This window comes from Devosia sp., from assembly GCF_017744655.1.
Lineage (GTDB): Bacteria > Pseudomonadota > Alphaproteobacteria > Rhizobiales > Devosiaceae > Devosia.
Genome location: NZ_JAGIAW010000010.1, coordinates 1 through 56,815 on the forward strand (window position 1 = coordinate 1; position 56,815 = coordinate 56,815).

The following is a 56,815-nucleotide window of genomic DNA, read 5'->3' on the forward strand; positions in this document are numbered from 1 at the left end:
AGTGGAAACGCGGGCATAGCCATAAATCATGCCATCGCTCTGCAACGGACTTGTGCAACGCGCAAGCCATTGATTTCCTGCACGCGGCAAGCCGTTGCAAAAGTTGTAACTTTCGCAACAATGGAACCGGCATGTGCCTATTGCTAAGTGTGCAAACCCACTGCTGAAGAGTTCGAGCGCCGGTTATCGACCACGCGGCCCGCACTTTCTTTGATAGGACTAAGATCGACCGAGCCATCCTCCAAATCGATGGCCAGCACGTACAAACGCAAATCTGGTTGCATCCGAAAAGGTTTGCCGAACGCTGGAATGCCAGGTGTACGAGGATATATTAGAAACAGGTCGCCGGTGCCGCCGAGATAAGTCTGCCCGTAGGCGTTGAGTTGATAGAAATCAGACTGGCTCAAGCCGTAATGCTCTTTTTCCACCCCATGCAGGATCTTCCACTTAGCGTCCAGTATCCAGGCTTCTTCGTCTCGGGTGACGAGCAAGTCCGGTCGCAAATCGAACCACTGGGCCGACCCAAAGTGGCAGAGCTTGTGCCTTCGTGGCTGGCGATGCACTTGAAAGGCGGCGGGGAGTGCTTTCTGCACTGCGCGAACTACAAAACCCTCGAATAACTTCTCCATTGGGAACAGCATGGACTGGGCCAGGTTCGGACCCGAAACCGCGAATGGTGTCCTGCCGGTCAAAATGAGCGAGCACATTTCGCGGAGTGGCTCGTAGTGCGCCATAAGCCGATCAGACCGCCAATTCCGGAGATCCGATGTAAAGTCTCGGCTTTCGGGAATGTCGCCGAGTAAGTTGAGTAGTTCGGCAGCAGTCTGCCATGTGCTTGCTACCGCTGTTTGGCGCGAGATCATTCTTACCGCACTTTTAATAGCGCGGTTCTCGGGTCGATCAAATGAGTAAATATCGTGCTCTACGTGGAAGTGAGTAGCATCTGCAGGCCCTGCTCGCATTTGTCTTGCTATATGCAAGCGGCCACGCAAGCTCCGCTCCTTAGTCTCCGTCAGCAGATAGTCGCGTCTAAAGCCTCTGGAGAGCAACACAAGGGCTTCACGGAGAAAGGTCTCAGCCATCCATTCAGTGAAAGGCCGATTGAGCACCTTCAGATTGGCTGCTTCGGCAACGCGGGGCGATATGCCAAGCGATTGCGCAATCATGCGGAACAGGAGTTGACGCGAACCATGCACGCTATCGAGGTCATGGGTGTGCTTTGGGAGAACCTCGATCTCGTTGCCGCTCGGCAGTCTCAAGACACCGACATAGTTCTGGACCGTAAGCGTGCCGCGTCCAGTAACATTGATGAACGACGCGTTCTCAGCTGAGCGGCGACTACTGTCAGCAAGCCACGCAAAGTCGGCGTCGGAAATAGTGGCTCGATCTATGCTGAATGAGCCATCCTGAGTGGTTAGAACCGCGAATTCCCGTACTGAAATCACCGTCAAGGGAGAAGCATGCCTTCATAAGTAGCCGCTCGGTTCAGGGCGTCCCAATTGACCGTCCAACTAGGGCGGTCGGGGATCTCCACGTCTGTGCCAAACAGTAAATTTATATTGCGGTCTTTCTCCAACAAAACACGGTTCTCGACTGGCTTGTAGCCGTCGTTGAGAACGAGTGCGATCCTCTTCCAATCATCGAAGAAGTATTCTTGCAGCAAAGGTATGATGCGGGTCTGAAATACTGCGGCTAATGCAGACAACGTTGGTGAGCTGTCGAGGTGGGTAAAATAGGCGTGCCCAAGCCGGTGTTCACGATCAAGAAGGACCTCGATCCTTGCATTGAGAGCAGTAAGAAGCTGTCCAATGTTAACTCCTTCGATCTCGATCTCAGCTAACACTCCGGGATCTGGCTCCATCTCTTCGAAAACGAAGCGACGTCTTAAGGCTAGATCCAACGCTGACAACGACCGGTCAGCTGTGTTCATGGTTCCGATAATATGCAGCGACTTGGGAAGGCCGAACTGCTCCTTGGAATAAGGAAGGGTGACCGAAAGCGCTTCGTCGTTCCCGAGACGCTTGTCAGGTTCAATCAAGGTAATCAGCTCGCCGAATATCTTTGAGATATTACCGCGATTGATCTCATCGATTATTAGTACCTTCTTCAATCCTGCGCTCTGATTGGAGTCGGCAGCGGTGATCATGAAGCTGATGATTTCAGGTATTACATTTTTGTAGCCATTGACTATGTATTTCTCTAGTCGACTATCTTCCAGCCTCTCAAACCAGGTGCCTTCCCGGAGGTCATTGATTGAGATCGTCCCGCTGCGAACGTGTTCGGTCAGTTCGTGGAGCATGTCCCACGCCAGAGGCAAGCTCGCTCTATTTGGTTTCTGCAACCAAAGGATTTCCGTGGTCGACCGGAGCACGCGATACTCACGGGAGAACGTTTGGCCGACGCGTATGGATGTAGATGGTCGAGCCATCCGTTTGAGGACTCCGTCTTCGACAAAATACGAGAGTTGCCCATCCTTATCGGTGCTTGCTCTTATGCCTTCGACAAAATCCTCGTAGCTCATACTTTGATGAAATGTAACGAGCGCAATTTGCCCCACCTCTACGAGTTTTATGAAGTGCTCATGAAGTAGAGAGCGGTCGCTTTGGTTTTCTGCATAGAACGCCGGGTCAACAATGGCTAAAGCCTTGTCGATTGTCCGGAAGGTTTTTCCTGTACCGGGTGGGCCGAAGAGTATCTGGTTGAGCGGGGGTGATGCGCCTGCAGCGACCTGTGCTGGCGCAGCATTGGTTTCGGGCGCCGCTACACCATCCTGATTCCATCGAACTGAGATTGGGCCTTCATAAAAATCGATAGATTCACCCGCGTCAGCCTCAAGCCTCTCACGGATCCTAACGAGCGCTTCGTCTTGTGCTCGCTTGTCCATTGCGTTGATATCACTGCGGGAGGTGTTCCCAAGACGCTGCAGTATAGCATGCACAGCGCTTGTGGTTGCTATCCGTTCAAACGTATCTGGGAAGACGAGGTGTGGTAGTATGAGCTTTAGCTGTCTTCTGCCCTGGTCCGGTGTGCTGTCCACAAAGTCGTTGAACGCCCATGGATCGTGCAGCAAACTCGTTCTCTCATGCGGAGACAGCTGCTTAACTCGCGCGGCAAAATTGACCAGGAACCGGATTTCTCGCCAACGGTGATTGAGTATTCCTGGGCCGCCCGAGCCTAGTCCGCCGAGCGTATCATCGGACAAAAGCGGAGTCGCAGGATCCAATGTGGCCCCAGACCAAGACCATACTGGCAGCACAAGCCTGCGCTTTGCTTCCGGGCCAAAGTTACTAGGAAAAAGGCAGTAGACCCAGAGCAACTCCGCCATAAGGCGCTTGGCTCCAGAAGATGAGTTTGCAAGCTGGGTCTTGAGCTTCTCAAGGAAATGCCCTTCACCTTCGTCGGGCTGCAAAACGAAATGCGTTACTAACTCTTGAGTATGAGCGTAGGTCCAAATCTCCCCCGTAGAGAAGGCAGAGCCATCTTCAAGAAGGCACTTGTTTTTCCAAAATTCGGCAGCGTGAAACACTTGATTGGAAGAGGGGTGGTGGGGGTTGTATCGTGACATTGGCGCTCCGCACTTTACACAAGCGTCGCCAATCGTCTGGATGGTGTCAAACAATAAGGTGGCCGCGCCTGGCGTGGCATTGGTGTGCAGCCTTCGTCGTGCAGACAGTCACAACGTGCTAAGAATTCTCGCCGACTTTTGCGTCAGCATTCGCTCGAACTGGCGTTGGTAAGCACTCGAGCTCGTCGCCTGAGAACCTGATGAAATGCGGAATGAACCGCCTTCCATGATGTTGACATGACCCCGCTTGAAAATCGATGACCACGGAGCGGCGTAAGCGCCACGGATCGCAAGCGCTGCATCTTGCCTGACCAGAAGCGCGCATTTAGTTTCCTGGCGGAGTGCTGACAGAGATACAAATGCCAAATTCTAGCGATCGCGACTATCGGGTGGTATTTGCGGCCCAACCTATCAGCGCCCTGGAGCCGGGATCTATTCTGATCTGCCCGTCGCAAGACAAGTGGAACGACTTCGGTTTTCGCATCCGGGTAGATATTTTCATAAACCCGTTAGATAACGATCGAACTGGTGAGCAGATAGTGGTCCCAGGTTTGTTGGGCTTCATTGCTCCAGATGTTCGCCATCCAGACACTCGCTTGCTTGATGACGCGCTCCGAAATGTCGACGAGCAATTTCTGGAACCGGCCAAGTTGCCGGAATTCTTCACTATGCTCCCCGAGATGTCAGGCTACAGGAGATTGGTAGAAGGCCTGGGACCAAAGGATGCTCAAAAGGCACTTCAAGCAATACACGACATGGTTGTGGCTGAGGTTGTTACGAAAGGACGCACTTGGCTCCGACGAGCAAAGATTTCAGATGTGTTTCAGATCGGCTTCTTGCGATCCACTGAGGCCTACTTCACCTGGAAGAACGCAAGCACAATTTTAGAGGGCGTACAGTTCGAGGAGTTGGGGCGCATCTCCGAAGGCTTGGTGGTCAACTTTCATCTCGCTGGTCGGCCAAACGAGCACGAGCTAGCTTTCAAGTTTGCTCAACATGAGACCATCTTACCTAAGCGTTTTGCTGTGGTGATTGGGCCAAATGGAGTTGGTAAAAGCCAGACTTTGTCACGCATCGCTGAGGCTGCGCAGCGGGGCACAAACGACCTTAGAGATCTTGCTGGCCAGCGACCAACATTCAATCGTCTGTTGGCTTTCGCACCTACGGCCTCTGCATCAGTTTTTCCACCTCGTCGCCGTGGGTCTAGGGTTTGGTACCGCAAGTTTGTACTCACCGGGCGTGATGGTCAGCGCAACCATCAAGCGACGTCAGACCTGATAGTCCAGCTCGCACGGGCAGGGGAACGAATAAAGGATAATTCTCGCTTCCGCCTTTTTCTGAACGCGCTGTCTAAGATCGAGCGCTTCGAAGAACTGAGGCTTCCTGGCCGAGAAAAATACTCTCAGGGAGTTTCGATAGCGGACCTGCGCGCCCGGCCTGAGCAGGAGCTTCTTGGTCACATGGCAGCAGTCGACCCTGACGGGGAGCCAACCCGGTTTATCGATGGGAGAAGCTACAGGTTGTCGAGCGGGGAGCAATCGTTTGTACGGTTTGCTGCGCTCACCAGCCTTCACATAGAGAACGGGACCTTGCTCCTGTTCGACGAGCCTGAGACCCATTTACACCCTTCATTAATCAGCCAGTTTGTGGCTGTCCTTGATAGTTTGCTTGCAGAAACCGGTTCTGTGGCAATAATCGCAACCCACTCCGTGTATTTCGTGCGCGAAGCTTTCGAAGACCAGGTTAGAGTATTGCGATCAAGCTCAGATAGATCGATCATCATTGACACGCCTACCCTCAAAACGTTTGGCGCTGATGTCGGCGCTATTTCTTACTTCGTTTTCGGTGAGGACCAGCCATCTCTGCTAGGGAATGATGTAGAGCAACGCATTGCGCAGTCCTCCAACACATGGGACGAGGTATTCGCTCGGTACAAAGATGAACTGTCATTGGAGTTGTTGGGCGAAATTCGAGCAGTTATGTCTCGCCGTGCCGGAGGCGGTAAGTGAATAGGCTACCAATCCCGGATTTCTTCGATGACCATGTTGCGTTGCATGCGTTATCCCAAAACACGCGCGTAGGCAGCTATCCCCATCTACAACCATACGTCGACGCTATGAGAGGCGGCTATCTGCAGTATATTGCTGCAGCTGGCAATGCTTCTATGGTGCATGCTGTTCCCATCCCGGACGAAATCGGAAAGTACCTACTGGGGCATTATAATTCGCCAAACACTGACCTTCTCCATATTAAGGAACTACGTTCCCGGAGCGAGGTTAACACTTGCCCGATGTGCGGCTCTCTTCATAGTGGCACCCTCGACCACCTGCTTCCTAAAACAGATTATCCTGAGTTTGCGGTTTTCGGGATGAACCTGGTGCCCGCTTGCAAATGCAACGGTTTGCGTAGCACCCATCTCATCGGGGCACACGACGGAGAGCGTATCCTACATCCTTATTTCGACAATGTCCTCGGAGAGCGACTTTTAGCAGCTCGGTTCACAGAACTTGGTCCGATACCAGTAGCCTCTTTGCGCGTGCTATTGCCGCCTGACGATGAGAGTTTTCCAGCAGTGAAGTTTCACATGGATAACGTGGTGAGCAAAACAGGCGTTCTTCAGTTTGTGATGAGGACCTGGGCGAAACTGATCCGGCGCCCCGGACAACTGAGCACCGAACTTGCGCAGAATCCGTCTTCAAAAGGCGAGCTGCGGATGACCCTGGAGAAAGAGTTGTTTCGCCTGGATGAATTTCACGAGAGTAGGAACAATTGGTTGTCGATCTTTGTCTGTGGACTGTTAGACGAAGACGTCCTGGAATGGCTCTATGCTCAGTTTTCGCGGCCGGGCAGATTTAGGGATGACCCGCTTTTGACCGTATGACGAACGAAGACGTGTCACGTTATGGAGCGGCACCTACCGCACTAATCTGGACCTTACGAGGGTACGCGAGGTCCATTTCCCGCACTGGCGAAAACCCTAGCGTTTCTACTAGTGTCGGTCGATACCTGACAGAATAGTCCAAAGACCCAACTGAGCGTCACATGGCAAATGACTACTTCCGTATCCTGAGCCTTGATGGCGGGGGAGCCAAAGGCTTTTACACGCTTGGGGTGCTGCACGAGATAGAACGCATGGTCGGCGGTCCGCTCTGTGATCGCTTCGACCTGATCTTTGGCACGTCTACGGGCTCGATCATCGGTTCGCTTCTGGCGCTAGGAAAGAGCGTGGACGAGGTTCACGCGCTTTACGATGAGCATGTAGTGAAGATCATGTCGAAGACCTGGCCATGGGAGAAGTCGGCGGCTCTGAAGGATTTGGCCGATGCGGTGTTCCAAGGCGTCGGCTTCGATGCGCTTAAGACCAACATCGGGATCGTGACGACAAAGTGGGTGATGGAACGTCCGATGATCTTCAAGAGCGACATTGCTCAAGCGCATGGACGGACTGGATCGTTCGAACCTGGCTTCGGTGTTTCGATCGGGGATGCTGTGCAAGCCTCATGCTCCGCTTACCCCTTCTTTGCCCGCAAGACGATTACCACGGGCTCTGGTGACACGGTGGACCTGATCGATGGTGGCTACTGCGCCAACAATCCTACTCTGTATGCGATCGCAGATGCCACCAATGGCCTGAAAATAGCTCCTGAGCGGCTTCGCGTGGTCAGTGTAGGTGTTGGAGAGTATCCGGCCATCAAGAAGCCCCTGGACGCATTCTGGTGGGCTTCGAAACTGCCAAGTGTGAAGCTCCTGCAAAAGACGATGGAGATCAATACGCAGTCGATGGATCAGCTGCGGACCATCCTCTTCGGTCACATCGCGACCGTACGGATCAGCGAAGGATTCACCCAGCCTGAAATGGCTACAGACATCTTCGAACACGATCGAACAAAGCTCAACATCATCCGGCAGCGGGGAAGAGCTTCCTTCGCAAAGCACGAAGGCGTGCTCCGGGAATATCTGTCGTAGGGGGCACGGATGGCGATACCAGAAGAACAGCTGGAAGTTTGGTCTAAGCAAGGATCGATCTCTGGATCGCGAGACACCTACGCTGCCATCAAGGGAGCGCTTGAGGACGCGAACGCACCATACAGTGGACACGGTTTCTCGACCTTCCTTCAGGGTTCCTACGGGAACGACACTAACGTCTGGTCTGAAAGCGACGTGGACGTTGTCATGCGCCTAGATGATGCGTTTCAGTACGACGTGGACCGCCTCACGGACGATTCCCGCGCGCGCTTCGACAGAGCGTACGCTGGTGTCCCTTACGGATATGCCGAGTTCAAGGTCGAAGTGGCTTCGTGGATGCGGGCGAAATACGGCAACACGGTGCACGTGGGGACCAAGGCCATACGGGTCGATGGCAACGGAAACCGTCGGGACGCCGACGTGCTCCCCTGCATGCGCTTCCGTCGCTATCACCGGTTCAATGCGATGTACGATGAGAGCTACGTCGAAGGCATCTGCTTTTACCGCAATGATGGGCTCCGCATTGAGAACTACCCCAAGCAGCATGCAGACAACTGCACCACAAAACATCAGGGCACCAATGGGTGGTTCAAGCCGATGGCGCGGGTCATCAAGAACATGCGCAACCGCATGGTCAGCGGTGGTCTGATCCGCGACGGGCTGGCGCCGTCCTACTACATCGAAGGCTTGCTCTATAACCTCCCAAGCCCGCTCTTCGACCACTCATTTGAACGTACGTTTCTGCAGTTCTGGAACTGGACCTCGCGCGCTGACAAGACGAACTTCGTCACGGCCAATGAGCAATTCTATCTGCTCCGAAACGGCTTCCCGACTTCTTGGGAGCCGGCGGATTGCGAGGATTTCCTCACTGCTCTAGCGCGCTTCTGGGATGACTGGTGAGACAGTGATCTCGATCCTCGGGCGCTATTTGTCGTAGCGCTTCAGCACTCTGGCAGCCGCGATCTGACTGTCAGACGCGCATCCTGCATGCTGAATCGGGGTGCAAATGCCAGAAGCATCCTTGCACAAAGATTACCGCTCGACGTGAAAGGAAGAGGAGATCGGGCTTCGCGCACAGGAACCTCATGATTTGTCGCGGTCTGCTAGAAAACACGATGTTGCCACTGGCCCGCGCTCGCGACCAAAGCCTTCAAACGGCCGAAGCATCAGCGATTGCGGGCGTCTCGGCGATTTCGGCAACCTAATAAAACATACATTCTATGACGTTTGCGTCCCGCGCGGCTCCCGTCTGGCTTGTCGCCGCGTGATGCACCGTGCCAGTGTTTGTTCGACTATTCTCAGTATGATTTGCCATGAACCCCACAGAGATTGCCGACGCACTCGAAGCGATTGCGAAACAGCCGTTTGATCCTGCCGAGTTCGGCTTTGCATTTGCACACGCGACCGATAGTGCCAAGGCAACCGTCGCCAAGTTGCGGGGCGCGACCAACAAATCCGATTTGCCGGGCGGCGTATTGCTCAGCAAGCGCTTTCACTACGCCCCTGCGGCGCGAGGGGCGGTTGAGGAAACGCTTGCTTCACTGCGCGCGAGCAAGAAGACGGCCAGCGGCAAACCAGCAATCCTAATTGCCACTGATGGCGATACGGTTTCAGCCGAGCATCCGAAGTCGGGCGACACCCTGCACTGCGCATTTGCCGAGCTTGGGAGGCACTTTTCTTTCCTGCTGCCGGCGGCGGGAAAGGATCGCTATCAGGCGGCGGAAGAAAACCCGGTCGATGTCACCGCTGCTGGTAAACTGGCAAAGCTCTATGACGCGCTGATGCGCGGAAACCCGGACTGGTCCACTCCAGCGCGCCGCCACGACATGAACCTGTTCATGACGCGGATGATCTTTTGCCTGTTCTCCGAGGATGTTGGTATTTTTGCCGAGAGCCAGTTCTCCCGCGCCGTGTTTTCCTACAGCGGCAACAAGGGTGAACATGCGCGGGAAACCATTGTGCAGGCGTTCACCGCCATGAACCTGCCAAAGGAGCAGCGGGCGGGCCTGCCGGAATGGGCGAGACAATTCGAATATGTCAATGGCGGCCTCTTTGCTGATGGCATTGATGCGCCAAATTTTGATCCGCTGGCGTTCCGCTATCTGCGCGATGCCTGCGATTTGAACTGGAAGCTGATCAATCCTGATATTTTCGGCTCGATGATCCAATCCATCGCCGATCCGGGCGCGCGATCCGAACTCGGTATGCATTATACGTCGGTGCCTAATATCATGAAGGTATTGGGACCGCTGTTCCTCGACGATCTGGATACGGCGATAGAAAAGGCGTGGGACAAACCAACAGCCCTGAGGGCGCAGTTATCGCGACTGGCAAGAATAAGGGTTTTCGATCCCGCCTGCGGTTCGGGCAATTTCCTCGTCGTCGCCTATCGGGAATTGCGTGACCGGGAAATCCGCCTTCTGAAGCGGCTGGCCGATCTTGAGGCCAATCCGCTGATGCAGATGTTTTCGTCGGTGGCGCTGGGCAATTTTCACGGAATAGAAATCACCGATTTTGCCGCCGAGACGGCCAAGCTGGCCTTGTTCATTGCCGATTATCAGGCCAATACTCGGTTCGCGGACGTGTTCGGCCAGATGCCGCCGATGCTGCCCCTGCGCGATGGTGGGCACATAATCACCGACAATGCACTTCGGGTTGATTGGGATACGGTGTGTCCTCCGCCGGCGGAAAATGAAGAAGTTTATATCGCGGGGAACCCCCCGTTTCTCGGTGCCACCTACCAAACCAAGAAGCAAAAGGACGATATGGCGCACGTATTCGGCGCCCATGTTAAAAGTTTCGCCGCCTTCGATTATGTGGCCGCTTGGTTTTTTAAGGCGTCTCAATACATCCGTGGACGGCGGGCCAGAGTGGCTCTGGTGTCTACAAATTCTATTTGTCAGGGGTATTCCGTGCCTGCCCTTTGGCCCCACATATTGCGCGATGACCTGGAAATAGACTTTGCGCATCGTGAGTTCAGGTGGAGCAATAACGCCTCTGCCAATGCCGCGGTAGTTTGTTCAATTGTAGGAGTGCGTAACAAGTCAGATGGTCTTAAACGGTTGTATGACCGGGACCTCGAAAGTCGAGTGCAGAATATCAATGCCTACTTGGTAAGTGGTCACGACATATTTGTGGAGCCAGTGAGGCGAGGTTTATTTGACCTTCCATTCATGGACTACGGCAATAAGCCAGCAGATGGAGGTCACTTAATCCTCACTCAGGGTGAGCACGACGATTTGGTTTCCAACTATCCTGCTAGCGCCGATTTCATGAAGCGCTACATGGGCGCGCAAGAAGTCACGAAAGGCCTAGTCCGATACTGTATTTGGGTTCCGCGTGGTGAAGCGCACGTGGCGGGGCAGATACCAGGGCTAGCCAAGCGCTTTGAACAAGTCCGACAATTTCGGTTGGCGAGCACTAAAGAGCCTACTCGGCGGATGGCGGATCACCCATATGAATTTGATCAAATCAGAATTGAACCTGAACACGATCTAATCTTGGTGCCGATACATTCCAGCGAGCGCCGTGAAGTTCTGCCTTGCGAAAGGGCGCCAAAACTTACAGTGCCGTCAAATGCAAACAATGCCATTATTAATGGCGGAGATTGGTGTATCTCTGTTATTTGCTCGCGCTTGCACTTGGTTTGGATCGCTTCTGTTTGTGGAAAAATCAAGAGCGATTTCCGATACTCCAACACGCTAGGCTGGAACACCTTTCCTGTGCCAAAATTCACTGCAGATCAGCTCGACCAGCTTTCGGCCTCCGCGCGGCGCATTCTAAAAACGCGCTATCAGCACTATCCTAAGACCATCGCTGATCTCTACGAGCCCGACAAAATGCCGGACGATTTGCGGGCGGTGCATCAGGAAAACGACGACTTGCTGGAAACCATGTATATCGGCCGCCCCTTCCGCAACGACACTGAACGGCTTGAACGCCTGTTCAAACTCTACGCGGCCAAAGTGGCGCCGAAGAGGAACAAATAATGGTCGAAATGCTCAATGTCGCCTACGGCCAATCCGGCATTTCCAAAGCGACGAACGCATTGGGGCAACGCCCGATGCAGGCCCGCGCCTATGCTGCGCGCGGCGCCCAGTTCCTGCTACTCAAGGCTCCGCCCGCTGCTGGGAAAAGTCGTGCGTTGATGTTCATCGCGCTCGACAAGATGAACCATCAGGGACTGGCCAAAACTATTGTCTGCGTGCCAGAAACTTCTATTGGCGGCTCGTTTCGCTCTACTGATCTGAAAAGCCACGGCTTTGAGGCCGACTGGCAGGTCGAGGACAAATGGAACCTGTGCCTGTCAGGAACGGAAGAGGGGTCCACTGCGCAAAAAGTGAAAGCCTTTGCCGAGTTTCTGGCATCGGATGCGCGTGTGCTTGTGTGCACCCATGCCACTTTCCGCTTTGGCTTTGATGCGGTCGAAAAGGAGAAGGGCATTGAAGCGTTCGATGACGTATTCCTCGCTATCGACGAGTTTCACCACGTCTCTGCCGACGACCACAATCGGCTGGGCGACATCCTTCGCCGCATCGTTGGGCGCGAAAAAACGCATTTGATGGCCATGACCGGCTCATACTTTCGGGGCGATGCGGTGCCGGTGCTGCGCCCGGAAGATGAGGATCGGTTCACCACCGTCACCTATTCCTATTACGAGCAGCTTGACGGCTATGAATACCTCAAGGCTCTGGGCATCAACTACAGCTTCTACAAGGGCAAATACATCAACGGCTTGCCCGATGTGCTGGATGACCAGCTCAAAACGATCATCCACATTCCCCATCGCGGCTCAGCGGAAGCCTACGACGACAAGAACAACGAGGTCGGCAGGATTATCGACCTGATCGGCAAACATGTCGGCGTTGAAGCCGCAACGGGTTTCGATCTGATCGAAACGCCCGATGGGCGGGTGCTAAAGATCGCCGATCTCGTCAATGATGCGCCGGGGCGTGAGGTGGTGAAGGCCGCATTGTCGCGAGAAGCCAAGGGCATTGACGGCAGGCGAGACGATGTGGCGGACAGGGCCAAGGTCGACATCATCATCGCCCTGGGCATGGCTAAGGAAGGTTTTGATTGGGTTTGGTGCGAACACGCCCTCACCATCGGCTATCGCGCCTCGTTAACCGAAATCGTGCAAATCATCGGACGTGCTACCCGTGATGCGCCGGGCAAGACGCGGGCTTTGTTCACCAATCTGGTTGCCGAGCCGGGGGTTGAAACCGGCGTCGTGACCGATGCGGTCAATGACATGCTCAAGGCGATTTCGGGCTCGTTGCTGATGGAGCAGGTGCTGGCGCCCAACTTCAAATTTTACCGGCGCGAAGATGGCGACATCCGCGAGCCGATCAGCGTTGATGGCCAAGGTCAGGTGACGATCGGCATCAAGGGGCTGATGGAGCCGCCAACTCATCGTTCCCGCGAGATTTGCGAACAAGATATGCACGATCTTGTTGCCAGCGCCTGTCAGGCGATGGATGCCCGCGTGCTCTCGCCGGAAACAGCGCCGGAAGTGGCAACGCAGCTGATCCTGACCGACATCATCGAGAAACGCTACGAGAACCTGACCGACGATGAGACTGAAGCCATAAGGCAGGATCTTGCCGCGCGCATGAATATTCTCACGCTGGCGCGGCGTGAAGCCGAGAATGGAATAGCGGAACCTAACGCCGAGTTCGATCCGAGCCAGCCGAAAGCAGGGGATGATGAACCCGAGAGTGCGCCGAACACATTGCTCACCATGGTGCGCAAGTTCATCAATGTGCGCGATCTCGATATTGATCTTATCGACAGTGTGAACGCGTTCCGCGAACGGTTTGAGGTCGCCTCCAAGTCGCTCGACGCGACCATTCTCGCGCATGTGCAGTCGGCCATGGTCGCCAACCGCGTGCAAATGACCGAGGAAGAGGCCATTGTACTCTGGCGACGCATCAAATTATTTCGAGCACAGGAAGGCCGTGAACCCAATGTGCATTCCGCTGATGCGCTTGAGAAGCGCATGGCAGAAGCGTTGGCCTGGCTCAAGGCGCGTAAAGCGCAGACGTTGCGTGCTGGGGGTCTGTGACCTTGGCGAGGCCAACACTGGAAGAGATTTTCGCTGAACCGGACGAATACGGTCTGCTTAATGTGCGCGCTGCATCTTCTGGGCGTCAATCGTCCGAAGTTGGTGGCGTTGCAATCCTGCGGGAGGTGACGCGCTTCCACGAGCGGTATGGTCGCCTGCCAGATCCGGATGCCAGCGACCACGAAGAAATGCGTCTCGGCACGATTTGGACAAGGGTGGCCGCTGATCCAGATGAAGCTTTGCGGGCCGAAGATCATCTTGGTTTGCTGGCAATAGAAGATGCTGCTCCGGTCGCTTCTTGGCGTGATGATCCGCAGCCGGAAGATATCACCGAGAGTTTGGACGACATTTTTGCCGATGAAAGCCTAGAGATAGGCTCCGATTTGGTAACGTTGCGCCACGTCACACCGGCAGCGGCGCGCCAAAATCCTGACCATCGCGCCGAGTTTGTCGTATGCCCGGATTTTGCCCAGTTCCAGCAATTGTTCGAGGCAATGCAGTCCGCGCTCGACAGTGGGGAGCGCGTTGCCTCCATTATCGAAAGCCGAGCGATCATCGAGCCGCTTGAGGGCGATTTCTTCATTCGCAACGGACTTCTAGCCTATATCGCGGAAAAGACAGAGATGAGCGCGCGCGGCGGCTCCCGCGATCATCGCCTGCGCATTATCTTCTCGAACGGAACGGAAAGCGATCCGTTGATGTCCTCGTTTCGCAAGTCGCTGAACGATGACAGCACCGCGCGCGTAGTTCAACGGGACGGCCTTGGTCCGCTCGACCCCGAATGGGACGCCGACCGACTTGCACTCTCAGGCACGATCTATGTCGCACGTTCTTTGTCGACCGACCCAGCCATCGCAGCAGAACGCAACATTCTTCATAAGATCGGCGTCACCTCACAGGATGTTCGTCGCCGTGTCGCAGATGCCCGCAACGATCCGACCTTCCTATTGGCTCCTGTGGAGATTGTAGCCACGTTCGACCTGCGGAATTTGGCTCGTGCAAAGGTAGAAAATCTCCTGCACCGTTTCTTCGCGCCTGCCCGACCTGCCGATCTGTTCATTGTAGATCGCTTTGGCAAAAAAGTGCGACCGCAAGAGTGGTTCTACGTCCTTCCTGAGCACGTCAGCCAAGCTGCGGCTCTCCTGAAGGCGGAGCAATTGCACCGGTACCGGTATGATCCTCAAACGCAAGAGATCGTGCCAAAAAAATTGTGAGGCACGACCTGTACCGGGGAGCAAGTAAGCAGCAAGACAGCCAAGGGGGACGCTGTTGTCAACGGAGATACGATATAGGCTCAGGTACACGGGTTACGAGGCAGAGAACCATCGATTGCCTGCACACCAAGGCGCGACCTCGCTAGAGGGGCTGACCTTTACAATGTCATTGCTAGCGAACTACCTCGCAACCGGAGAAATCCGCCACAGGGGCGAGATGTCTCACAAGATCCGCGTATACATTCAGCCGGCGAGGCAAGGCAGCTTCGTACAAGATGTAGTGGTTTTTTTGAGCGAACCCAACAACGTCTTTATGACAACAGTCGTGGGGTCTTACGCGGTCGCAACGGTAGGCCAAATAGCCAATGCCTTCATCGCCAACGTCCTAAATGAAGTAGTTGGTCACTTCAAAGAGCGCACAGGCTCGGAAGAACGATGGTTGTCTCGGTTCCCCTCAGGAGACACTGAAGCGCTTGTAGACAGGATTGAGCCGTCAATGCGGCGTGCACACGACGTCATAGATCAGGGCGCATCCATGCTGTCGATCACAAAGGGACAGACCCCGATTGTTCGGCTGGACAGTCAAACTAAGGCCTGGGTCAACACGAATATAATTGACGATGAATATCGACGCCGAACTGTGAGCATCTCCGCATTCAACGCCAATTCGGGTAATGGAAGAGCGTATTTAACGGATGTCGGAAAGACCGTCCCGTTCTCAGTTACCCGCGAACCTGATCGTGGGACTTACGAGACTTTGGCTTCCAGCCTCAATCGATATACTCGTGGCGTGAATAGCATCATTTCGATCAACTCCAAGGACGTGGTATCGGTGGACGGTCGGGTGAAAAAACTCATCATCGACGGGGCGCACGAGCCTGCTGATTAGAGCCGGTACCCTGGGGCTAACTGAAGCTACCTTCCAGACGGATTGCAACCTCGTCCGGCACCACATCAGAATAGTACATCTCGATCATGCGGACCGAGGTGCGCATGTTGATTGCCAGCGTGTATATGTCCGTGCCCTTGCGAAGCTGGTTCGTCGCATAAGTGTGCCGGAAACTGTATGCCGTCCGCACGCGACCAAAGGCGTCAGCCTTCAAACCTGTGGCCTCTAGGAGGCTGTTGAGGCTCTTCTTGTAACTTTGAGCGCGCCCGCCGTCGAGCTTCACAAAAACGGCGTCAGTGGGGCCTGGATCGCGGCCAAACTGGGACTTGAATGCATCCCAAAGAGCAATGAACCCTCCCAGCGCCTCGACGTTCGGAACGAGCCGTTGAGGCGCTTTGCCCTTCCCGTAGGCCACGATACGAATACGACCATCCTTGATGGCCGCCTTTCGGGCAACCTCAAGGCCCTCGACATTGGCCCAGGACAGGTTGTGCAACTCCGTCGGTCGCATTCCCGTATGGATGGCTATCTGCACAAACCCCCAAAGCATCACGCGCTCGAAACGGGTTTTTGCATCCACTATTCGCTGGGGCTCGTCCGGTTTCCCGACAAACGCGATACGGTTCATCGCTTCGGTCAGCAAAGTTGCGACTTCGGCCTCAGTGAACGAAGGACGCTTGTTTTTGGGAGCCGTAGCCAATTCCGGTGCAGGGATATCAGCCGCTTTAATGTAGCCAAGCGTGACAGCCTGTTTGAACACATTCCGTAGAGTTACCGCCTCGCGCCGGAGTGTGGATTGTGCAGGCTCGATATGCTGAACCGGCCGAGAAAACTGCTTCCCATCCCGCTCGTACTTGATCGCATATTCGTCCTTACCCGGCCCGGTGGTCCAGTACTGACGACGCCATTCTAGGTACTCCTGCACCTTGGCGTGGGTGATCGACGTTATCGTCCTCTTCCCAAAAAATGGAACCAGATAGCGGTCGATGATGCCCTTGTCGTGAAAGTACTTGGTATCCTGCTTCGCGTCATTGACCCTGAGCTTGTCGAGCCGATCCAGATATTGTTGGGCGAGCTTACTGAAGGAAGTTTTCCCCTGCAAAACTCCTGCCTCTGCTGACCAAACCGCCTTTTGGTACTCTCGCTCGGCTAGCACGCGCGCTAGCTCGAAGTCGGGCGTCTTCAATCCGATCCGCTTTTGGCCGTGGCCGGTGATTGAAAACCGCATCCACCAGTTTGGGCTGTCCTTTCGCTGGAACAGCTCATAGGGGCGTTTGTCGATGGCATTCATGCTGGCACCCTTCGACTTTATGCGGTGTGTCGATGTGCTAGGGCCGTGCTAACACGGGCACAAACTACCCGCTAAGTCCTTGAAATTTATGAACGGGGAACTGGCGTGCTACCCGCGTGCTAGCGGTAATACCAATGACGCACAATCGCAACCAAGGCGCTAACTAGCTGAAATATCTGAGAAAAATGGTGCTGCCGGACAGGATTGAACTGTCGGCCTCTCCCTTACCAAGGGAGTGCTCTACCACTGAGCTACGGCAGCATCGTAAAGGGCGCCGGCAGGTTTCTGCGGCGACGGGCGCTCTACTGCCATAGGGATTCTCTCGACGCAAGCGCAAAAACCGCCTATCAACTCCTCCTGTGAATCACCGATTGCCAGGAAGGCGATGAGTAAGTCGAACGAAGCTACTGCCCGCGAGCAAAGATTAGCCGCAAAGCTTCGCGAGAACCTCAAGCGTCGAAAGGATCAGGCCAGGGCTCGCGCTGCCCGGGATGATGCTCCGGCACCCGAAACGATCGCGGTCAAGAAACCGTAAATCATTTTCGGGCGTATTCAGGAACGTCACATATTCGCATGAGCGCGGCTGGTCTGGCTTACGTGGCAACGAAGACCTCGCCTACCTCCTCCAACAGGTAGAAGGCCCAGATAGGGCCGGTTCAGAGGAACCATTTCATGGATCGTATTCGTTTGGTCGGCGGGAATCCGCTCAATGGGGACATCATTATTTCGGGCGCCAAGAATGCCGCCCTGCCCCTGATGATCGCTTCGCTGCTGACCGATGAGCCTTTAGTCCTCAGCAATGTTCCGCGTCTTGCCGACGTGAAACAGCTCGAACGTATTCTCGAGAATCACGGCGTCGATATCGCCGTGCACGGTCGCCGTCGCGGCGAATCGGATGGCGTCGGCCAGCGCATGACCTTTCATGCCGCCGATATCGTCGACACCACCGCGCCCTATGATCTTGTCTCAAAAATGCGCGCCAGTTTTTGGGTCATCGGGCCGCTGCTCGCTCGCTGCCACGAGGCCCGCGTGTCCCTGCCCGGCGGCTGCGCCATCGGCACGCGTCCGGTCGATCTCTTCCTCTTTGGCCTGAAAGAACTCGGCGCCGAGATCGATATCGACGAGGGCTATGTGGTTGCTCGCGCGCCCAAGGGTGGTCTCGTCGGCAATCGCATCGTCTTCCCGAAAGTGTCAGTGGGCGCGACGCATACGCTTCTCATGGCTGCGACCCTCGCCAAGGGCGTGACAGTCATCGAGAATGCGGCGCAGGAGCCTGAAATCACCAATGTCGCCGAATGCCTTGTCGCCATGGGCGCCAAGATTTCGGGCATTGGCACGCGCACGCTGACCATTGAGGGCGTCGAAAAGCTGCATGGCGCGAGCGTGGAAGTCATTCCCGATCGCATTGAGACCGGTACTTTTGCCATGGCTGCGGCCATGACCGGCGGCGATGTGCTGCTGCGCGGCGCCCGCGCCGAGCACCTGCAGTCAGCTCTGGATATTCTGGCCCGCACCGGCGTCGACCTGACCACCGAAGCCGATGGCATCCGCGTCAAGCGCAATGGCAATGGCATCCAGCCGGTCGATATCGAAACCCATCCTTTCCCGGGCTTCCCGACCGACTTGCAGGCCCAGTTCATGGCGCTGATGACCATGAGCCAGGGCACGAGCCATGTGCGCGAAACCATCTTTGAAAACCGCTACATGCACGTGGCCGAACTTGCCCGCTTCGGCGCCGATATCGCCGTCGATGGGCAGGTCGCGACCATTCACGGCAAGTCCCGGCTCAAGGGCGCACAGGTGATGGCGACCGATCTTCGCGCTTCGGTGTCGCTGGTGATTGCCGGCCTTGCCGCCAAGGGCGAGACGATCGTCAACCGCATCTACCATCTCGACCGCGGCTTTGAGCGGCTGGAAGACAAGCTTTCGCGTTGTGGCGCGGAGATTGAACGTCTGGCTGGCTAGGGCGCGGCCTGAAGAGCAAAATCGCTCCAGTGGAGCGATTTTAGCGCGCTAGGCCATGAGAGCTACGCTCGAATGGCGGGCGACCGTAAAAGCAAAAAGAGGCCCGGTGCTTGCGCCGGGCCTTTTTGTTTCAGTCGAGCGTCTGCCGATAACGCAGCATGGCGACTACCGTGATCACCAGCACGATCACGCCGAGCGCCGTCAGTTCGGCCGTCACATCGAAGGTCCCGGCGCCCTTGAGCATCACCTTGCGGATCAGCCGGATGAAATGCGTCGCTGGGACACCAGTGCCGATGGTTTGAGCCCATCCCGGCATGCCGGCGAAGGGGAACATGAAGCCTGAGAGGAGGATGGAGGGCAGGATGGTGAAAAAACTCAACTGCATGGCCTGCATCTGGTTTTTCGCCACGGTGGAAATGAGAAATCCCAGCGCCAGATTGCCCAGGACGAAGAGATTGAAGCCGAAGAAGAAGGCCGTGAATGTGCCGGTGAACGGCACCTGGAACACGGCGAAGGCGGCGACGAGGAAAACCGCGGTCTGCACATAGCCGACGAAGACATAGGGCAGGATTTTGCCCAGCATCACTTCCAGCGGAGTCACCGGGGTAGAAATCAGCATTTCCATCGTGCCGCGCTCGCGCTCCTTGACGATGGCGACGGCGGTGATCATCACCATGGTCATCGAGAGGATGATGGCCAAGAGGCCCGGCACGATATTGGTCGAGGTCTTGCCCTCGGGATTATATTGCCGGTGGACGATCACTTCAAAAGGCAGCGGCGCTCCGGCTGCCGGGGAAAGCGGGCCGGTGAGCGTCTGGGCGATGGCGCCATTGACGATGCCACTCATGGCAGCCGCGGCGCCGCTGACGGCGGAGGGGTCGGAAGCATCGGCGGCGATGAGGAGATTGGGCCGCAAACCGCGCACGACGTCGCGCTCAAAATCCGCTGGGATGACGACGATGAAATTCGCCTCGCCCCGCCGCAGCGCTTCTTCGCCGGCATCGGGTCCGCGCACCTGGCCGATGAAATCGAAATAGCCCGACGTATCCATGCCTGCCAGCAGGGCCCGGGTCAGAGGCCCATCATCGTTGACCTCCACCAGCGTCGGCAGGTGTCGGGGGTCGGCGTTGATGGCGAAGCCGAAGAGCATGAGCTGGATGATGGGCAGGCCGATCATCATGCCGAAGGTGACGCGGTCGCGCCGCATCTGGATGAACTCTTTCCAGAGCACGGCGACGAAGCGGCTCAATGAAAAACGCAGGTTCATGCCGCGTCACGCGAGAAATTATCCCGCGCCCCTGCCATGAGATAGATGAAGGCCTCCTCAAGCCCCGCCGGCACCTCGCTCCAGCGCTGTCTTTTGGTTTTTTGGAATTTTGCCACCGTGGCCGCTAAGGCGACTGCGTCGGTGCCCGAGACGTGCAACGCCGAGCCGAAGCGCGCGACTTGATCGACGCCCGGCTGACCCTTGAGCTGTTCTTCGAGCGCCACCAGTTCCGGCCCTTCGGCCCGCCAGGTGGTCAGCCCCACCATGGTCGGGATTTCGGTCGCCCGCCCGTCGATCAGCTTTTTGCCATAGGCAATATAGGTGATGAAGTCGCACTGGATGGCTTCGTCCATGTAGTGCGTCGACACCAGCACCGTGACGCCAGCCTTGGAAAGTCGCCTGATCTCGTCCCAGAAATCGCGCCGCGCCTTGGGGTCGACGCCGGCCGTGGGCTCGTCGAGCAGCAGAAGTTTAGGATCGTGGATAAGACAGGCCGCCAGCGCCAGCCGCTGCTTCCAGCCACCTGAGAGCGTCCCGGCCAATTGCCCTGCCCTGTCGGCCAATCCCAGATCGGCCAGCGCGCCATCGACGCGGCTCTTCCGGTTCTTCACCCCATACATCCGCGCCACGAAATCGAGATTTTCGCGGATCGTGAGATCCTCATAGAGGCTGAATTTCTGGGTCATGTAACCCACCTCAGCCTTGATCTTCCCAGCGTCCCGCCGCACGTCGAAGCCAAGGCATTGCCCCTCGCCCTCGTCGGGCAGCAAGAGGCCGCAAAGCATGCGAATGGTAGTGGTCTTGCCCGAACCGTTCGGTCCCAGAAACCCGTAAATGGCGCCCTTGGGCACGGCGATGTCGAAATGATCGACCACCGTCTTGTCGCCAAAGCGCTTGGTCAGCCCGCGCACATCGATCACGCGTTCTTCGCTCATGGCAGCACGGTGACCGGCTGGCCCGGCTGCAGCTTTGCCGCATCATCGAGCCGTGCTTCGACAAGATAGACGAGCCGGCTGCGCTCCTCGGTCGAATAGATCACTGGCGGCGTCGTCTGCGCTTCGCTCGCAATATGCACAATAGTTGCCGCCATATCGGCGCAGCCATCGCAGGTGACGGTCACGGCTTGGCCGATGGACAACGCCGAACGCGCCGTTTCCGGCACGAAGAAGCGGGCCTCCAGCGCCTGAGCCGGCAGAATGGAGGCAATGGGCGTCCCCACCGCCGCCACTTCGCCCGAGGCATAATAGAGTTTTTCGATCATCCCGGCCGCCGGCGCATAGACCTGCCTCTCACTGAGGTTCAGCCGCGCCCCCTCGGCATCAGCCTCGGCCGCCGCGAGATTAGCCTCCGCCGCAACCTGCTGGCCCGATCGCGCCGGCAATTCGGCGACGGCAAGCTGCGCCTTCAACTGGCTCACCTGCGCCTCAGCCGAAGCCAGCGCATTACTGTCCACCTCGACCTTGGCCGCCGAAACCGTGCCCGCCTTCTCAAGCTGCTGGCTGCGCGTGAGATTGGTCCGCGCCAGTCCCAGATCCGCCTCGGCCTTGCTCAGCGACGCGCGGATGACATCGAGTTCCTCGCTGCGGCTGCCGGTTTCGAGGTTTTCGAGCGTTGCCCGCGCCGCTGCCACCCGCGCCTCGGCGGCTGCGAGCAGCGCCTGTTGCTGGCTCTGGTCGAGAACGACCAAGAGGTCGCCCTCTGCCACCGCCTGCCCTTCGGCCACGGCGATCGAGGTGATCCGCCCGGCGCTCACCGGGGCGACATAGACATAGTCGGCCTCGATATAGCCGGTGAACCCTGGGTCAGGCGCAGGGGAAAACAAGGCCAAAAACGCAGCAAACAGACCGCCGAAAAAGTCGCTCATGGCGTCTCCTCTCCGCCCGCAGGCGAAATGCCGTGAAACAGGATATCGAGGTGATTTTCGACCAGCCGGTCGAGCGCCAGGCCTCCTTCAGGCCGAATGCCGAAAACTTCGCTCAATGCCACATGGGCCACGATGGGCCCGACAATGGACCGCACCGTCATTTCCGGATCGATTTTTCGCAATTGCCCCGAGGCGACGCCCTTGGCGATGAGTGCCGTCAGCGTGGGGATCACCTTGCCCAGCACCTCGCGTCGATAGAGTTCGGCAATGGCGGGAAAATTCATGATCTCGCGCAGGATCAGCCGCGGCACAGCAAGATTGTTGGGATCGGACAGCAGCTTTTGCAGCGCATGCACCAGCATGGCGATAGGCAGGCGCGGATCGCCTTCGAACTGAGCCATATCCGGCACCGCCCGCTCGGCAATCGGCGCCACCGCGCGCCGGACAATCCCCTCCATCAGTGCTTCCTTGGAAGGGAAGTAGAGATAGACCGTGCCCTTGGAGACACCGGCCCGCCGCGCCACCTCGTCCACCTTGGTCGCGGCAAAGCCCTTCTCCGCGAACACGGCCAAGGCCGCATCCAGCATTTCATCCGGCCGCGCCTCGGCCCTTCGGCGGAATTTTTTATCGGTGGTGTTCATAGGACGACCATAACTGACTGACTGGTCAGTTATCAATAGGCATTCGCGACCGCCGACCTTCCCTCACCCCTTGCGGGAGAGGGACAGATTTTCTGCGTCCAGCAGAAAATCAGGGTGAGGGGTATTCTCTCCTCCGCAGAGGAGCTTGCGAGAACACCGCATACCCCTCATCCGCCCCTTTGGGGCACCTTCTCCCGCAGGGGGAGAAGGAGGCGCGGTGCTTGAGACAAGAGCCCCCACTTCCCCCCGAACCCTCAAGCTTGTAGATCAGCCCCTGCATGACCAAATGTGGCAGAACCAATTTTGCGAGCTGACCCTATGACCGATCTCAAGCTTCTGGCGCTTGATACTGAAGATCTCGCCGTGCTTTCCGCCCATGTGCAGGATGCCGTCGTGCGCACCGTCGATATGGGCTATGCCCGCGGCGACCGGCGCTTTGCTCTGTTGATGAACCGCTACGACTGGACCGAAGACAAGCCGCGCAGCAAAGGCCTCCGTAAGCGCTCCGGGCTGCACTTCGACCGCGTGCTCAACGTCGCCTATGCCGGATTTGACCCTGCCTCGCCCGAAGGCGTGCTCAACCTCCTGGCGCTAACGTTTACGCCCGGCCCCGATGGTGTGTCAGGCGTGGTGGAAATCACCTTTGCAGGCGGCGGCACGGTGCGATTGACGGTGGAGGTGCTTGAGGCACGGCTGGCCGACCTTGGGGCAACCTGGGCCGCGGCGGCAAAGCCGGCACATAAGCTCGATTGAGGCTCGCCGCCAGCCTAGCCCATCCCGTACTTATAGGAGGGCAGCGTAGGTCGCGAAGTTTTCAAGTGGCACGAGTTCGTAGACTCCAGCGCTTGCGCCGACCCTCGTGCCCATAGCCATGCCGCGCCCATTGACAGTCAACATGCCTAAGTTGACCGCATCTGTGGCGAAGGGGACCATGTTTTGCTCCGCGATGGAAGGAACAAGCACATCCGTGTCGGCCTCACCTCTGGCCAGCTTGGGCAACAAATCAGGATTCCACAAGCACAACTGCCGGAGCCAACCCACAGCACCTCGCTCCATTTGGACCTTGAACGTTGCCTCCTTATAGCCGCTTGCGCGACCGGCGAAGTCCACGTTCGGCGGCTGACAACCGACAGCTTTAGCGACTAGACCATAAAGGTGTTCCAAGTGCACAGCATCTGAAAGCATCAGACCTTGAAAGCTATTCAAAGGGGCGGGCAGATGCGCAGGTTCAAGACCCGAATGGCAAAGCGGGATTGTCGGAATATTGCGAATCCAGCCTGCGCCGAACTCGACAAACACCCATCCCCTAGTAACAGCCAAAGGAGACAACAGACCCACAACGATGTCAGCCGTAGCTAGTTTGGACTTAATAGCCTGATGCCACTCTTGGCCTGCGTTTATGCTATCCAAGTTCGAAGAGACAAAAACTTCGCACATTCCGAGGAAATCGCCGATCAGGTGCTTTTGAAATTGACCAGCAATCTCTTTGTCGGCGGCAGCATGGCTAATGAAAACAAGCGGCATTCTTTACCTCCCTGTCCTAAAAATCTGCCCTGATTCTGGACAATGAACCAGAGGCCTGGGTCGGTCTCACCCCATTCCCCCTTGCGATCAAACTCCCCATCGGGATAGATCGCATCACTCCACTTCGCCGCTATCCCGGACCGCCAATGCCTCTACGCCTCGACAGCGCCGCTTCTGATTTCGAGTCCCGCTTTGTCGAGCTGCTTGCCAGCAAGCGCGAGGCCTCCCAGGAAGTGGGCGATATCGTCGCCGGGATCATTGCCGACGTCCGTGCCCGCGGCGACGAGGCAGTGGCCGAACTCACCAACAAGTTCGACAAGGCCGGCGTCACCCCGGAAACCCTGCGCTTCTCCGAAGAAGAGATCGCCGAAGCCGCCGCCCGCGTGACCCCCGACGTGCGTGAAGCGCTGCAGACCGCCCATGATCGCATCAAGTCGCATCACGAGCGGCAGATGCCCAAGGATGATCTCTATACCGACGCGCTCGGCGTGACCCTCGGCTCGCGCTGGACCGCCATTGACGCCGTCGGCATCTATGTCCCCGGCGGCCTCGCCTCCTACCCCTCTTCCGTGTTGATGAATGCCGTGCCGGCAAAGGTCGCTGGCGTTTCGCGCATCGCCATGGTCGTGCCCACGCCCAATGGCCAGCTCGCCTCAGCCATTCTCTGCGCCGCCCAGATTGCCGGCGTCACCGAAATTTACCGCGTCGGCGGCGCCCAGGCCGTCGCCGCCCTCGCCTATGGCACCGATGCAATCCCCCGCGTCGACAAGATCATGGGCCCAGGCAATGCCTTCGTGGCCGCCGCCAAGCGCCAGGTTTTCGGCCAGGTCGGTATCGACCTCATCGCCGGTCCCTCGGAAGTGCTCGTCATTGCCGACCACTCGGCCAACCCAGCCTGGGTTGCATCCGATCTCATCGCCCAGGCCGAACACGGCGGCGGCGCTCAGTCGATCCTCGTGACGACGGATGCAAAGCTGGCCGACGCCGTCGAGGCCGAAGTCGACCGCCAGCTCAGCCTCCTCCCCAAAGAGTCCATCGCTCGCGAGGGCTGGGATGAGTTCGGCGCGGTCATCACCGTCGATTCGCTCAAAACGGCTACCAACCTCGCCAATCGCATCGCCTCCGAGCACGTCGAACTCGCAATCGACGACCCGCAATCGCTGGTCCCCGCCATCCGCCATGCCGGCGCGATCTTCCTCGGCCACCACACGCCGGAAGCCATTGGCGACTATGTTGGCGGCTCCAATCATGTCCTACCCACCGCCCGCTCTGCGCGCTTTGCCTCGGGCCTCGGCGTGCTCGATTTCGTCAAGCGCACGTCAATTCTGGGCTGCACCCCCTCCTCGCTTTCGGCACTCGCCGAGGCGGCAGTCACCATCGCCGAGGTCGAAGCGCTCGACGGACACGGGCGCTCCATTTCGATTCGGCTCAACCATTGAGCATCTCCATGGGCACAAGCGAGGCGGCCTCCAGCACCAATCGTCTGGTCACCGTCACGCTCGACCCCAATACGATCACTTCCATAAATCCCGACGAAGTGCATGAATGGCGCATCGCCATTTATGACCTCCTCGAATCCAACAGTTTTCGGCCCGCCCGCGTCGCCGCCGAAGGGCCCTATGCGCTCCACGTTTCGATCATCGGCAATTCCATCGTGCTGGACGTGCGCCACCCCGAAACCTTCCAGCCGATCGCCGCGCATTATATCTCGCTGACCCCGTTCCGCCGGCTGATCCGCGATTATTTCCGTATTCGCGACGCCTATTACGAGGCGATCCGCTCGGCCCAACCGTTCCAGATCGAAACCGTCGATATGGCGCGCCGCGGTATGCACAACGAGGCGGCCGAGCTGCTGCGCACGCGGCTTCACAACAAGATCATCATCGATCTCAACACCGCGCGGCGCCTCTTCACCCTCATCTGCGCCGTGCAGCCCTATGCGAGCCGCATTGACGAAGCGACGAGCGAACTGCCCTCCGTGCTCTTTGTCTGCTCGATGAATTCGGTGCGCTCGCCCATCGCCGCCGCCCTTGCCCGCCAGGCTTTCCCCGGCCGCATCATTGCTCGCTCCGTAGGCGTCAATGGCGGCAAGGCCGACCAATTCGTGCATGAGGTGATGGAAGAGATCGGCATTGATATGTCGGTCCACACGCCCCATATTCTCGATGAGCTCGTTGCCAACCGCTTCGATCTTGTCATCACCCTGTCCGATGACGCCCCCGATGCCGTGGCCAAGAAGGGTCTCGAGGCGGGCGAAATCGAACAATGGACGGTGCCGGACCCCTCGCTCGTTGAGGGTAGTCGCGAGGTAGTTCTGTCGGCCTATCGTGAACTTCGCGATGGTCTCAGACGCCGCGTTCGCACTCGTTTGGAGCCACTGGTTTCCGGTAGTTCACAAAGCCACTGATTTGCAGTAGGTTCCGCCAAAATTGCGGCCGCCGCCGAGCAATTTCGCACGCGGGGGTCTTCCCAGGAGAAAGTATGGCCAAAGAAGAAGTGCTCGAATTCCCGGGCGTGGTCACCGAATTGCTTCCCAACGCGACCTTCCGGGTCAAGCTGGAAAACGAACACGAGATCATCGCTCACACCGCCGGCCGCATGCGCAAGAACCGTATCCGTGTTCTCGCCGGCGACAAGGTGCTGTGCGAAATGACTCCTTACGACCTGACCAAGGGTCGCATCACCTATCGTTTCAAGTAAGGTTTGGCGCGACCACCCAAAGGGTGGTCAAAACGCTCCAGTGGAGCGTTTTGAGCGACAAACGCCCGGAGCCATGCGAAGGGCCGTCCTGTTTCAGCGGAGCGCGACGTCACCATGGCCTCAAGGCCCGAATTAATCCTGGCCTCCGCCTCGCCGCGCCGGCTGGCCCTCCTCAACCAGATCGGCATCGAGCCTGAGCATCTGGTTCCGGCCCATGTCGACGAGACGCCCGAAAAAGGCGAGTTGCCGCGCAAGCTTGCCAGCCGCCTCGCTGAACTGAAAGCTCTCACCGCCCAGCACAAGGCCCGCGTCGCCGGTTTCGGCTCCGATGCTCTCGTCCTTGCTGCCGATACGGTGGTGGCGGTCGGTCGGCGCATCCTGCCCAAGGCCGAGACCATGGAAGAGGCATCAGATTGCCTCCGCCTGCTCTCGGGCCGCGCGCATCGCGTCTACACGGGCGTTACGCTCCTTACCCCCTCCGGGGCCAAGCGGCAGCGGATCGTGGAAACACGCCTGCGCTTCAAGCGCCTCTCCACCCGCGAAATGGAAGCCTATCTCGCCAGCGCCGAATGGCGCGACAAGGCGGGTGGCTATGCCATCCAGGGCATTGCCGGCTCGTTCGTCGTAAAACTCTCCGGCTCCTATTCCGGCGTCGTCGGCCTGCCGCTCCATGAAGTGACGCAGCTTCTCGCCGGCGAAGGCTACCCGGTGCACTTCAACTGGCTCAACCAGTCGAGCCTGACGGGCGTCTGATGGCCGCCGAAAAGAAATGCCCGATCTGCGGCAAACCAACGGTCGAAAAATACAAGCCCTTCTGCTCGAAGCGCTGTGCCGATGTCGATCTCAACCGCTGGCTCACCGGCTCCTATGTCATCCCCGGGCGGGATGACGAACCGCCTGCCGAAAACGACGACGAATAGGCGCTTTGGCAGGGTTCTGCGCTAACAGTCTGCTAACAAACTAGCCTCTTTATCCACATAGCGTTTTCGCGCTTGCGCCATCAAAAACGATTGCCTATAAGGCCCGTGGCTCGCAGCCGAAGGCTAGCGAAAAAGATGCCCAGATAGCTCAGTTGGTAGAGCAGCGGATTGAAAATCCGCGTGTCGCTGGTTCGATTCCGGCTCTGGGCACCACTTCCCCTCCCCGTACGAAAATCCAACGATTTCGCCGCATGTAGCGGGAGCTTACGCCCCCGCTTTTCCCTTCTGTGCCTTGAGGCGAGCCGCTTCAAGGTCGGTCACTTCCGCCGTCGGAGCCACAGGCTGACTGCGCGGCATGCGGTTCCAGGCGTCGAGCGCGGCGATCTTGTAGGCCTCGGCAAGTGTCGGATAATTAAAGGCATTCTCGACGAAGTAGTCCAAAGTGCCGCCCAGGTTGAGCACTGCCTGACCGATATGGATCAGCTCGGTAGCGCCCTCGCCCACGATATGGACACCGAGGAGTTTGCGGGTATCGAGCGCGAAGATCATCTTCATCATGCCCGACTGCAGGCCCATGATATGGCCGCGCGAAGTCTCGCGGAACCGGGCAATGCCAGCTTCGTAGGGGATGTTCTGCGCCCTAACCTGCTGTTCAGTCAGGCCCACGGTTGAAATTTCCGGCACCGCGTAAATGCCGTACGGGAAAAACTCCGGCGCCGGCGGCATCTGTGCCCCGCAGGCGTGCAGCGCGGCGATGCGCCCTTGCTCCATCGAGGTTGAAGCAAGCGAGGGCCAGCCGATGACGTCGCCGGCCGCATAGATATTGCGCACTTCGGTCTGGAAGGTCACCGGATCAACTTTCAGCCGACCACGATCAACCGGGGTGATACCGGCATTTTCAAGACCAAGATTGGCGGTTGCGCCGGAGCGCCCGGCTGCGTAGAGCAGCATGTCCGTGCGGATGCGACGGCCATCGGCGAGGATCGAAACGGCCCAACCCTGCTCGTCGATCTCGACCTTTTCGACCTTGGTGCCGAGACGCAGGGTAACCCCGCGCTGGCGCAGATCGTGGGTAAATTCCTCGATGATTTCGCGGTCGATGAAATCGAGAATGCTGTCCTTGGGCTCGACGATGGTCACAGGCACATCGAGCGCCGAGAAAATCGTGGCATATTCGATGCCAATGACGCCGGCACCCACCACCGTCAGGCTGCGCGGTACGCGCGGCTCGGAGACGAGGCTATCGCTGTCGAGCACAGAATGGTCGTTGAACGGAATATTGGCTGGGCGATAGGGCGCGGTGCCCACCGCGATCACCGCATGGTCGAAACCGAAACGCGTTTCGTCGCCATCGGGAGCCACGACCGCGATATGGTTCTGGTCGATGAAACGCGCCATGCCGCCAAAGGTGCGCACGCCATTGCGGTTGAACTGGTGTTCGAGAACCTCGATCTCGTGGTTGAGCGTCATCCGCAGACGAGCGCCGAGATCCTTACCCTCGATGTCCTTCTTCACGCGATAGGAAAGACCGTAGAAGCCGCGCTCGCGCCAACCGGAGAGGTTGAGAACCGTTTCGCGCAGGGTCTTTGAGGGAATGGTGCCGGTGTGGACCGATACGCCGCCCAGACGAAGGCGATTTTCGACCACCAGCACCGATTTACCGAGCTTGGCTGCCTGAACGGCGGCGCGGCGGCCTGCGGGACCAGAACCGATGACGATGAGATTGAAATGTTCCAACGAAAGGCCCCTGGATCGGACGCGTGCAGCCTAAGCCGCAGATATGACAACACGAATGCGGCAAATCTGACAGCACCGCTGAGGGCTGGCAGATATGCGCAGGGGGCACACTAGCCCAGATGTGTTACCAATCGTTTCGGAGCCGAAGCGCGATCAGTTCTGGTCGGAGGCTGGATAGACGCCGAGAATGCTGAGCTGGTCGGTGAAAAACTTCAGCTCGTCAAAGGCATGCTGCACGCTGACATCGTCCGGGTGGCCTTCGATATCGGCATAGAATTGGGTGGCCGTGAAGGCGCCGCCGACCATGTAGCTTTCAAGCTTGGTCATGTTGACGCCATTGGTGGCAAAGCCGCCCATGGCCTTGTAGAGCGCGGCCGGCACGTTGCGCACGCGGAAGATGAAGGTGGTCTTCACCTTCCCCTGTTGCGGCGCGAGCTTTTCCTTGGGCGAAAGCACCAGGAAGCGCGTGGTATTGTGGTCGGCGTCCTCGATATTGTTGGCGAGCACATTGAGGCCGTAGATTTCGCCGGCAAAGCGCGAGGCGATTGCGGCGACGGATTTGTCGGCTTTCTGGGCGACTTCGCGCGCCGAGCCAGCGGTATCGACGGCATTAATGGTGCGGAAGCCGTTTTCGGAAATGAAGCGGCGGCACTGGCCCAAGGCGACGGACAGCGATTGCACCGCCTTGATATCCTCAAGGGTCGCGCCGGGTACGCCGAGCAGGTTCATTTCGACGCGCAGATAGGTCTCCCCGATAATGAAGAGGCCGCTGGCGGGCAGCAAGTGGTGAATATCGGTGATGCGGCCATAGAGCGAATTTTCGACCGGAACGACGGCGAAATCAGCCTTGCCGGACTGCACGGCATTGAGCGTTTCTTCGAAGGTCACGCAGCCCACGAACTCTTCGCCGGGAAACACATTGGCGGCCGCGGCATGGCTGAAGGCGCCGGGTTCACCTTGAAAGGCTATTTTCTTGCTCATGGGATGTCCGTTCATCTGGCCCTGCGGGCTTTAGTCCCGGCGACTTTGGGTGTCAATCGGAGGTTGCCAAGGCTAAATCGGCATGACATTGGGGGAATTGTCGCATCTGGGGATTGCCCTGTTGCGCCTTGGCGGGCGTAATACTATCTTCCGCGCGCGTCGGACCGGGCTTGTTGAGGCAGGCTTTTCCTGAAAGCCAGTTGGGCTCGGTTCGTTCAATGTCCACCCGGGGATGGACCGGTAGAGAGACCAAATGGATTCGTTCGAGCTAAACAAGATCATGGGCGCCGTCCTTGGCACACTTATGTTTGTCATGGGCGTGGGCTTCCTGGCTGAGGCCATCTACCACCCAATCGAAGACCGCGGCCCGGGCTATGCCCTGCCCGAACCCGAAGTTGCCGAAGCCGGCGGCGCTGCAGAAGCTGCCCCGGAAGTTCCGCTTGGGGTTTTGCTCGCCAGCGCCAGTGCCGAACGCGGCGCCGCTGCAGTGCGCAAGTGCCAGTCCTGCCACAACTTTGGCGAAGGCGAGCCCAACAAGCAGGGTCCGAACCTCTACCACATCGTGGGCTCGAGCGAGGCGCACCTCGACAATTTCGCCTATTCCGACGCGCTCCTGGCGCACAAGGCAGCCGGGGACACCTGGACCTACGAAAACCTCAATACGTTCCTGACCAATCCCAAGGCCTATGCCCCCGGCACCAAGATGACCTTTGCCGGCGTCCGTTCGCCCGAAGAGCGCGCCGACATCCTGGCCTATCTCCAGAGCCTGTCGCCCGATCCGGTGCCCTTCCCCGCTGCCGAGGCAGCCCCGGCCGAATCACCGGCTGAAGGCGAAGCCGCTCCCGCCGCCGAAGGCGCGGAACCCGCAGCGCCCGCCGCCGAAACCGAAACGCCGACAACGACCGCGCCCGAAACCAATGTCGAGGGCACGCCGGCCGCCGGTGGCGAAGCCACCCAGGCTCCTGCCGCTGCGCCTGCGACCACCGCGCACTGAGGCCTATCCGGTTTCGATCCGAATGCATAAGCCGCGCCACAAGCGCGGCTTTTTTCTTGAAAGAGCCCGCCACCATGATGCTCCTGCATGTGACCGATGTCGACGAGGCCAGTTGGGCCGAATCCTTCCGCAAGACCCTGGCGCCCTATCCGGTGGTGCGGCGCGGCGATGATTTCGATCCTGCCGAAGTGCGCTACATCTTCGTCTGGAAGCCGCAGGCGGATGCCTTTGACGGGCTGACCGGGCTTGAAGTCATCCTGTCGCGCGGCGCGGGCGTCGATGCCCTGTTGCAGCATCCGCGCCTCCCCGATGTGCCGATCGTGCGCTTTGTCGACGAGGACCTCAGCCAGCGCATGAGCGACTATGTCGTTGCCCATGTGACCATGCATCACCGGCAATATACCCGCTTCCACCGGGACCAGCAGGCGCGCCGCTGGAGCCAGTATTATCCGCCGGCCGCGAGCGAAACCACGGTTGGTATCATGGGCATGGGCGTTTTGGGGCAGGACGCGGTGCGTCGCCTCAAGCCGCTGGGTTTTTCGCTACGTAGCTGGAGCCGCACGCCCAAGGCCATCGAGGGCATCGAGTGCTTTGCCGGTGACGAGGGTTTTGAGCCGTTCCTCGGTGGCACCGACATTCTGGTCAACCTGCTGCCCCTGACGCCCGATACTGCGGGCATTCTCAATACCGATACATTCTCCAAGCTGCGGCGCGGCAGTTTTGAGGGGGGGCCGGTCGTGATCAATGCGGCGCGCGGCGGGCACCAGCGCGAGGCCGATATCGTCAAGGCGCTGACCGATGGCACGCTGGGCGCGGCCAGCCTCGACGTATTCGAGGTCGAACCCCTGCCGCAGAGCAGCCCGCTCTGGGATATCGAAAACTGCTATATCACGCCGCATATCGCGGCGATTTCAGACGAAAAGAGCGGCGTGCGCTACTTTACCGATATCGTCAGGGAGCATCAGGCGGGCAGACCGCTGATCAATGTTGTCGACAGGTCGCGCGGCTATTGACGGAAATTTCACTGGCCCGCTTCGAAAATCTCCCTAAACCTTTTCGCATAAGCGATTTCGTCACGGGGACTGCATGACCGAAACTGCACCGGTAGCCAAACTCGGCTTCTACGATCGGCTGAAGCTGGCCACAAAGCATCGTCTGGCCGAGCCCATTCTGGCCCTGTTGTGCTTCCTTGAAGCCATGATCATTCCGGTGTTTCCGGAAATCATGCTGGCGCCGATGATCATAGCCGACCGCATGCGGGCCTGGCGTCTGGCCGCGATCTGCACCGTGGCTTCGGTCACCGGGGGCCTTGCCGGCTATGCAATCGGCTATTTCCTCTTCGACAGCGTGGGCAAGGGCATCATCGAATTCTATGGCGCCGCCAATGGCTTTGAATCGCTGCGCCAGAGTTTTAACGACAATGGCCCGCTGATGATCCTGATCGGCGCGCTCTCGCCCATTCCCTACAAGGTGATCACCATCACCTCGGGCGTCGCCGGGCTCGATATCTGGACCTTTGTCATCTATGGCATTATCGGGCGCGGCCTGCGCTATTTCGTGCCCTGCGGGCTCTTCTACTTCTTCGGGCCGCTGGCCGGCGAGTTCATCGAGAAGCACAAGAAATGGGCCGGCTGGGGCATGGTGGCGCTTGTTGTCATCGGCTTTGCCATGGCGCCGCTGCTGTTCCCCAAGGGCAGCGCCAGCCTGGACCCGACGCCCAACCACGCCGAGATCGAGGACGTCAATCCCGAGGGCTGAGCCTAAAACTCGAGCACCCAATATTGACCGTTGAGATCGGCGCCGAAAGAATGGTGCCGTTCTTCCTGGGCAAGGACGAAACCGGCCTTCTGATAGATCGAGCGGGCCGAGGCGAGGCAATCCTGCGTCCAGAGCATGATGCGCTTGTAGCCGGACGCCTTGGCGAAGGTGATGGCTTCGGCAACGAGTCTTGCGCCGATGCCGCGACCGCGGAACATGGGTTCGACATAGAGCATGCGCAATTGCGCGGTGCCTTCCTCTCCATCCTCGGCGGGCAGGACAAAGACCGAACCCGCCACTTCGCCCTCGATTTCGGCGACCCATAGCTGCTTGCCTTGCGTGCCGGGGGCAGCTTCGAAGTCGGCATAGATACGGGTGATGAGCGTTTCGAACTCGCCATTCCAGCCCTGTTCGAGATGGTAGAGCACGGCTTGGCGGTGAATGAGCCAGCCAATCTCGCCGACGCGCGGCGGACGGAGGACGAGCGTTGCGTCCTCGGGCTCGGCGAGCAGCGCCGAAATGCGGCGCATGGCGCCAACGAGATCCCGCTGCTCGAATGGGGTCAGCGGATCAAGCAAGGTTTCGGCCGCCTTGGCGTCGCTCATGGCATTGAAATGCTTTGCCACTTCGCGGCCCTCGCGCGTCAGCGCCAGCGGCACCGAACGCTTGTCGCCGGCACGGGGCAGCACGGCGACGATATCCTGGCTGACCAGCTTGCCGACTAGGCGGCTCAACTGCGCCCGGTCCATACCCAGCGTTTCGGCAACCATGGCGGACGTGGTCGTGCCGGCCTTGTCGAGCTCATAGATCACCCGCGCTTCCGAGAGGGTATGCAAGGTCTGATGCATGCCCTCTTCGAGCAGGCCGATAATCCGCGTGTAGAAGCGATTGAAGGTGCGCACTTGCGCAATGTCGGCAGGCTCGGCCATGACAAGACTCCTGAATGCTTGATTCAATCAAGCATTCAGTTGTCAAAGTCAACTATTTCAATCTATGCGCCGAAACGCCGACGGATAACCGAGAACAGGGCGCGGATGCCTTGATCGGTAGCGCCGACTGGGCGGCCCGGCCGGGCTTCAGGGGCCCAGGCGAGAATGTCGAGATGCACCCAGGCCTTGGCCTTGCCGACGAAGCGGCGCAGGAAAAGCGCGGCGATGACCGAGCCGGCATAGCCGCCCGCGCCGGTATTGTTCATGTCGGCAATTTTCGAAGAGAGCTGGCCGTCATAAGGCGACCAGAGGGGCATGTGCCAGAAGGGGTCCTCCACCGTGAGCCCGGCGGCGGCGATCTCGGCGGCCATGACATCGTCGGTCGAATAAAGCGGCGGCAGTTCGGGGCCCAGCGCCACGCGGGCGGCCCCCGTCAGCGTTGCCATGTCGACGATGAGATCGGGGCTTTCCTCGTCGGCGAGCGCGAGGGCATCTGCCAGGATCAGGCGGCCTTCGGCATCGGTATTGCCGATTTCGACGGTGAGGCCGCGGCGCGAATGGAGCACATCACCAGGCCGGAAAGCATTGCCGGAAATGGCGTTTTCGACCACCGGCAGCAGGACGCGCAGGCGCACGGGCAGCTTTGCCGAAACAATGGCGTGGGCCAGACCCAGAATATTGGCGGCGCCTCCCATATCCTTTTTCATCATCAGCATGCCGGCAGCGGTCTTGATATCGAGACCGCCGGTATCGAAGGTGACGCCCTTGCCCACCAGCGTCACCTTGGGGTGACTCTCATCGCCCCAGGTCAGATCGAGGAGGCGCGGCGCTTGGGCGCTTGCGCGGCCGACGGCGTGGATCATCGGGAAATTTTCGGCAAGGAGATCGTTGCCGACAATTGCCCTGAAATTCATCCCGCGCTCGGACGCGAAACGTTCGACTTCCTTGTGAAGGTTATCGGGGCCGAGATCGCTCGAGGGCGTATTGACGAGATCGCGCGCCAGCGTGGCCGCGGTGACGTGGCGGTCGACTTCCCCCGCATCGGCACTCTCGGGCAGAACCAGCGTTGGCACAGGCTTGGCTTCGCGATAGCGATCGAAACGATAGGCGCCGAGGCGGAAGGCGATGGCGGCGAGGGTCGGATCGCCAAGCTCGCCCTCAAGGCGATACTCGGCGGCGGGCAGCGCTGTAGCAGCAAGCCCGGCGACAAAGGCCGGACGACCTTCCGCAGTGCCGATGCCGAAGAGATAGCCGGCAAGGCCATCACCCTCGCCCGGCAGAGCCAGCAGCTTGCCCCGCTGGCCGGAAAAGCCGTTGGCTTCGGCCCAGCCGCGCTGCCGCGCGGTCAACTGGCCGCCATCGAGCCCCCCTTCGCCCACGAAAATGACGGGGATCGGGGATTGGGTGGACATGAGGCGGCTCCAGATTGGCTTTGCCTCATAACTAGACCTCTGCCCCTCGTTCGGCAATCGGCCAGAACCCCACTTTAACCGGCTGTTAGGGTTAATGATTTATTGCTGGAAGCGATGGGGGACGTGGTCCCGGCAGGAGTTCAGCCTTGTTGCGTGTCGTTTCCATGAGCCGTTCCATGCGCTGCCTGCTTCTGGCCGGCGTAGCGGCACTGAGCCTTTCAGCCTGCGCTTCCAATCGCGGGCAGCTCGGGGCGACCGACTATGCCGCCCTGCCCCAGGAACAGCGCCAGCAAACCCTTGCGGAACTGACCGGCCGCTATAAGGCCAATCCGCGCGACCGCAATGTCGTCATTCACTATGCCGCCGCCTTGCGCGCCGCGGGCCAACCGCAGCAGGCCGCCGCCGCATTGGAACAGGCGATGGCCGCCTATCCAAACGATGTCGAGCTCTCGGTCGCCTATGCCAAGGCGCTCGCCTCGATGGGCAGTTTCGATCAGTCCATTGCCGTGCTCGACCGGGCGATCCGGCCCGACGCGCCCGATTGGAACGCGCTGCTGGTCAAGGGCGCATCGCTCGACCAGATGGGGCGGCATGGCGAGGCGCGCGCGCTTTATGGCCAGGCGGCGACCATTGCGCCCGGCGAAGCTGGCATCGAGACCAATCTTGGCCTCTCCTATGCCATGACCAATGAGCTGCCCCTCGCCGAGCAGCACCTGCGCCGCGCCGTGCAAATGCGCGGGGCCACCACGCAGACCCGGCAGAACCTTGCGCTCGTCGTTGGTTTGCAGGGGCGTTTCGAGGAATGCCGCGCGCTCTATGCGGCGGAGCTGCCGCCGGAACAGGTCGAATCCAACATGGCCTATGTGCGCGCCCTGCTCACCCAGCAGAACCGCTGGGACATGATCGACAAGGGCTGATCTCCTAGATCAACCGCCACCCATCATGCCGTTGCTCATCACCTTGAGGATGGCGGGCGCCATGATGACGATGAAGAGCACCGGCAGGAAAAACAGGATCAGCGGCACGGTGAGCTTGGGCGGCAGGGCGGCAGCCTTCTTTTCGGCTTCCATCATGCGCGCCTCGCGACCTTCCTCGGCCATGACGCGCAGTGCCTGACCCACGGACGTACCATAGCGGTCAGCCTGGATCAGGGCGGTCATCACCGCCTTGACATTGTCGAGTCCCGTGCGGCGGCCGAGATTTTCATAGGCGCGCGTGCGGTCTTCGAGGAAGGACAACTCTGCCGTCGTCAGCGTCAGCTCTTCGGCAAGCTCGGCGCTTTGTTGGCCGATCTCCTTGCCGACGCGCTTGAGGGCGTGTTCCATCGACATGCCGGATTCAACGCAGAGCAGCAGCAGATCGAGGCAATCGGACCAGGAGCGGCGGATGGAAGACTGCCGCTTCTGCGTGGCATTCTTGAGCATCAGGACGGGGAAATAGGACCCGATGAGCCCGGCGCCGATGGCGTAGACGAGATTGAGAAAAACGGGCCGATCACCCGGAATGAGGAAGACCAGGTAGACCGCCGCAATGGCAAAGACCACGAAAGGCGTCGCAAAGCGCTGGAAGAGAAACGTGGTCAGGTGGCCCTGGCCGCGATAACCCGCCATGGCCAGCTTGTCGACGGTGCTGTCGTCCTGAAAGGCCTTCTTGAGATCGAAGCGATCGACCGCCCGCTTCATATAGGTCTTGGTCTCGGTGCCGCGGCGGATCGAACTGCGCCCATCGGTGGGGGTCCCACCGCGCAGACGCGACATTTCTTCAGCCCGCATGCGATCTCGCTCAACCGCGACCCGCTTGATGCGGACGCGCATGTCCTGCTTGACGATCATCGAAGAGCCGAAGGTAAAGACCACCGCCGCCGCGGAAATCGCCGCCAGGATCGCGATGAGGAATTCGCGCGATGTGAGCATCTCGACCATGTGAAAGGCTCCCTGGGGCTAGATTTCGAACTGAATCATGCGGTTCATGACGAAGGCGCCCATGCACATCATCAGAGCTGCGACACCAAGCCAGATATTGCCGATGGGCGTCGAAATCAGTGGCGAGAGATATTCGGGCGAGATCACCGACACCATGATTGCAACGAAAACCGGCAGCGAGCCGATGATGCCGGCGGAAGCCTTGGCTTCCGAGGACATGGCGGCGACCTTCTGTTTCATCTTCTTACGATTGCGGAGCACGCGCGCGAGGTTACCGAGCGCCTCGGAGAGATTGCCGCCGGCCTGCTGCTGCACGGAAATGACGACGACGAAGAAATTGACTTCGGGCAGCGGCACGCGATCGAGCAGGATCTGCACGGACTCAGTCATGGAAAAGCCGAAGGACTGCTGATCGAGCACGCGGCCGAATTCGGATTTTACCGGTTCCTTGGTGTCCTTGGCGACGACGCGCATGGAATCGTTGAGCGGCAGGCCGGTCTTGACGCCGCGCACGATGGCTTCGACGGCATTGGGCAGCTCGTCGAGGAACTGGTTCTGGTACTTCTTGCGCCGCCGCTTGACATACATGCGCGGCAGCAGATAGGCGCCCGCCACGGCAAAGATGGCGGCAAAATAATACGGGACCTGCGTGACCAGCAGCACGACGAAAAGGAGGCCGCCAAAAATGCAGCTATTGCGAATGAAGGCGGCCGGCGAAATCGTCATGCCGGCCTGAAAGATGAGGTCGGGCAGCGTCACGCGCTTTCTTGCATTGATCTCGTCGGTCTGCGCTTTCAGCGCCTGCTGAACGGTCTTGCGGCGCGCATCGCGCGTGCGATTGACGTCCATTTCGCGACGCGTCGTGCGGATGTCGCCCTGATAGGCCTTGAGGCGCTTGTCGGCGCGGCTATTGCCCAGAGCCGAGGGGACCAGGGCAAAGCCGGCGGCACCGACGGCGATAACGGCCAGGACAGCAAGCAGGATGGTGATGAGCATATCTAGCGCCCCATCAGCTCATGCTGTTCAGTATTGGCCTTTTCCAGCGCCTCCACCAGATTGGCCTCTTCGTTGAAGTAGCGGGCCCGTTCGGTAAAATTGGGCTTGGTGATGCCGGTCGAGCGGTGCTTGCCGAGCAGCATACCGTTCGCGTCCTCGCCCATGATGTCGTAGACGAAGACGTCCTGGGTGACGATGACGTCGCCTTCCATGCCCAGCACTTCGGAAATGTGGGTGATACGGCGCGAGCCGTCACGCAGACGCGCGGCCTGCACGATGACGTCGATCGAGGAGACGATCATTTCGCGGATGGTGCGGCTCGGCAGGGAATAGCCGCCCATGGTGATCATGGATTCAAGACGAGACAGAGCTTCGCGCGGGGAGTTGGCGTGCAGCGTGCCCATGGAGCCGTCGTGGCCCGTGTTCATGGCCTGGAGAAGGTCAAAGCTCTCCGGGCCGCGGACTTCGCCGACGATGATGCGCTCGGGACGCATACGCAGGCAATTCTTGATGAGATCGCGCATGGTGATCTCTCCTTCGCCTTCCAAGTTCGGCGGGCGGGTTTCAAGACGCACCACGTGGGGCTGCTGCAGCTGAAGTTCGGCGGAGTCTTCGCAGGTGATGACGCGCTCGTCCTTCTCGATGAAGGCGGTGAGGCAATTGAGCAGCGTCGTCTTGCCCGAGCCGGTGCCGCCCGAGATCAAGACATTGGCGCGGACGCGGCCCAGAATGCGCAGCACTTCGGCGCCTTCGGGCGAAATGGAACCGTATTTGACGAGCTGCTGCAGGGTCAGCTTGTCCTTCTTGAATTTTCGAATCGTCAGTGCGGCGCCGTCGATGGCAAGGGGAGGCGCAATGACATTGACGCGCGAACCGTCTGGAAGACGGGCGTCGCAAATAGGAGAACCTTCGTCGACACGGCGGCCAACCTGGGACACGATGCGCTGGCAGACATTCATCAGATGCGCATCGTCGCGGAAGCGCACATTGGTGAGGCGCACCTTGCCGCCGACTTCGATGTAGCACTTCTGGCTGCCATTCACCATGATATCGGCGATGTCGTCGCGCGCCAGCAATGGTTCGAGCGGGCCATAGCCGAGCACGTCGTTGCAGATGTCCTCGAGCAGGTCTTCCTGCTCGGAAATCGACATGACGATGGATTTGAGCGCGATGATTTCGCCGACGATGTCGCGAATTTCCTCGCGCGCCGACTGCTGCTCCATCGTCGCCAACTGGCTGAGATCGATGGAGTCGATCAGGGCGTTGAAGATGGCCGACTTGGTCTGGAAATATTCCTTGTCGCGCTGCGCATCCACAGGATTGCGCACATCGAGCACTTCGTCGGTGGTGCGCTGGCGTGCGGCCATGCCGTCGCTATCCGAAGCCCGTCGCTGAACCGGCTGGACTTGTGCAGGCTCAGGCCGGGCCGCGCTCGGAATCGGCCGGGGCACTTCGCCCACGCCTGGCGTATTGCCGCCGAATGTCGTCCGCTTACCAAACATGCTCGCCTCGTTCGTCTTCCTTCCTGTCCTCTAGAGCCGGCTCATGCCCGCTTCTTGAGGAAGGACGGCAGTTTAATCAGCCCCGCCGGCTTGCCGGCACCATGCGACGGCTGGCGTCCGGTCACCTGCATGCCAATACTGCGATAGACCTCATTGACCTTGTTGTTGGCCGCGACCTCCGCCACCATCTGCCCGTTATTGGCCGCGGTGCCGAAAAGCGCGGCGTCGAAGCCGATCTGTCCGATGAGGTTGCATTCGACCGACGAGGCAAATTCGGCGGCGCCAATCTCGGGACGGCGGGCAACGCCCTGACGATTGATCACGAGGCTCGGGGCCCTTTCGGTCGGACGCAGGGCCTTGATCGTATCCGCCAGATTCTTGGCATTGCGCAGATTGGCTAGATCGGGTTCGGCCACGATCACCACTTCATCGATGGTCGAGAGCGTGTGCCGCACCCAGGCATTCCAGGCATGCGGAATGTCGAGGATGATCACCGGCACCGACTTCTGGCAGATTTCAACGATCTGCTCGAATTCGCGCTCTTCGAAATCCCAGGTGCGGTCCAGCATGGCCGGGGCGGTGAGCAGGTTGATATGATTGGCCGCCTTGCTCATCAGGCGGTCGAGCATGGTCTGGTCGACCTTCTGATTGGCCAACAGCGCATCGGCCACGCCGTGAGGCGGATCCTGATTGAAATTGAGACCAGCCGTGCCGAAGGCGAGGTCCATATCGATGATCAGGCAATCCTGACGCAGAACGGTGGCGATGGCCCAGGCGACATTATGGGCGACCGTCGAGCCGCCTGCCCCGCCCTTGGCAGAGACAAAGCCGATGGTGCGACCAATGGGTGCGGCGCCCTCGCCGGCAAAAAGCTCGGTAATGGCGGTGACGATGATCTGCGCGGTGGACGGCAGCACGATATATTCGGAAATGCCCGAGCGGATCAGCTCGCGATAAAGCAGCACGTCGTTGACGTGGCCGAGCACGATCACACGTGTCGTCGCGTCGCAAACTTCGGCAAGACGCTCCAGGGCTCCCGGGATTTCCTCGGGCGGCAGCGAGGTTTCGACGATGATGAGATTGGGGGTAGGATTGGTCTTGTAGGTTTCGACCGCGCCATCGATGCCGCCATTATGCGTCGTCAACGCCACCTTGGACATGCGCCGGTCATGCACCGCGCTTTCGACGAGTTGCGCGGTCTGGGAATGCTCGCAAAAGGCCTGGATGGTGACGCGCGGCACAAGGCGCGCGCCGGGCGCGATCTCTGCTGCCGGCTCTTCCTGCTTTACCGGCTCATCCGAGGTCAGGAAACTCTTCATTGCACTACTCCTTGCACCATCGAACGCTCAGTCGAGCACAAAGCCGACCGACCCGCTGAACCCGCCCCGCATGCCGCCGCTGCCGGCGACGCCATATTGATTTTCGAGCTTCCCGAGGAAGATCGCTTCCGCATCGCTCGCTGGGGTCGAAAAGTCGGTCGGTACAGCGATGCTGCCGGCCGGAACGGGATTGACGAGATAGGGCGTGACCAGGATGACCAGTTCGGTCTCCTCAGTCTGGAAGTCGCGAGACCGGAAGAGAGCACCCAGGATCGGGATGTCGCCGAGCCAAGGGAACTGATTGATCTGCTGGGACGAACGCTCCTGCAAGAGACCGCCGATGGCCAGTGTCATGCCGCTCGGGACTTCGACCGACGTGTTGGCCTGGCGCTTGGTGATCGACAGGTCGGCCTGCGGTTCCGACACCGACGTATCGACCGTCAGGGCGATGGCGCCGTTCGACTTCACGACCGGGGTGAAAGCAAGCTCGACGCCATAGGGCTTGAACAGAACAGTGCGCTTTTTGCTGCCGTCATCGTCTTCGTCATAGGTGTAATAGGGCAATTCGCCGCCGGCGAGGAACTTGGCCGCCTGGCCCGAGATCGCGGTCAGCGTGGGCTGTGCGAGAACCCGCAATGCGCCGCGCCCTTCGAGCGCGCGGATAGCGGCGCTGACACGATTACCATTGGCGCCGAAAGACGCGTCGATGCCGTCGGTCGGGAAAGCATCGGTCAAGAGGCCATTGGCAAAGCTCAGCAGGTTCGTGGTGCCGACATTGACGATGGCGCCGAAATTGATGCCGAACTGCTTGGCTACGTCACGCTTCACTTCCGAGACAGTGACCTGCAGCATGACCTGCTGGGCGCCTGCCACGTCGAGAATGTTGGCGACGTTTTCTGGCGCGCCGGCAAACTGGACGGCGACCTGCCCGGCCCGATCCTTGTCGTCCGAGGATAGAACCGTGCCGGTCAGAACCACGCGATTGGTCGAGTCCCCGATGGTGACCGATTCAACAGCAATCCTTGAGCCCGGAATGACACGCGCCAGCGCCTCTTCGAGCGCATTGCCGACCTGGGACGGCTCCTTGATAACGCGCAGATCCAGCACCTGGATGGTGCGGCCGGCATCGTCGATGAAGAAGATATTGGTATTGCCGCCGCCGATCCCCTGCACGATGGCACGGGTGCGGGTGCGCATGATGGCCGCGGCGACATTGGGCTGGGACACCACGACTTCGGCGACGCCGGCAGGCAGATCGACGATGATCGACTTGTTGAGTTCGATATCGAGATTGCGCTGGGCGCCATAGGCGGTCGATGCGACCGTAATCTGCGACTGGGCAAGGGCCGGCAAGGCCAGACCGAGGGTTGCCAACGATAGCGTGCCGGCCAGGGCCAGCAAGCGGAGGGGGCGAAATGCCGTCTGCATTGTCGTTGTCATTCTGCTCTCCCGCCTATTGCGGCATCAACTGCGGTTCGACCGCGTCGACCTGGATTTCCATTTCGTCTTCGGAGAAACCACCTTCGGGGACGAACTCGTTGACCGGCGCAAATTCCGTACCGGAGCCTGTCTGGGCCACCGCGCCGGCCATGACGCTCTGCTCCTTGCCGAAGCGGATGACCCGAACAGCCTGGCTGGTGCTGGCAGGACGCTGCGCATCGGCGCCCTTGCCGAAATCGGTGATCGAGCGCAGCGTCAGGCTCAACTGGCCACGCATGGAGGCATTGATCAGCGTTTCCGCCTGTCCCGGCGTCAGTTCGAGCGTTGCCACGGTGCTCTTGTCGAAGGTTTCGGGGGTGGGGCTGTCGCTCTCGGCTTTCGCGTCGCCGCCGCTCACGCCCATTTCGCCGAGGCGCTTGCCGATGGCGAGGACGCGCACATTGGACAGCACGACCTCGGACTGCTGGCCCGTCGGCGTGGACGTGGTCAGGAGCACGTCCACATGGTCGTTGGGAACAACGAAACCGCCGGCACTCGAGAGGGCATTGACCCCCACTGCCACGCCGCGCATGCCTGAAGCCAGCACCGCCGAAAGATAGCCCTGCGCAGACCGGACGAGCTTTTGTTCGCGGATCGGCTCGCCGGGAAAGAATTCAAAGCGGGCAACCGCGCCGGTGAGTTCGGTCGGCGCGTCGGGCATGGCCGAGATGGTCACATATTCCGGACGCACGGCGCCCTCGGGCCAATCCTGCCATTCCAGTGTCTCGGGCTTGAGGCGTTCGCCCATGCCGATCGGCGCTTTGGCGACGAGAACCTGCGCCTTTTGCTCCTGCACGACCTGGGTGACGACTTCCGTGGAAGGGGCCGGCGCACGGCCCATGCGCATAACCAGGAATGCGGCAAGTCCACCTGCGACTAGGGCCACTACTACCAGGATTATGCGTGCTGGTCTCATGACCCACTCCGGCTCTACCGGGCGCTCGCGCCCAATTCCACGGGTGAACTATGAAAGCAAAGGGTCAAGGTTTGGTTAATCGGGCGCTAAGACTTGCGGTTAACAGTTTATGAATACTGGCGATTTGCAAGGTGGCGACAAAAAAGAAGACCCCGGCGACAAGCGCCGGGGCCTCGATATTTCGTGAGAATGAGACGGATCAGGCCGCAAGGCGCTCGAAAATGGCGGAGTTCGAATAGACCGTGATGCCGGCGACCGCCAGGGCGATGCCATAGGGAATGCCAGAGCGCTTGTTGTGCAGCCGCGCGACCCAACCGAAGCGGGCAAGCGCGGGGTTGAGCGGAATGCCGCGCACCACCAGGATCAGGATGGTCAGCACGCCGCCGAAAAGGGCTGCATAGGCAAGGTAAGGCAATGTCATGCCAAAGCCCAGCCACAGCGTCGTGGCTGCAGCGAGTTTGGCATCACCGCCGCCGATAAGGCGCAGCGCAAAAAGGCCAAAGGCGACCGCGAGCACGATGAGCGCACAGAGCACGTGCATGGCAAATTGCTGCAATGGCAGATTGATCGCGATGGCGACAATGAAGAAGGCAACGGTAAGGAGCAGCACCAGCTTGTTGGAGATGCGCATGGTGAAGAGATCGGACGACGCCGCGATCGCCATGGCAACGGGGAAGAAGAAAAGGGCAATAGTACTCATCGGATCACTCTTCGTCCGGCATCGGGGTGCCATTGAGCGCTGGCACGATATAGCTTTGGATAGTTTGGTAAACCTCGGTCAGACTGCCGTTAATGGTGCCAACGGCACCGATTATGACAATGGAAAGCAGTGAGGCGATAAGAGCATACTCTATTGCGGTCGCCCCTGAGCGATCGGCAATAAATGTTCTCAGTAAGCTCTTCAACTGCGACATGCCTTTGTCCCGCTCTTAACGCCCTGAGATTGCCATCGATAAGTTAAGCAAAGACCAAAACGAAGAAGGCCCCCTTTCGGAGGCCTTCCAAAACATTACGACGAACTGAAGGATTTACTCTTCAGCGCAAGCAGCGTTTTGTACGCCGGTCAAACAGTCGTTGATGTTGCCAAACACTGTCTGAAGGTTGCCACCAAGCGCAGCAACGGCACCAATGATGACGACAGAGATAAGAGCGGCGATGAGGCCGTATTCGATTGCAGTGGCGCCGGATTCGTCCTGCGCGAAACGTGCGAAAATGTTCATGTCCCAGGCTCCTTTTTACACGTCCTCGAGTGACGCCTCACGGCCAGTCACACAGCGAAGATGGGCTCAGCCTAGCCAGCAGTGATTGCAAATGAGTTAATCGAAGTATTTCCAAACGATCGAATTCGCCCAAAAAAATCTATGCTTTTCAATGAATTAACGAGATCGATTGCATTCTAACAAACGCCCGGATCCACCCCGCTACGTGCCGTTATTTCGAGTTTGCATTCAACAACTTGCGCGTATCTTCTTTTATTCTTAACCACGCCAAAATCGCCGCGTTTGCCAAGTGTTTACCATTCCGCGCGATCCTTGAGGCCGAGTTTTCATGTGGATGGGTCCAATGCGTCGCCTTTCATTCCTTACAGGCCTCTGCTTCGCTCTTGCCGGCACTGCCTTTGCAGGAGCGCAGGACAATGCGCCAATCGACGTGAAAGTGAATATGGCGCGCGTGCTGCGCATCAGCTCTCCGGCCGCGACGGTTATCGTGGGCAATCCCGGCATTGCGGATGTCACCATCCAGGATCCGCAGACATTGATCCTAACAGGCAAGAGCTTTGGCCAAACCAATCTCATCGTGCTCGATAGCCTGGGCGAACCCATCGCCGATACGCTTATCGAAGTCGTACAGATGCAGGCCGGCGTCACGACGGTCTATCAGGGCCAGTTGCGCACGACGCTTGCCTGCGCCCCCGTGTGCCAGCCGACAGTCATGATGGGCGACGACAATAGCTTCACCAGCCAGGCGCTGGCATCCTCGCAACTGGTTCAATCGGCCGCGAACTAGATCAAGGTTCTCTTAACCAGTAGGCGCATTTAGGCCGACAAACTAACGAAACCTTAGCGTTAGATCGCCAGCTTCCCGTTCATGTGGAGTGCATTCAGCTCTCCCGGACAGGAACGAGGCATGTCACGCTGGCGGCTCAAATCCCTGGCGCGCGATACGCGCGGGGCGACGGTGATCGAGTTCGCCCTTCTGGCGCCGATCTTCTTTGCCATCCTGACGGCCATTCTCCAAACATCAGTGCAGTATTTTGCGGCCCAGGTGCTGGAAAGCGGCGTCTATGACGCCAGCCGCACCATTCGCGTCGGCCAGGCCCAGCGCGACGGCTGGACGGCGGCCGATTACAAGGAAAATGTGTGCAGCCGGCTCTATGGGCTCTTCGGCGATTGCGCTGATATGCACGTCAATGTGCGGACGATCAGCGATTTCCAATCGGCCGATTATTCCGTCCCGCTCGATCTCAATTGCGTGGAAGACTGCGACTGGACCGAGGATGAGGTCTGGACGCCAGGCGGCTCGTCGGGGGTCGTGCTGGTGCAGGTCTACTATCGCTACCCCGCCATTCTGCAGTTCCCCTATGCACCCAACAAGCTTCCTGACGGGCGTATCCTCTTGAGTGCTGCCACCGTTTTCCGAAACGAGCCCTTCTGATGCGCGCGACCGGAAAAACCTTCCTGAACACGCTACGCGCATTTGCCCGCCGGGAGACCGGCGTCGCAGCGGTAGAATTTGCGCTGGTCGTGCCGCTCATGCTCAGCGTTTATCTCGGCTGTACCGAGGCGGCCACGCTGCTGACCGCCGACCGCAAGGTGCAGTCGGTGGCAGGGGCCATTGGTGACCTCGTAGCCCGCTCCAACAAGACGCTCGCACAGGCGCAACTGGAAGACTATTTCCTCGCCGCTACCAGCATCATGACGCCCTATGACGCCTCGGCCCTGGTACAGACGATCACCGCCGTAGCGGTTGACGACGAAGGCGAAGCAACCATCCTATGGTCGGCGCGCTACGAGAATGGCGCGCTCTCCAGGACTGTCGCCGGCCACGCCAAGGGCGATCCCTATGAGCTCCCGGCCGAGATGACGGCCATTGCGACCGATCAGACCGTGATTGCCGCCGAGGTCGAGTATAGCTATCGCCCCCTGCTCGGCATCGTGTTCAAGGAAGCGCTCGACCTCAATCGTTCGGCCCTGTTCATGCCGCGCTTCGGCGGGGCCATTACCCTCAACTGATCTGCAGCGCGCGTTCAATCCGATGAGGGCGTTGAGCGCTTGCCGCCCTTGCACGGCCATGTCACAAGCAAAACTCCTTCCTCCGACCCCATCACGAGCATGAACGACACCATCATCCCCGTCTTCGACCTGGGCGGCGTTTTCGTCGACTGGAACCCGATGTACCTGTTCCGCAAGCTTTTTGAGAGCGAAGAGGACGCGCTCTGGTTTCACCAGAACATCTGCACCAGCGACTGGAATCTCGAATTCGACGCCGGCGAGATTTATGCCGAAGGCGTCGCCAAACTGATCACGCGCTTTCCGAAATATTGGCGCGAGATCCAGGCCTTTGACCTCAGGTGGAAGGAAACGCTGGGCGATTTCATTCACGGCACCATCGACATCCACAACGAGCTGATCGAACAGGATATCCCGACCTTTGCCATTACCAACTTCTCCTGGGAGAAGTGGGTGAGCTGCCTCGGCGAATGGCCGTTCCTCGAAAAGTTCGATGGCGTCATCGTTTCGGGTCTCGAAGGCCTCGTGAAACCCGATCCGCGCATCTATCGCGTGTTCTGCGAACGCTATGGCTTTGCGCCCGATAGCTGTGTGTTCATCGACGATAGCGAGCCCAATATCGTCGCCGCGCGCAAATTCGGCATGCACGGCATCCACTTCAAGGAGCCGGCGCAGCTCCGGGCCGAGCTGATCGCCCTCGGCCTGCCACTCCAGGCGAAGTAAGTCTTCGTACCGAACCCCAACTCGCCTATCTTTCAATGGAAGGTGGGTTGGGACGGCACGCAGGCCGAGACTTATCCATCTTATCCCCGTCCCCCTCGTTTCATGCCATTCTCTGGGCATTCCCGCCATGACACGCGGCGCCGACGAAGCGCCGGGCGGGGAGATGGGCCACTCGGGGTCGCCTGGGAGGATGCGTGGACGCTGACCACCGGTCAAGCGGCAGTGAGCCCCCGTTGCATCGCAAGATGCTTCCGACGGCAATCTGGACCGTAAAACCCCAAAAGGGGACCGCTCGATGCGTGCGCAAAAAATCCCGATCGTGTGAAGCGGCTTTCGCCTCTTCCTTCTATCCAAATTTCGAGGCGAAAGCCGCTTCCACCGTGCGCCCAGAGGGCGTCGCGTCCGTGCGCCCTAAGGGGTCGCGACCATGCAACCGCGAGGCGATCAGGCCGGGGCGGCGATCGGCATTGGCTCTGCGGGAAGGTTGGGAAACCTACTGGAAGCGGCCGCCCTTCTGGATGACTTCGATCTTGTAGCCATCAGGATCGGTGACAAAGAAGAAGCGCGCCACCGGCACGTTGCCGTTCTTGAAATCGACCAGCTTGCCGACCGGAAACCCCTCGGCATTGAAGCGGTCATATTCGGCCTGCAGATTGTCGACGACAACTGCCAGGTGCCCATACCCGTCGCCTAGATTATAGGGCTCGGTCCGGCCCTTGTTGATCGTCAGTTCAAGCTCGAAGCCGTCAAGCTCTTGGGCCAAATAGACCAAAGTAAAATCAGCAAATTCAATGCGATTGACGATTTCGAGCCCAAAGGCGCGGCGATAGAAATCAACGGAACGATCTTCGTCGATGACGCGGATCATCGAATGGGCAAGCTTGGCCATTTTCTTGGACCTCCTAATCTGGAGTGGACGAGCGAAGCGAGGACCTCGCGCGTGACGCGGCCTGTCCGGAGCGCGACTAGCGCGTGTGGACCGCTACTTGGTCCCGTACATGCGATCGCCGGCGTCGCCGAGACCCGGAATAATGTAGCCCTTCTCATTGAGATGGCTGTCGATGGAGGCCGTATAGACCGGCACGTCCGGATGGGCCTTGGCGAAGTTCTCAATACCCTCGGGCGCCGCCAAGAGGCAGAGGAAGCGGATATTGTTGGCGCCACGCTCTTTCAGCTTTTCAATTGCGGCGGTCGCCGAATTGCCGGTGGCCAGCATGGGGTCAACAACGATGATCAGGCGATCTTCGAGATTGGACGGCGCCTTGAAATAGTATTCGACCGGCTCAAGCGTCTCGTGGTCGCGATAGATGCCGATATGGGCAACACGCGCCGCTGGCACGAGATCGAGCATGCCATCGAGAAGACCATTGCCGGCGCGCAGGATCGAGGCGAAGACCAGCTTCTTGCCCTTGATCGCCGGCGAATCCATCGCAGCCATCGGCGTCTCGATCGAGATCATTTCCAGTTCCAGATCGCGCGTGACTTCGTAGCACATGAGATGGGCGATTTCGCGCAGGAGCCGCCGGAAGCCGGCGATGGAGGTCTCCTTGTTGCGCATGATCGTCAGCTTATGCTGGATCAGCGGGTGATCGATGACCGTGACATTGCCAACCATCTTGCTCATATCGATCACCTTGTTGCTTACAGGAAAGACTTGCCGTGGCGGCCCGGCGCAAGGCCAAGCCAGGCGGCTATGCTTTCGCCAATATCTGCGAAGGTGGAGCGAATGCCAATCTCTCCCTTGGGCAGGGCTGGGGAAAAGACGAGGATCGGCACCTGTTCGCGGGTGTGATCGGTGCCCGGCCAGGTCGGATCATTGCCATGGTCGGCTGTCAGAATGAGCAGATCGTCGTGCCGCATTTTTGCGATGAGTTCGGGCAGGCGCGAATCGAAGAGTTCGAGCCCGGCGGCATAGCCGGGCACGTCGCGGCGATGGCCATATTCAGAGTCGAAATCGACGAAATTGGTCATGATGAAGGCGCGGTCAGCCGCCATTTCCATGGCTTCGAGCGTCTTGTCGAAGAGCTGCGGAATGCCCGTGCCTTTGAGCTTATGCGTCACGCCGGAGCCGGCATAGATGTCTGAGATCTTGCCGATGGCATAAACCTGATTGCCGGCCGCTTCATTGCGATCGAGTAGGGTTGGTTCGGGCGGGGAAATCGCGAAATCGCGACGATTGCCGGTGCGCCTGAAGGTATCGGGGGTTTTGCCGACGAAGGGCCGGGCGATGACACGGCCGATATTGAGCGGCGCGGTCAGTTCGAAGGCAATTTTGCAGATCTCGTAGAGCCGTTCGAGGCCAAAGTGGGTTTCGTGTGCGGCAATCTGAAAGACCGAGTCAATGGACGTGTAGCAGATCGGCTTGCCGGTGCGGATGTGCTCCTCGCCCAGTTCGGCGATGATCGTGGTGCCGGAGGCGTGCTTGTCGCCCAAAATGCCAGGCAGCTTGGCGCGGCGGATGAATTCTTCGATCAGATCGGGCGGAAAGGTCGGCTCCGTCTGCGGGAAATAGCCCCAGTCGAAGGGCACGGGCACGCCGGCGATTTCCCAATGGCCCGAAGGCGTGTCCTTGCCCTTGGACACTTCGCGGCCGACGCCGAAACGACCGCCTTTTGGTGTGTCGGAGAGACCCGGTGGCAGGATGTTTGTCGAGAGTTTAATGGCGGCGCCGAGGCCCATGGCATCCATGTTGGGAACATGGAGCGGGCCGGAGCGAAGACCCGCGCGATCGGCCTTTCCGGCCGCTGCCCATTCGGCGATGTGGCCGGCAGTGTTGGAGCCGACATCGCCATAGGCGGCGGCATCGGGCGCACCGCCGATACCGACGCTATCGAGAAGGCAGACAATAGCGCGGGGCATGGCGTTACTCCGTGGGGGGGATGCGGTCGGCAATGAGCGGGAATTTTGGCGTGGTCGTGCCGAAGCGATAGGCGCCGCGCAGGCGGCTTTCGGCATCCACTGCCGACGCCTCGTCACGGGCATGGATGCGGGCAATGGGCGTCTTGGGATCGACTACAGCGCCAAGGCCAAGCAGGCGATCAAAACCGACGCGGTGATCGATCCTGTCCGTCGGCGTAGTGCGGCCGCCGCCAAGGGCGACGACAGCCATGCCGACGCCGCGCGTATCGATCTCGGCTACGATCCCCTGCCCCTCAGCATAAACATCGCGGATGATTGGCGCGGCAAGGAGATAACCGTCCATGCGCTCGGCGAAGTCGAATGGGCCGCCGAGGACGGTCACCATCTTGGAAAACTGTTCGAGCGCCTGGCCGCTATCGAGGGCCTGTTCGACCTTGGCCCGAGCGGCCCCGGCATCCCCGGCCACTCCGGTCATCAGCACAATATCGGCGCAAAGGGCGAGCGTGACCTCCTTGAGCCGCGAATCCTGGTGCGTACCGGTGAGAAAATCGACGGCATTGCGGATTTCGAGGCCATTGCCGGCGGCGCTGGCGAGGGGCTCGTTCATGTCGGTAATCAGGGCGCCGGTCTTGAGGCCCGCGCCATTGGCGACTTCAACGAGGCTTTTGGCGAGATCACGGGATGCTTCAAGGGTGGGCATGAAGGCGCCCGAGCCGGTCTTCACGTCGAGGATCAGCGCGCCAAGGCCGGCCGCCAGTTTCTTGGACAGGATGGAGGCGGTGATGAGGGAAATGGATTCCACCGTGCCGGTGACGTCGCGGATGGCGTAGAGCGTCTTGTCGGCCGGGGCGAGGTCGGCGGTCTGGCCGATAATGGCGCAGCCGGCCTCTCTTACTGCCGCGCGAAAAAGCGCGTTGTCGGGCTGGGTCTGGTAGCCGGGAATGGAATCGAATTTATCCAGTGTGCCGCCCGTGTGTCCGAGGCCGCGACCGGAGATCATCGGCACGTAGATGCCGAGGGCCGCTAGGATCGGCGCGAGCATGAGCGAGACATTGTCGCCGACACCGCCCGTGGAATGCTTGTCGGCCACCGGGCCATCGAGATCGGACCAATCGAGTACGGTGCCCGAGTCCCGCATGGCGAGGGTGAGCGCGACCCGCTCATCCATGCTCATGTCTCGAAAATAGACCGCCATGGCGAAGGCGGCGGCCTGTGCATGGGACACAGTGCCTTCGGCGAAGCCGGCGATGAAGCGGGCGATATCTTTCTTGGGAAGCTTTTCGCCATTGCGCTTTTTTAGGATCACTTCCTGGGGGAGGAAGACCATTTTGGGGCCCTTTGCGATTTGCGCGCTTGTTGCTCCACCCCTCCCCACCGTCTAACGCGGAAGAGGTGTTGCTTCGAGTTTCAACTCGACTTGTCTACGGGGCTTCGGCCGGCACGCTCGTTGTCCGAGACATGCCGGCCGATTGAACGGATCAGGCCCCGTAGGGAATCCAGACGTTCTTCACTTGTGTCGCCTTGCCAAGGAAATAGTCCCCGGCAAAGCGCGGGTCTGCGAGATCATAATAGAGGCCGCGGCTGGTCCAGGTCTGCTTGAGATTGCCCACCGAGGCCTTTTCGACCATGGCGGAACCTTCGGCCGGACCGGCAAACCAGAGCCCATCGACGCCATCATGCTCGGCCAAGGTCTTGGCAAGGCTGATACTTTCGCCAGTGACGATATTGACGACGCCCGAGGGCATGTCGGAGGTTTCGAGCACCTGATAGAAGTCGGTCATCGAGAGCGGCGAGCGGTCAGAGGGGACCAGCACCACGGTATTGCCCATGGCGAGGGCCGGGGCGATCAGCGCGACGGAGCCGAGCAGCGGGCGCGAGAGTGGCGCGACGACGCCGATGACGCCGAGCGGCTCGATCATGGCGGCAGCGACGGCCCGCATGGGTGGATTGTGGACGGCGCCATCATACTTGTCGGCCCAGCCGGCAAAAGCGAAGAGGCGTTCGACAGATTGAGCCACTTCTTTTTGGCCGTCTTCGCCAGTCTGTGCCTTGATGCGGGCAGCGAATTCGTCGCGGCGGTAGTCGAGATTTTCAGCAAGGAAGTAAAGCACTTGTGCGCGGAAATGGGCCGCAGTCGTGCTCCAGCCGAGGGCCGCACGGGCGGCTTCGACGGCGTTGCGGATGTCCTTGCGATTGCCGTCGCCGACTTCGCCGACGAGATCGCCCTTGGCGCCATGGACCGGGCGATTGTAGCCACTATCCGGGCGTGCCTGCTTGCCGCCGATATACATTTTTGCCGTCTGATCGAGATGGCCGGCATCGAGCGGATTTGCGGCTTTGGCCGGGACCGATTTGACGGCGGGAGCAGGCTTTAAGTCCTTCTCCCACTTGGGTTTCAGGTAGGCGCCCATGCCTTCGCGGCCACCTTCGCGGCCATAGCCGGATTCCTTGTAGCCGCCGAAACCGACGGCGGCGTCGAACTGGTTTGTGCCGTTGATCCAGATGACACCGGCTTTGAGCTTGGGCGCGATGTCGAGGGCGAGATTGATATTCTCGCTCCAGAGCGTCGCGGCGAGGCCGTAGCGGGTGTTGTTGGCGAGAGCCACGGCTTCTTCGGGCGTGCGGAAGCTCATGGCGACCAGAACGGGGCCAAAAATCTCTTCTGCTACAAGGGTATTAGCGGGAGAGACATTGGTGACGAGGGCGGGTTTCAGGAAGCAGCCCTTGGCCGGGACCGAGCCATCGGGCTCATAGACTACGGCGCCTTCGGCGACGCCCTTCTTCATCAGGTCGCGGATGCGCTCGACCTGCACCGGAGCGACGAGTGCGCCGATATCGACTGATTTATCAAGGGGATCGCCAACGCGGAGATTGGCCATGCGCTTCTTCACCTTGGCGATGAAGCGCTCTTCGATGGACTCCTGGACCAGAAGGCGCGAACCAGCGCAGCAGACCTGGCCCTGGTTGAACCAGATGGCTTCCACCAAGCCTTCCACGGCGCTGTCGAGATCGGCGTCTTCGAAGACGATGTAGGGCGATTTGCCGCCCAGTTCGAGCGAAAGGCCTTTGCCCGATCCTGCCGTGGCGGCGCGGATGATCTTGCCGACTTCGGTCGAGCCGGTGAAGGCGATTTTGTTGACGTCAGAATGATTTACCAGCGCCGCACCGGTGTTGCCTTCGCCCGTAACGATGTTGACGACGCCCTTGGGCAGGCCGACGCGTTCACAGATTTCGGCGAAGAGCAGCGCGGTGAGCGAGGTGAATTCGGCCGGTTTGAGGACAACCGTATTGCCAGCGGCGAGGGCCGGGGCGATTTTCCAGGCCAGCATTAGCAGCGGGAAATTCCAGGGGATGATCTGGCCGCAAACGCCGTATGGGACGTGGTCGGGGAACTCGCGTTCGAGGTGGGTGGCCCAGCCGGCGTGGTGGTAAAAATGCCGTGCTACCAAGGGGATATCGGCGTCGCGGCTTTCACGGATGGGTTTGCCGTTGTCCATGGTTTCGAGCACGGCGAAAAGGCGGCTGTGCTTCTGGATCATCCGGGCAATGGCGTAGAGAAATTTCCCACGCTCATAGCCACTTAGCTTGCTCCAGAGGGGGAACGCGGCGCGGGCGGCTTTGACGGCGGAATCGACATCGGCGGCGGTGCCGTCGGTGATTTCGGCAAGTTTTTCGCCATTGGCTGGATTGGTCGAGGGGAAGGTCTTGCCGGGGGCGGTCCAGGCGCCGTTGATGAAGTGGCCAAAAGCACGATTTTTGCTGTCGAGCCAAGCGTTTGCCTGGTCCGGCGTTTCGGGTGCGGGGCCGTATTCGAGGGATTCGAAGATTTGCGCGATCTTGTTCATTTGGGGCCTCACACCATCGGCTGGCGGTAATCTGCAGCGTAGTGGCCGGTTAACCCGTGCTCTAGCTGACGCTCGATATCGGTTAGCAGACTGCTAGCACCGAAGCGGAAGAGATGCGGAGTTAGGTAACGCGTGCCCAACTCCTCCTTCATCAGCGCCATGTACTTTAGCGCGTCGCCCGCCGTGGCGATGCCGCCGGCTGGTTTGTAGCCGATTTCGATGCCGGTCTCTTCGCCGAACCAGCGGATCATGCGGATCATGGTCAGCGACGTGACGAGGTTTGCGTTGACCTTTTCCTTGCCGGTGGAGGTCTTGATGAAATCGGCGCCGGCCAGCATGCAGACGAGCGAGGCCTTGGCGATGTTCGTCTGGGTGGCGAGTTCGCCGGTGCCGAGGATCGTCTTGATGTGGGCATCGCCGCAGGCTTTGCGGAAAGCGCGGACCTGGTCGTAAAGCGCCTGCCAATCGCCGCGCAGAACCATGCCGCGCTCGATGACGATGTCGATTTCCTTGGCGCCGTCTTTTACCGAGGCTTCGATCTCGGCGATCTTGGTTTCGACGGGGGCAAGGCCATGGGGGAAGGCGGTCGAGACGGCGGCGACGGGGATGCCGGTGCCTTCCAACGCGTCGACGGCGGTTTTGACGAAGGTGTGGTAAACGCAGACGGCGCCGGGGAGGATGCGGAGGTCTTGGACCCCGAGCTTCTCGACGATGTCACTGCGCAGCGGATTGCGGGCCTTGGCGCAGAGGCGCTCGACGCGGCCGGCGGTGTCGTCGGCGTTGAGCGTTGTCAGATCGATCAGGGTGATCGCCTTGAGGAGCCAGGCGAGCTGGTAGTCCTTTTTCACCGTGCGGCGGGCGCCGATGGAGCCGGCGCGGCGCTCGAGGGCCGAGCGGTTCATGCGGACGCGTTCGACCCAATCGAGATCGAGCGGGTAGCCGGGATTGCGCTTGTGCACAGGCTCGTGGCTCTGGGTGCTGTCGACGACTTTGAGACTCATAGCTCCTCCACCAGGACGGGGATCAGCTTTTGCAGCTTTGCCGCCCCTTGCACCGCCATGGTCTTGGTATGCTCATGGCTGATGTTTTCGCTCGAAAGGCCTGCGCCCATATTGGTGATGGACGAGCAGGCCCAAACCTTTAGTCCAAGGAACCGCCCGACGATCACTTCCGGGACGGTCGACATGCCGACGGCGTTGGCGCCGAGGCGGATGGCCATCTGGATTTCGGCCGGCGTTTCAAAGCTCGGGCCAGAATACCAGAAATAAACGCCCTCTCCGAGAGCAATCCCCAGACGGTCTGCTGCCGCTCTCGCCTTGGCGCGATAGTCGGGGTTGTACGCGTCGACCATGTTCACAAAACGACGGTCGGTGGGCTCGCCAATCAGGGGATTGAGGCCGTTGTAATTGATGTGGTCGGAGATCAGCATCAGGTCGCCGGGGGCGAAGCGCTGGTCGAGCGAGCCGGCGGAATTGGTCAGCAGCAGGGTTTCTGCGCCAAGCTCGGCCATGGTTTCGAGCGCGGGACGCATGGCGGCTGGGTTGCCATGCTCATAGTAGTGCTCGCGGCCGGTGAGGATGGCGATGCGCTTGCCGCCCATGATGCCGAGGACGAGATCGCGGCCATGACCGGAAACGCCGGCACCCGGAAAATCCTTCAGCTCGGAATAGGGGATGATAACCTTGTCTTCGAGCGTGTCGGCAATGGCGGAGAGGCCCGAGCCGAGGACGAGGGCCGCAGCAATCGGTTCCTTGCCGGCGATTTTTTGGATGGTTTTGGCGGCCTTGGTCATATTGTGCGTTCCATGTAGCAATCCCCCTCACCCGTCTCGCGCTGCGCGCGATCCACCCTCTCCCCGATGGGGCGAGGAATAAGAGGGAGTACGCCGGACCATTCTTCTCCCCCTCGGGGAGAAGGTGGCCCGAAGGGCCGGATGAGGGGGGTGTCCGTCATTTGCCCAAAAACTCCGGGCCAAAACTATGGGGCAGCAATTGCCCGAGGGTTTGCACCAGCGGCTCGCCATCGACACCGTGGGATATGACTTCCACATCGAGATCGGCGAATTCGCGGATGCGCTGGCGGCAGCCGCCGCACGGGGTGACGGGAACAAGGCCGGGCCCGGTGACGTAGATGCGCTTGATACGACGGGCGCCGCCCGCGATCATCGCAGCGATGGCCGAGGTTTCGGCGCAATTGCCCTGCGGATAGGCCGCGTTTTCGATATTGCAGCCGGAATAGATCTTGCCGTCATCGGCGAGGATGGCTGCGCCGACGTGGAAGTTCGAATAGGGCGCATAGGCTTTTGCGCGAATGGCTTCGGCGGCCGCAAAAAGGGCCTCGTCG

At 59.4% G+C, this 56,815-nt stretch carries 53 protein-coding genes, 2 tRNA genes and 1 pseudogene (1 of these 56 cut by a window edge); 25 read left to right on the plus strand and 31 right to left on the minus strand.

Annotated elements, in window-relative coordinates:
• Positions 1-143 precede the first annotated feature (143 nt).
• Both J7557_RS18115 and J7557_RS18120 read right to left on the minus strand, forming a co-directional pair.
• Positions 144-1,445, minus strand: a complete 1,302-nt coding sequence (locus J7557_RS18115; protein ID WP_291421543.1) for an McrC family protein — start codon at positions 1,443-1,445, stop codon at positions 144-146.
• 2 nt (positions 1,446-1,447) lie between these two features.
• Positions 1,448-3,565: an AAA family ATPase gene (locus tag J7557_RS18120; protein WP_286721939.1), complete on the minus strand. Its 2,118-nt coding sequence runs from the start codon at positions 3,563-3,565 to the stop codon at positions 1,448-1,450.
• 359 nt (positions 3,566-3,924) lie between these two features.
• Here J7557_RS18120 and J7557_RS18125 point away from each other — a divergent pair, with 359 nt between their 5' ends.
• The 4 genes from J7557_RS18125 to J7557_RS18140 all read left to right on the plus strand — a co-directional run bounded on the left by J7557_RS18125 (position 3,925) and on the right by J7557_RS18140 (position 8,431).
• Positions 3,925-5,574 (plus strand): AAA family ATPase, encoded by a 1,650-nt coding sequence (locus J7557_RS18125; RefSeq protein ID WP_291421442.1) that lies wholly within the window; start codon positions 3,925-3,927, stop codon positions 5,572-5,574.
• On the plus strand, positions 5,571-6,446 hold the full coding sequence (locus tag J7557_RS18130) for a hypothetical protein (RefSeq protein WP_286721935.1): 876 nt from the start codon (positions 5,571-5,573) through the stop codon (positions 6,444-6,446). The genes J7557_RS18125 and J7557_RS18130 overlap by 4 nt, the downstream gene beginning before the upstream one ends.
• Before the next feature lie 161 nt (positions 6,447-6,607).
• Positions 6,608-7,531, plus strand: a complete 924-nt coding sequence (locus J7557_RS18135) for a patatin-like phospholipase family protein (protein WP_286721934.1) — start codon at positions 6,608-6,610, stop codon at positions 7,529-7,531.
• Between the two features lie 9 nt (positions 7,532-7,540).
• The gene (locus J7557_RS18140) at positions 7,541-8,431 is read left to right on the plus strand and encodes a nucleotidyltransferase (protein WP_286721933.1); all 891 of its coding nucleotides are present in this window, start codon (positions 7,541-7,543) and stop codon (positions 8,429-8,431) included.
• 70 nt (positions 8,432-8,501) lie between these two features.
• On the opposite strand, the gene J7557_RS21515 is transcribed toward J7557_RS18140, so the two are convergent.
• On the minus strand, positions 8,502-8,618 hold the full coding sequence (locus tag J7557_RS21515; protein ID WP_286721932.1) for a hypothetical protein: 117 nt from the start codon (positions 8,616-8,618) through the stop codon (positions 8,502-8,504).
• Positions 8,619-8,844: 226 nt separating this feature from the next.
• Between J7557_RS21515 and J7557_RS18145 the strand changes: the two genes are divergently transcribed.
• The 4 genes from J7557_RS18145 to J7557_RS18160 all read left to right on the plus strand — a co-directional run bounded on the left by J7557_RS18145 (position 8,845) and on the right by J7557_RS18160 (position 15,698).
• A complete protein-coding gene (locus tag J7557_RS18145) occupies positions 8,845-11,520 on the plus strand; it encodes a DNA methyltransferase (protein ID WP_291421443.1) in 2,676 nt (891 codons plus the stop codon).
• Positions 11,520-13,595 (plus strand): DEAD/DEAH box helicase, encoded by a 2,076-nt coding sequence (locus J7557_RS18150; RefSeq protein ID WP_291421444.1) that lies wholly within the window; start codon positions 11,520-11,522, stop codon positions 13,593-13,595. Before J7557_RS18145 ends, J7557_RS18150 begins: the two co-directional genes overlap by 1 nt.
• Positions 13,596-13,597: 2 nt before the next feature.
• Positions 13,598-14,809, plus strand: coding sequence for a GIY-YIG nuclease family protein (locus tag J7557_RS18155; RefSeq protein ID WP_291421445.1), 1,212 nt, complete (start codon positions 13,598-13,600; stop codon positions 14,807-14,809).
• A 217-nt stretch (positions 14,810-15,026) separates the two neighbouring features.
• Complete coding sequence (locus tag J7557_RS18160; protein ID WP_291421446.1) at positions 15,027-15,698, plus strand: hypothetical protein; 672 nt, start codon at positions 15,027-15,029, stop codon at positions 15,696-15,698.
• Positions 15,699-15,714: 16 nt separating this feature from the next.
• Here J7557_RS18160 and J7557_RS18165 read toward each other — a convergent pair whose 3' ends face one another.
• Together J7557_RS18165 and J7557_RS18170 are read right to left on the minus strand one after the other, a co-directional pair.
• A complete protein-coding gene (locus J7557_RS18165; RefSeq protein WP_291421447.1) occupies positions 15,715-16,989 on the minus strand; it encodes a site-specific integrase in 1,275 nt (424 codons plus the stop codon).
• A gap of 186 nt (positions 16,990-17,175) precedes the next feature.
• Positions 17,176-17,250: transfer RNA gene (locus J7557_RS18170), tRNA-Thr, on the minus strand.
• Between the two features lie 411 nt (positions 17,251-17,661).
• Here J7557_RS18170 and murA point away from each other — a divergent pair.
• Positions 17,662-18,954, plus strand: a complete 1,293-nt coding sequence (murA, locus tag J7557_RS18175; protein ID WP_291421448.1) for a UDP-N-acetylglucosamine 1-carboxyvinyltransferase — start codon at positions 17,662-17,664, stop codon at positions 18,952-18,954.
• 130 nt (positions 18,955-19,084) lie between these two features.
• On the opposite strand, the gene J7557_RS18180 is transcribed toward murA, so the two are convergent.
• From J7557_RS18180 to J7557_RS18195, 4 genes are read right to left on the minus strand one after another with little or no spacing between them, the layout of a single operon-like run.
• Positions 19,085-20,221, minus strand: coding sequence for an ABC transporter permease (locus tag J7557_RS18180; RefSeq protein ID WP_291421449.1), 1,137 nt, complete (start codon positions 20,219-20,221; stop codon positions 19,085-19,087).
• Complete coding sequence (locus J7557_RS18185; RefSeq protein ID WP_291421450.1) at positions 20,218-21,156, minus strand: ABC transporter ATP-binding protein; 939 nt, start codon at positions 21,154-21,156, stop codon at positions 20,218-20,220. Before J7557_RS18185 ends, J7557_RS18180 begins: the two co-directional genes overlap by 4 nt.
• Entirely contained in the window at positions 21,153-22,085 is a 933-nt protein-coding gene (locus tag J7557_RS18190; RefSeq protein WP_291421451.1) for an HlyD family efflux transporter periplasmic adaptor subunit, read from the minus strand. Before J7557_RS18190 ends, J7557_RS18185 begins: the two co-directional genes overlap by 4 nt.
• Positions 22,082-22,726, minus strand: a complete 645-nt coding sequence (locus tag J7557_RS18195) for a TetR/AcrR family transcriptional regulator (protein ID WP_291421452.1) — start codon at positions 22,724-22,726, stop codon at positions 22,082-22,084. Before J7557_RS18195 ends, J7557_RS18190 begins: the two co-directional genes overlap by 4 nt.
• A gap of 318 nt (positions 22,727-23,044) precedes the next feature.
• Here J7557_RS18195 and J7557_RS18200 point away from each other — a divergent pair, with 318 nt between their 5' ends.
• Entirely contained in the window at positions 23,045-23,479 is a 435-nt protein-coding gene (locus J7557_RS18200; protein WP_291421453.1) for a DUF2948 family protein, read from the plus strand.
• A gap of 30 nt (positions 23,480-23,509) precedes the next feature.
• Here the strand turns inward: J7557_RS18200 and J7557_RS18205 are convergent, their stop codons facing one another.
• The gene (locus tag J7557_RS18205) at positions 23,510-24,250 is read right to left on the minus strand and encodes a toll/interleukin-1 receptor domain-containing protein (RefSeq protein ID WP_291421454.1); all 741 of its coding nucleotides are present in this window, start codon (positions 24,248-24,250) and stop codon (positions 23,510-23,512) included.
• A 146-nt stretch (positions 24,251-24,396) separates the two neighbouring features.
• Here J7557_RS18205 and hisD point away from each other — a divergent pair, with 146 nt between their 5' ends.
• From hisD to J7557_RS18240, 7 genes and pseudogenes are all read left to right on the plus strand, one after another.
• Complete coding sequence (hisD, locus tag J7557_RS18210) at positions 24,397-25,689, plus strand: histidinol dehydrogenase (protein ID WP_291421455.1); 1,293 nt, start codon at positions 24,397-24,399, stop codon at positions 25,687-25,689.
• An 8-nt stretch (positions 25,690-25,697) separates the two neighbouring features.
• Positions 25,698-26,171: pseudogene (locus J7557_RS18215) on the plus strand (UPF0262 family protein); the annotation flags it as partial.
• A 57-nt stretch (positions 26,172-26,228) separates the two neighbouring features.
• A complete protein-coding gene (locus J7557_RS18220) occupies positions 26,229-26,657 on the plus strand; it encodes a low molecular weight phosphatase family protein (protein WP_169745527.1) in 429 nt (142 codons plus the stop codon).
• A 74-nt stretch (positions 26,658-26,731) separates the two neighbouring features.
• Positions 26,732-26,950, plus strand: a complete 219-nt coding sequence (infA, locus tag J7557_RS18225) for a translation initiation factor IF-1 (protein ID WP_035082742.1) — start codon at positions 26,732-26,734, stop codon at positions 26,948-26,950.
• A gap of 114 nt (positions 26,951-27,064) precedes the next feature.
• Entirely contained in the window at positions 27,065-27,703 is a 639-nt protein-coding gene (locus tag J7557_RS18230) for a Maf-like protein (RefSeq protein ID WP_291421456.1), read from the plus strand.
• Positions 27,703-27,870, plus strand: coding sequence for a DNA gyrase inhibitor YacG (gene yacG / locus J7557_RS18235; RefSeq protein WP_291421457.1), 168 nt, complete (start codon positions 27,703-27,705; stop codon positions 27,868-27,870). The genes J7557_RS18230 and yacG overlap by 1 nt, the downstream gene beginning before the upstream one ends.
• 137 nt (positions 27,871-28,007) lie before the next feature.
• Positions 28,008-28,083, plus strand: a tRNA-Phe gene (locus J7557_RS18240).
• A gap of 51 nt (positions 28,084-28,134) precedes the next feature.
• On the opposite strand, the gene sthA is transcribed toward J7557_RS18240, so the two are convergent.
• Both sthA and J7557_RS18250 read right to left on the minus strand, forming a co-directional pair.
• Complete coding sequence (gene sthA / locus J7557_RS18245; protein ID WP_291421458.1) at positions 28,135-29,607, minus strand: Si-specific NAD(P)(+) transhydrogenase; 1,473 nt, start codon at positions 29,605-29,607, stop codon at positions 28,135-28,137.
• Positions 29,608-29,760: 153 nt separating this feature from the next.
• Positions 29,761-30,588, minus strand: a complete 828-nt coding sequence (locus J7557_RS18250; RefSeq protein ID WP_291421459.1) for a prephenate dehydratase — start codon at positions 30,586-30,588, stop codon at positions 29,761-29,763.
• 253 nt (positions 30,589-30,841) lie between these two features.
• Between J7557_RS18250 and J7557_RS18255 the strand changes: the two genes are divergently transcribed.
• The 3 genes from J7557_RS18255 (at position 30,842) to J7557_RS18265 (ending at position 33,340) form a co-directional block, all read left to right on the plus strand.
• Positions 30,842-31,582, plus strand: coding sequence for a cytochrome c family protein (locus tag J7557_RS18255; protein WP_291421460.1), 741 nt, complete (start codon positions 30,842-30,844; stop codon positions 31,580-31,582).
• 74 nt (positions 31,583-31,656) lie between these two features.
• Positions 31,657-32,595, plus strand: coding sequence for a glyoxylate/hydroxypyruvate reductase A (locus J7557_RS18260; RefSeq protein ID WP_291421461.1), 939 nt, complete (start codon positions 31,657-31,659; stop codon positions 32,593-32,595).
• Between the two features lie 73 nt (positions 32,596-32,668).
• A complete protein-coding gene (locus J7557_RS18265) occupies positions 32,669-33,340 on the plus strand; it encodes a YqaA family protein (protein WP_291421462.1) in 672 nt (223 codons plus the stop codon).
• 2 nt (positions 33,341-33,342) lie between these two features.
• Here J7557_RS18265 and J7557_RS18270 read toward each other — a convergent pair whose 3' ends face one another.
• Both J7557_RS18270 and J7557_RS18275 read right to left on the minus strand, forming a co-directional pair.
• Positions 33,343-34,269, minus strand: coding sequence for a helix-turn-helix domain-containing GNAT family N-acetyltransferase (locus J7557_RS18270; protein ID WP_291421463.1), 927 nt, complete (start codon positions 34,267-34,269; stop codon positions 33,343-33,345).
• A 62-nt stretch (positions 34,270-34,331) separates the two neighbouring features.
• Positions 34,332-35,681, minus strand: coding sequence for a M17 family metallopeptidase (locus tag J7557_RS18275; RefSeq protein WP_291421464.1), 1,350 nt, complete (start codon positions 35,679-35,681; stop codon positions 34,332-34,334).
• A gap of 146 nt (positions 35,682-35,827) precedes the next feature.
• Here J7557_RS18275 and J7557_RS18280 point away from each other — a divergent pair, with 146 nt between their 5' ends.
• The gene (locus J7557_RS18280; RefSeq protein ID WP_291421465.1) at positions 35,828-36,598 is read left to right on the plus strand and encodes a tetratricopeptide repeat protein; all 771 of its coding nucleotides are present in this window, start codon (positions 35,828-35,830) and stop codon (positions 36,596-36,598) included.
• 9 nt (positions 36,599-36,607) lie between these two features.
• On the opposite strand, the gene J7557_RS18285 is transcribed toward J7557_RS18280, so the two are convergent.
• The 9 genes from J7557_RS18285 to J7557_RS18325 form a co-directional block, all read right to left on the minus strand.
• Positions 36,608-37,603 carry a type II secretion system F family protein gene (locus J7557_RS18285; protein ID WP_291421466.1) on the minus strand — a complete coding sequence of 332 codons (996 nt, stop codon included), beginning with the start codon at positions 37,601-37,603 and terminating at the stop codon, positions 36,608-36,610.
• Positions 37,604-37,621: 18 nt separating this feature from the next.
• Entirely contained in the window at positions 37,622-38,599 is a 978-nt protein-coding gene (locus J7557_RS18290; protein WP_291421467.1) for a type II secretion system F family protein, read from the minus strand.
• A 2-nt stretch (positions 38,600-38,601) separates the two neighbouring features.
• Positions 38,602-40,101 carry a CpaF family protein gene (locus J7557_RS18295; RefSeq protein WP_291421468.1) on the minus strand — a complete coding sequence of 500 codons (1,500 nt, stop codon included), beginning with the start codon at positions 40,099-40,101 and terminating at the stop codon, positions 38,602-38,604.
• Between the two features lie 41 nt (positions 40,102-40,142).
• Complete coding sequence (locus J7557_RS18300; protein WP_291421469.1) at positions 40,143-41,420, minus strand: AAA family ATPase; 1,278 nt, start codon at positions 41,418-41,420, stop codon at positions 40,143-40,145.
• Positions 41,421-41,447: 27 nt separating this feature from the next.
• Positions 41,448-42,860 carry a type II and III secretion system protein family protein gene (locus tag J7557_RS18305; RefSeq protein WP_291421470.1) on the minus strand — a complete coding sequence of 471 codons (1,413 nt, stop codon included), beginning with the start codon at positions 42,858-42,860 and terminating at the stop codon, positions 41,448-41,450.
• 13 nt (positions 42,861-42,873) lie between these two features.
• Positions 42,874-43,815: a Flp pilus assembly protein CpaB gene (gene cpaB, locus J7557_RS18310; RefSeq protein WP_291421471.1), complete on the minus strand. Its 942-nt coding sequence runs from the start codon at positions 43,813-43,815 to the stop codon at positions 42,874-42,876.
• 199 nt (positions 43,816-44,014) lie between these two features.
• Positions 44,015-44,515: a prepilin peptidase gene (locus tag J7557_RS18315; protein WP_035082815.1), complete on the minus strand. Its 501-nt coding sequence runs from the start codon at positions 44,513-44,515 to the stop codon at positions 44,015-44,017.
• Between the two features lie 4 nt (positions 44,516-44,519).
• Positions 44,520-44,729 carry a Flp family type IVb pilin gene (locus J7557_RS18320; protein ID WP_035082817.1) on the minus strand — a complete coding sequence of 70 codons (210 nt, stop codon included), beginning with the start codon at positions 44,727-44,729 and terminating at the stop codon, positions 44,520-44,522.
• A gap of 114 nt (positions 44,730-44,843) precedes the next feature.
• Positions 44,844-45,035 (minus strand): Flp family type IVb pilin, encoded by a 192-nt coding sequence (locus J7557_RS18325; RefSeq protein WP_291421472.1) that lies wholly within the window; start codon positions 45,033-45,035, stop codon positions 44,844-44,846.
• Positions 45,036-45,378: 343 nt separating this feature from the next.
• Between J7557_RS18325 and J7557_RS18330 the strand changes: the two genes are divergently transcribed.
• The 4 genes from J7557_RS18330 to J7557_RS18345 all read left to right on the plus strand — a co-directional run bounded on the left by J7557_RS18330 (position 45,379) and on the right by J7557_RS18345 (position 47,768).
• Positions 45,379-45,822, plus strand: coding sequence for a pilus assembly protein N-terminal domain-containing protein (locus J7557_RS18330; RefSeq protein WP_291421473.1), 444 nt, complete (start codon positions 45,379-45,381; stop codon positions 45,820-45,822).
• 120 nt (positions 45,823-45,942) lie between these two features.
• Positions 45,943-46,470, plus strand: a complete 528-nt coding sequence (locus J7557_RS18335; protein WP_291421474.1) for a TadE/TadG family type IV pilus assembly protein — start codon at positions 45,943-45,945, stop codon at positions 46,468-46,470.
• The gene (locus J7557_RS18340; RefSeq protein ID WP_291421475.1) at positions 46,470-47,048 is read left to right on the plus strand and encodes a TadE/TadG family type IV pilus assembly protein; all 579 of its coding nucleotides are present in this window, start codon (positions 46,470-46,472) and stop codon (positions 47,046-47,048) included. The genes J7557_RS18335 and J7557_RS18340 overlap by 1 nt, the downstream gene beginning before the upstream one ends.
• Positions 47,049-47,147: 99 nt before the next feature.
• Positions 47,148-47,768, plus strand: a complete 621-nt coding sequence (locus J7557_RS18345) for an HAD family phosphatase (protein ID WP_291421476.1) — start codon at positions 47,148-47,150, stop codon at positions 47,766-47,768.
• Positions 47,769-48,261: 493 nt separating this feature from the next.
• Here J7557_RS18345 and J7557_RS18350 read toward each other — a convergent pair whose 3' ends face one another.
• The 8 genes from J7557_RS18350 to J7557_RS18385 all read right to left on the minus strand — a co-directional run.
• Positions 48,262-48,657, minus strand: a complete 396-nt coding sequence (locus tag J7557_RS18350; RefSeq protein ID WP_291421477.1) for a VOC family protein — start codon at positions 48,655-48,657, stop codon at positions 48,262-48,264.
• Between the two features lie 93 nt (positions 48,658-48,750).
• Complete coding sequence (gene upp / locus J7557_RS18355) at positions 48,751-49,383, minus strand: uracil phosphoribosyltransferase (protein WP_291421544.1); 633 nt, start codon at positions 49,381-49,383, stop codon at positions 48,751-48,753.
• Positions 49,384-49,409: 26 nt separating this feature from the next.
• Entirely contained in the window at positions 49,410-50,627 is a 1,218-nt protein-coding gene (locus J7557_RS18360) for a phosphopentomutase (protein ID WP_291421478.1), read from the minus strand.
• Between the two features lie 4 nt (positions 50,628-50,631).
• Entirely contained in the window at positions 50,632-51,954 is a 1,323-nt protein-coding gene (gene deoA / locus J7557_RS18365; RefSeq protein WP_291421479.1) for a thymidine phosphorylase, read from the minus strand.
• A gap of 151 nt (positions 51,955-52,105) precedes the next feature.
• Complete coding sequence (locus tag J7557_RS18370) at positions 52,106-54,472, minus strand: aldehyde dehydrogenase family protein (RefSeq protein WP_291421480.1); 2,367 nt, start codon at positions 54,470-54,472, stop codon at positions 52,106-52,108.
• Positions 54,473-54,480: 8 nt separating this feature from the next.
• Positions 54,481-55,473, minus strand: a complete 993-nt coding sequence (deoC, locus tag J7557_RS18375) for a deoxyribose-phosphate aldolase (protein ID WP_291421481.1) — start codon at positions 55,471-55,473, stop codon at positions 54,481-54,483.
• On the minus strand, positions 55,470-56,264 hold the full coding sequence (locus tag J7557_RS18380; RefSeq protein ID WP_291421482.1) for a purine-nucleoside phosphorylase: 795 nt from the start codon (positions 56,262-56,264) through the stop codon (positions 55,470-55,472). The genes deoC and J7557_RS18380 overlap by 4 nt, the downstream gene beginning before the upstream one ends.
• Positions 56,265-56,421: 157 nt before the next feature.
• Positions 56,422-56,815, minus strand: the 3' portion of a protein-coding gene (locus J7557_RS18385) for a cytidine deaminase (RefSeq protein ID WP_291421483.1). Its footprint extends 11 nt past the window's final position; 394 of the gene's 405 nt are visible here — the last part of the coding sequence; its start codon lies off the right edge, out of view; it ends in the stop codon at positions 56,422-56,424.

Excerpts from the sequence above, each read along its gene's own strand:
- J7557_RS18120 (WP_286721939.1), bottom strand. The coding sequence starts at position 3,565 with ATGTCACGATACAACCCCCACCACCCCTCTTCCAATCAAGTGTTTCAC.
- J7557_RS18125 (WP_291421442.1), top strand. The coding sequence starts at position 3,925 with ATGCCAAATTCTAGCGATCGCGACTATCGGGTGGTATTTGCGGCCCAA.
- J7557_RS18135 (WP_286721934.1), top strand. The coding sequence starts at position 6,608 with ATGGCAAATGACTACTTCCGTATCCTGAGCCTTGATGGCGGGGGAGCC.
- J7557_RS18140 (WP_286721933.1), top strand. The coding sequence starts at position 7,541 with ATGGCGATACCAGAAGAACAGCTGGAAGTTTGGTCTAAGCAAGGATCG.
- J7557_RS21515 (WP_286721932.1), bottom strand. The coding sequence starts at position 8,618 with ATGAGGTTCCTGTGCGCGAAGCCCGATCTCCTCTTCCTTTCACGTCGA.
- J7557_RS18145 (WP_291421443.1), top strand. The coding sequence starts at position 8,845 with ATGAACCCCACAGAGATTGCCGACGCACTCGAAGCGATTGCGAAACAG.
- J7557_RS18150 (WP_291421444.1), top strand. The coding sequence starts at position 11,520 with ATGGTCGAAATGCTCAATGTCGCCTACGGCCAATCCGGCATTTCCAAA.
- J7557_RS18160 (WP_291421446.1), top strand. The coding sequence starts at position 15,027 with ATGTCTCACAAGATCCGCGTATACATTCAGCCGGCGAGGCAAGGCAGC.
- J7557_RS18165 (WP_291421447.1), bottom strand. The coding sequence starts at position 16,989 with ATGAATGCCATCGACAAACGCCCCTATGAGCTGTTCCAGCGAAAGGAC.
- murA (WP_291421448.1), top strand. The coding sequence starts at position 17,662 with ATGGATCGTATTCGTTTGGTCGGCGGGAATCCGCTCAATGGGGACATC.
- J7557_RS18180 (WP_291421449.1), bottom strand. The coding sequence starts at position 20,221 with ATGAACCTGCGTTTTTCATTGAGCCGCTTCGTCGCCGTGCTCTGGAAA.
- J7557_RS18185 (WP_291421450.1), bottom strand. The coding sequence starts at position 21,156 with ATGAGCGAAGAACGCGTGATCGATGTGCGCGGGCTGACCAAGCGCTTT.
- J7557_RS18190 (WP_291421451.1), bottom strand. The coding sequence starts at position 22,085 with ATGAGCGACTTTTTCGGCGGTCTGTTTGCTGCGTTTTTGGCCTTGTTT.
- J7557_RS18195 (WP_291421452.1), bottom strand. The coding sequence starts at position 22,726 with ATGAACACCACCGATAAAAAATTCCGCCGAAGGGCCGAGGCGCGGCCG.
- J7557_RS18200 (WP_291421453.1), top strand. The coding sequence starts at position 23,045 with ATGACCGATCTCAAGCTTCTGGCGCTTGATACTGAAGATCTCGCCGTG.
- J7557_RS18205 (WP_291421454.1), bottom strand. The coding sequence starts at position 24,250 with ATGCCGCTTGTTTTCATTAGCCATGCTGCCGCCGACAAAGAGATTGCT.
- hisD (WP_291421455.1), top strand. The coding sequence starts at position 24,397 with ATGCCTCTACGCCTCGACAGCGCCGCTTCTGATTTCGAGTCCCGCTTT.
- infA (WP_035082742.1), top strand. The coding sequence starts at position 26,732 with ATGGCCAAAGAAGAAGTGCTCGAATTCCCGGGCGTGGTCACCGAATTG.
- J7557_RS18230 (WP_291421456.1), top strand. The coding sequence starts at position 27,065 with ATGGCCTCAAGGCCCGAATTAATCCTGGCCTCCGCCTCGCCGCGCCGG.
- yacG (WP_291421457.1), top strand. The coding sequence starts at position 27,703 with ATGGCCGCCGAAAAGAAATGCCCGATCTGCGGCAAACCAACGGTCGAA.
- J7557_RS18250 (WP_291421459.1), bottom strand. The coding sequence starts at position 30,588 with ATGAGCAAGAAAATAGCCTTTCAAGGTGAACCCGGCGCCTTCAGCCAT.
- J7557_RS18255 (WP_291421460.1), top strand. The coding sequence starts at position 30,842 with ATGGATTCGTTCGAGCTAAACAAGATCATGGGCGCCGTCCTTGGCACA.
- J7557_RS18260 (WP_291421461.1), top strand. The coding sequence starts at position 31,657 with ATGATGCTCCTGCATGTGACCGATGTCGACGAGGCCAGTTGGGCCGAA.
- J7557_RS18265 (WP_291421462.1), top strand. The coding sequence starts at position 32,669 with ATGACCGAAACTGCACCGGTAGCCAAACTCGGCTTCTACGATCGGCTG.
- J7557_RS18270 (WP_291421463.1), bottom strand. The coding sequence starts at position 34,269 with ATGGCCGAGCCTGCCGACATTGCGCAAGTGCGCACCTTCAATCGCTTC.
- J7557_RS18275 (WP_291421464.1), bottom strand. The coding sequence starts at position 35,681 with ATGTCCACCCAATCCCCGATCCCCGTCATTTTCGTGGGCGAAGGGGGG.
- J7557_RS18285 (WP_291421466.1), bottom strand. The coding sequence starts at position 37,603 with ATGGTCGAGATGCTCACATCGCGCGAATTCCTCATCGCGATCCTGGCG.
- J7557_RS18290 (WP_291421467.1), bottom strand. The coding sequence starts at position 38,599 with ATGCTCATCACCATCCTGCTTGCTGTCCTGGCCGTTATCGCCGTCGGT.
- J7557_RS18295 (WP_291421468.1), bottom strand. The coding sequence starts at position 40,101 with ATGTTTGGTAAGCGGACGACATTCGGCGGCAATACGCCAGGCGTGGGC.
- J7557_RS18300 (WP_291421469.1), bottom strand. The coding sequence starts at position 41,420 with ATGAAGAGTTTCCTGACCTCGGATGAGCCGGTAAAGCAGGAAGAGCCG.
- J7557_RS18305 (WP_291421470.1), bottom strand. The coding sequence starts at position 42,860 with ATGACAACGACAATGCAGACGGCATTTCGCCCCCTCCGCTTGCTGGCC.
- cpaB (WP_291421471.1), bottom strand. The coding sequence starts at position 43,815 with ATGAGACCAGCACGCATAATCCTGGTAGTAGTGGCCCTAGTCGCAGGT.
- J7557_RS18315 (WP_035082815.1), bottom strand. The coding sequence starts at position 44,515 with ATGAGTACTATTGCCCTTTTCTTCTTCCCCGTTGCCATGGCGATCGCG.
- J7557_RS18320 (WP_035082817.1), bottom strand. The coding sequence starts at position 44,729 with ATGTCGCAGTTGAAGAGCTTACTGAGAACATTTATTGCCGATCGCTCA.
- J7557_RS18325 (WP_291421472.1), bottom strand. The coding sequence starts at position 45,035 with ATGAACATTTTCGCACGTTTCGCGCAGGACGAATCCGGCGCCACTGCA.
- J7557_RS18330 (WP_291421473.1), top strand. The coding sequence starts at position 45,379 with ATGCGTCGCCTTTCATTCCTTACAGGCCTCTGCTTCGCTCTTGCCGGC.
- J7557_RS18335 (WP_291421474.1), top strand. The coding sequence starts at position 45,943 with ATGTCACGCTGGCGGCTCAAATCCCTGGCGCGCGATACGCGCGGGGCG.
- J7557_RS18340 (WP_291421475.1), top strand. The coding sequence starts at position 46,470 with ATGCGCGCGACCGGAAAAACCTTCCTGAACACGCTACGCGCATTTGCC.
- J7557_RS18345 (WP_291421476.1), top strand. The coding sequence starts at position 47,148 with ATGAACGACACCATCATCCCCGTCTTCGACCTGGGCGGCGTTTTCGTC.
- J7557_RS18350 (WP_291421477.1), bottom strand. The coding sequence starts at position 48,657 with ATGGCCAAGCTTGCCCATTCGATGATCCGCGTCATCGACGAAGATCGT.
- upp (WP_291421544.1), bottom strand. The coding sequence starts at position 49,383 with ATGGTTGGCAATGTCACGGTCATCGATCACCCGCTGATCCAGCATAAG.
- J7557_RS18360 (WP_291421478.1), bottom strand. The coding sequence starts at position 50,627 with ATGCCCCGCGCTATTGTCTGCCTTCTCGATAGCGTCGGTATCGGCGGT.
- deoA (WP_291421479.1), bottom strand. The coding sequence starts at position 51,954 with ATGGTCTTCCTCCCCCAGGAAGTGATCCTAAAAAAGCGCAATGGCGAA.
- J7557_RS18370 (WP_291421480.1), bottom strand. The coding sequence starts at position 54,472 with ATGAACAAGATCGCGCAAATCTTCGAATCCCTCGAATACGGCCCCGCA.
- deoC (WP_291421481.1), bottom strand. The coding sequence starts at position 55,473 with ATGAGTCTCAAAGTCGTCGACAGCACCCAGAGCCACGAGCCTGTGCAC.
- J7557_RS18380 (WP_291421482.1), bottom strand. The coding sequence starts at position 56,264 with ATGACCAAGGCCGCCAAAACCATCCAAAAAATCGCCGGCAAGGAACCG.